The sequence below is a fragment of the Acidovorax sp. YS12 genome (assembly GCA_021496925.1).
GTDB lineage: Bacteria > Pseudomonadota > Gammaproteobacteria > Burkholderiales > Burkholderiaceae_C > Paenacidovorax.
Genome location: CP053915.1, coordinates 2817501 through 2875171 on the forward strand (window position 1 = coordinate 2817501; position 57671 = coordinate 2875171).

The window sequence follows — 57671 nt, forward strand, 5'->3', positions numbered from 1 at the left end:
CGGCTTCCCGGTGGCCCTCCTCGCGCAGCGCCATGGCCAGGCCGTTGCCGATGGTGCCCAGCAGCGCCAGGCCGGCGATGGCGACGACCAGCTCACGCGGAAAGGCCGTGAGCAGCCCGGTGATGACCGCGCCGAACAGCCCGATCACCACATAGATCAGCCCGCAGGAAGCTGCCGCGGTGTAGCGCTTGCCGCGGTCTTCATGCGCCTCGGGCCCCATGCAGATGGCGGCGGTGATGGCGCTGAAATTCAGCGCGAAGGCGCCAAACGGCGCCAGCACCAGCGTGGCCAGCCCGGTCATGGTGATGAGGCGCGAGACCGGCAGCTGGTAGCCCGTGGCCCGCATCACCGCCACGCCCGGCAGGTTCTGCGATGCCATGGTGACCACGAACAAGGGCAGTGCCAGGCTCACCAGGGCGGAGAGGCTGAAACGCGGCATGGTGAAGACCGGCATGGCCAGCTCGAGGCGCACCGCCGACCAGCGCATGTCCCCGCGCAGCGCGACGAAAAGCACGGCCGCGGCCAGCGTGACGACGACCGCATAGCGCGGCAACCGCTTGCGCGCCAGCAGGTAGGCCGCGAGCATCACCAGCACCAGCGGCAGCGCGGTCTGCGCGGCGGCGAAGGCGTCCAGCCCGAAGCGCGCCAGCACGCCGGCCAGCAGCGCGGAGGCGATTTCCATGGGGATGCGGTTCATCACCCGCTCGAACCACCCGGTGGCGCCCGCCAGCGTGATGAGCAGCGCGCACACCATGAAGGCGCCCACGGCTTCGGCCATGGAAAAGCCGCCGGCCAGCCCCGCCGTCGCCAGCACGGCAGCGCCGGGCGTGGACCAGGCCACCATGACCGGCTGGCGCAGCAGCAGCGACGGCACGAGCGAGCACAGCCCCATGCCCAGCCCCAGGGCCCACATCCACGAGGTGATCTGCGCCGGCGTGGCGCCAAAAGCCTGCGCCGCCTGGAACACGATGGCCACCGAACTGGTGAAGCCCACCAGCACGGCGACGAAGCCGGCGGTGAAGGCCGAGAGGCTCAGGTCTTTGAAAAATCGCATGGCCGGCCATTCTGCCTGCTGCCGGGACACCTTGCGTTCGCTATGAATAAAAGAGCTTGCAGCGCTTGCCCAGCAAGGGCTGAAAAGGCTTTTTATTCAAAACATTCAAACCAGCAAGGCCGCCAGGGCAGCCAGCGGCGCCGTCTCGGCACGCAGCACGCGCGGCCCCAGGGTGACGGGGACGAAGCCCTGGCCCAAGGCCAGCGCCTCCTCGGCCGCGCTGAGCCCGCCTTCAGGCCCCGAGAGGAACCACAGCGCGCCCTGCGGCGCGGCCACCTCGCGCAGCGCCCGGGTTTCGGGGCGCAGCGACAGCAGCAAGCGCTGGCCGGGGCCCGCCAGCGCCAGGGCGGGCAGCGCCTCGGCCAGCGTGGCCATGGCGTGCACCGTGGGCACGCGGTTGCGCCCGCACTGCTCGCAGGCCGCCACGGCCACGGCCTGCCAATGGGCGCGCTTCTTGTCGGCGCGCTCGCCCTTGAGGCGCAGCACGCTGCGCTCGGCCGCCACTGGCGTGATGCTGGCCACGCCCAGCTCGGTGGCTTTCTCGACCAGCCAGTCCATGCGCTCACCCGCCGTGATGCCGGCCAGCAGGTGCACGGCGCGGGCGGCCTCGCGCTCCAGCGCCAGATGGGCGTCGATGCGCACGCGCACGCTGTTGCGGCCCATGTGCAGCACCGTGGCGTCGAACTCCCCGCCCGGGCCCTGCGCGCCGCCATCGAACAGGGTGATGGCGTCGCCCGGCTGCAGGCGCAGCACCTGCACGTGGCGCACGGCGCCCTCGGTCAGGTCGATTTCGGCGCCGCAAGCCAGCGGCACGGGGCTGTGGAAACGGGGCATGCTGGGTTGTTCGCTATTGAATAGTGAGCTGCTTGCGCTTGACTGACAAGGGCTGGAGGCCTTTTTTATGCAAAACCTTCACATTCGCCCGAAAGCGTAGCCCACGGGGGCGCTGGTACCTTCGATCTGGTCAACCAGGCGCAGCAAGGGCGCCAGCTCGCGGTAGCGCGTGGCCGTGGCGCGGATGTAGGCGATGAAGCGCGGCGCATCCGCCAGGTACCTGGGCTTGCCGTCGCGCAGCGTCAGCCGCGCGAAGATGCCCGCCACCTTCAGGTGGCGCTGCAGCCCCATCCACTCGACGGCGCGGTAGAACGCGCCGAAGTCGTCGCCCCAGCCCGAGGCGCTGCGCGCGCCCAGCAAGCCCGCGCGGCGCGCCTTCTCCCAGTAGCGCACGGTGACGTCGATGACGAAGTCTTCCTCCCAGCTGATGAAGGCGTCGCGCAGCAAGCTGGCGATGTCGTAGGTGATGGGGCCGTACACCGCGTCCTGGAAGTCGAGCACACCCAGCGGCGCCCCCGCGGGCGGCACCATGAGGTTGCGCATCATGAAGTCGCGGTGCACGAACACGCTGGGCGCGGCCAGGCTGTGCGCCACGATGCGGTCGAAGGCCTGGGCCAGCGTGGCCTGCTGCGCAGCGTCCAGCACCACGCCGCGGTGCCGGGCCACGTACCAGTCCGGGAAGAGCTGCAGCTCGCGCCGCAGCAGCGCCTCGTCATACGGCGGCAGCACGCCGGGGCGCGAGGCCTGCTGCCAGTCCAGCAGCCCATCCACCGCCTGGCGGTACCAATCCAGCGCGGCCTGGGGCTGGCCAGGGTCCAGCACCTCGATCACCGTTTGCGTGCCCAGGTCGGACAGCAGCATGAAGCCCTGCGCCTCGTCCCAGGCCAGGATCTCGGGCACCCGCAGGCCCGCCTGCCGCATCAGCGCCTGCACCTGTACGAAGGGGCGGCAATTCTCCTTGTCGGGCGGCGCGTCCATCACCACCAGGCTGGCGCCGGCGCTGGTGTCCAGGCGCAGGTAGCGGCGGAAACTCGCGTCGGCCGATGCCGGCCGCAGGGTTTCAAGGCGCAGGCCATGGGCCGCAGCCAGCGGGGCGATCCAGGCGCCGAAGGCGGCCTGGCGCGGCGCATCGGGCCAAAGGGAAGGGGATGGGGCGGAGGACGGGGAGGGAAGGGGGGCGCTCATGGATAATCCGATTCTACAAACCGCCCCGCCCGCCTTGCTCTCCGGGGCGGTCTCCTTTGTCGACGTGCTTTCCCCACCCACCAACGTGCCTTCCCGCGAGCCCACCGCCGAGCTGCATTGCCGCCCCCGTTTGACGCACAGCGCACTGGCCGTGGCGCTGCTGGCCTGGTCGCTGGCGCCCCGGGCCTGGGCCCAGGAAGAGGCGCCCGCGCGCCCGCTGCGCGCCAGCCCGCTGCTGCAGGAGAAGATCGCCCCCGAGGTGCGCAACCAGCTGCCGGTGTTCGTGCGCGGCGACCGCATCGAAGGCCAGGCCGACGTGAATGCCGTGGTCGAAGGCAACGCCGAGCTGCGCCGGGGCGACACGGTGATCCGCGCCGACCGCCTGGAGTACACCGTGCCCGAGGACCTGGCACAGGCGCGCGGCCACGTGCGCATGAACCGCGCGGGCAACGTCTACGAAGGCTCGGCGCTGCATCTGCGGGTGGAGGCGTTCGAGGGCTTTTTCAGCGACGCGCGCTACCGCTTCCTCGCCACGGAGGGCCACGGCGAATCGACACGGGCCGACTTCATCGACGCCGCCCGCTCCGTGGTGCACCAGGCTACCTATACCACCTGCCAGCGCGACGAGACGGAAAGCTGGCAGCCCGACTGGGTGCTGCGCGCCGAGCGCATCCACCTCGACACCGAGGAACAGGTGGGCGTGGCCGAAAACGCGCGCCTGGAATTCAAGGGGCTGTCTTCGCCCGCCATCCCGCGCCTGAGCTTTCCCCTGTCGGACAAGCGCAAGTCCGGCTTGCTGCCGCCCACCCTCATTCCAGTGGACAGCGTCAACGGCCCCACGCTGGCCGTGCCCTATTACTGGAACATCGCGCCCAACCGCGACGCCACCATCACCCCCATGGCGATGGCGCGCCGCGGGCTGAACCTGGGCGCCGAGTTCCGCTACCTGGAGCCGTCGTACCAGGGCGAGATCGGCGCCAGCTACCTGCCGAACGACAAGCTGGCCGAGCGCAACCGCTGGTCGTACACGGTCCGACACACCGGGGTGATCGACAGCCCCCTGGGCGGGCTCGGCCTGGGGCTGAACCTCAACCGCGTCAGCGACGACGACTACTGGCGCGACTTCCCGCGCATGGCCCTGCCGGGCACCGGGCGGTCGCAGCTCATCCAGCGCCTGCTGCCCAACGACGCCTCGCTGCACTGGGGCCAGGGCGACATGTCCATGGTGGCGCGCACGCTGCGCTGGCAAACGCTGCAGGACGTGACGGCGCCCATCGTCCCGCCCTACGACCGCCTGCCCCAGCTCACCTGGCGCTATGCGCCCTCCAGCCTGGGAAGCAGCTTCGACGCCAGCGTCGAGGTGGACACCACGCGCTTTCACGCCGACCGCCTGCTGACCGGCCAGCCCAATGCGCAGCGCAGCTACACCATGGCGCAGCTCAGCCGCCCGTTCCTCGCGCCCTGGGGCTTCGTCACCCCGCGCGTGCAGGTGCATGCCACGCACTACGAGTTCGATGGCGCCCTGGCCAACGGCGCGCGCACCGCGAGCCGCGTGCTGCCCACGTTCAGCCTGGACAGCGGCCTGGTGTTCGAGCGCGAAACCGCCTACCTGGGCCGCGCCTTCACGCAGACGCTGGAGCCGCGCGCCTTCTACACCTACACGCCGTACCGCGACCAGAGCCTGCTGCCGGTGTACGACACGGCGGCGAACGACTTCAACTTCGCCACCGTCTTCACGGAAAACGCCTTCACCGGCAACGACCGCCTGGCCGACAACAACCTGCTCACGCTCGGCCTGACCTCGCGCCTGCTCAACCCCACGACCGGCGCCGAAGCGCTGCGCCTGGGCGTGGCGCAGCGCGTGCGCTTCTCCGACCAGCGCGTGACGCTGCCGGGCGTGGCGCCGCTAGACGAACGCCTGTCCGACCTGCTGCTGGGCGCCGCCGTGAACTGGACGCCCCAGTGGGCCACCGAGGCCACGGTGCAGTACAACCCCAAGGACCACCGCTCGATCCGCTCCACCGTGGGCGGGCGCTACAGCCCCGGTGCCTACCGCACGGTCAGCGCGGCCTACCGCTTCCAGCGCGACATGAGCGAGCAGATCGACGTGGGCTGGCAATGGCCCATCAACGACCTGTGGGGCGACAAAGGCCGCGACCTGGGCCCTGGCCGCGGCCAGGGCGGCGGGCGCTGGTACAGCGTCGGACGCCTGAACTACAGCACCATGGAGCGCCGCCTGGTCGATGCCGTGGTCGGCATCGAGTACGACAGCTGCTGCTGGATCGGCCGCGTGGTGCTCGAGCGCCTGCAAAGCGGGCAGACCCAGACCAGCACGCGCCTGCTGCTGCAGCTCGAATTCGTCGGGTTCACCCGCCTGAGCCTGGGCGCCAACCCGCTGTCCAGCCTGAAGCAGAATATCCCGCGCTACCAGTACCTGCGTGAGCAAGTCAGCCCACCCAGCCGTTTCAGCCAATACGACTAGCCCCCTTCATCCGATGCGCACCTTGTTGAACCATCGAGCCCTCGCCCTGGGCCTTGCCTGCGTGGGCCTTCTGGCCAGTGCAGGCCTCCCCCTTGCCCACGCGCAGAAGCTGCGCCTGCCCGGCAGCGCCGGCCCCTCGCTGGCCCGGGACCAGGGCAGCACGACGGTATCGCCGGCCGCCGCAGCGGCCGCCGAGGCCGCAGCCGCCGTCCCCGGCATCCGCCAGGCAGACTACATCGTGGCCATCGTCAACTCCGAGCCGCTGACCAACAACGAGGTCAAGGCCCGCGTGGCGCGCGTCGAAAAGACCCTGTCCGGCCAGGGCATGGCCGTGCCGCCGCAGGATGTGCTGGCGCGCGAGGTGCTGGAGCGGCTGATCCTGGAAAAGATCCTGCAGCAGCAGGCCGTGGAAAGCGGCGTGCGCGTGGACGACTACGCCGTGGACCAGGCCGAGCAGAACGTGGCGCGGCAGAACGACGTATCGGTCGCCGACATGCACCGCCGCCTGGCCGCCGAAGGCATGGACCCCAAGCGCTTCCGCCAGGAGCTGCGCAACCAGATGCTGGTGCAGCGCCTGCGCGAACGCGAGCTGGAGTCGCGCGTGCGCGTGAGCGACGTCGAAGTCGAGCAGTACCTGCGCGAGCAGCAGGGCAGCAGCGGCGCCAACGCGCCCTTCGCCATCAACCTCGGCCACATCCTGGTCAGCGTGCCGGAGAACGCCAGCGCCGCCGTGGTCGATGCGGCCCAGGCGCGCGCCCAAGCCGCGGCGGAAAAGGCCCGCGTGAGCGCCACCGACTTCGCCGCCCTGGCGCGCGAATACTCCGACGCGCCCGAGGGCCAGAATGGCGGCCAGCTCGGCCTGCGCCCGGCGGACCGCTACCCCGAGCTGTTCATCGACGCGGCACGCAAGCTGCCGGTGGGCGGCGTGGCCGGCCCGGTCCGCTCGGCGGCCGGCTTCCACGTGCTGAAGGTGCTGGAGCGCACCAGCGCCGGCATGCAGGCCATGGTCACGCAAAACCACGTGCGCCACATCCTGCTGCGCACCAACGCGCAGTTCAACGAAGCCACGGCCGCCACGCGCCTGGCCGACTACCGCCGCCGCATCCTGGCCGGCCAGGCCACCTTCGAGGCCCTGGCACGCGAGCACTCGCAGGACGGCAGCGCCCCGCAGGGCGGCGACCTGGGCTGGGCCGCGCCGGGCCGCTACGTGCCGGAGTTCGAGCAGGCCGTGCAGGCGCTGCAGCCCGGCGAGGTCAGCCCGCCGGTGGTCTCGCGCTTCGGCGTGCACCTGATCCAATTGGTGGAGCGCCGCGAGGTGCCGCTCACCCCGCGCGAGCAGCGCGAGCTGGCGCGCGACGCCATGCGCGAGAAGAAGCTCGAAGACGCCTACACCACCTGGGCGCAGGAGCAGCGCGCGCGCGCCTACGTCGAATACCGCGAGCCGCCGCAGTGAAGCACATCCCGCGCAAGCGCTTTGGCCAGCACTTCCTGTGCGACGGCGGCATCATCGACGCCATCGTGCGCGCCATCGCCCCGGTGGCGGGCGAGCCGATGGTCGAGATCGGCCCCGGGCTGGCCGCCCTGACGCAGCCCCTGGTGGAGCGCCTGGGGCGGCTCACGGTGGTGGAGCTGGACCGCGACCTGGCCGCGCGGCTGCGCCAGCACGGCCAGCTCCAGGTGATCGAATCGGATGTGCTGAAAGCCGACTTCGCGCAGATAGCGCAAGCGCTGGGCGCTCCGAAAATCAGAGTCGTGGGCAACCTGCCCTACAACATCTCGACCCCCATCCTGTTCCATCTGCTGGGCTACGTGGACTCGATCCAGGACCAGCATTTCATGCTGCAGAAAGAAGTCATCGACCGCATGGTGGCCGGGCCCGCCACGGGCGACTACGGCCGCCTGTCGGTGATGCTGCAGTGGCGCTACGCCATGGAGAACGTGCTGTTCGTGCCCCCGGAGAGCTTCGACCCGCCGCCGCGCGTGGACAGCGCCGTGGTGCGCATGGTGCCGCATGCGCAGCCCGCGCCACTGTCGCAGGCGGTGCTGGAGGAACTGGTGCAGACCGCGTTCAGCCAGCGGCGCAAGCTGCTGCGCCACACGCTGGGCCGCTGGCTGGAGGCGCGCCAGTTCGCGGGCCATTTCGACACCCAGCGCCGCGCCGAGGAAGTGCCGGTGGCCGAGTACGTGGCGCTGGCCCAGCAGTGCTCCTGAAAAAAGAGCTGCCAGCGCTTGGCTGGCAAGGGCTGGAGCCTGATTTTGCTATGAATATCGTTCATACGGGTTTGCCTTCAACCGTATAACTAGGCGGGAAGCCGCAGACAGTGCTGTAGCACGGCAAGGCGAACCAACAACGTTAGACGGTTGAAGGCAAACCCGTATCAGGCAGCGCTGCGCCAGTAGCCTGCGTTGAACGGGCTGCTCATGCGCAGCGCCAAGGGAGAAACGTCGACCAGCATGTCCGCAGGCACCATCTGCGCGGCGTCCGGCAGCGCGATGTCCACGACGGGGGCCTCGGTCGCCCGTTCTGCTTGGCCAGCAGATGCAGAACGGGCTACAGAAAAGAATAGAAGCAGCGGAACGCGATCTTGCGGTCGGCCCAGTAGTCGGCGGCATCGCGGAAGATGTCCAGCAGTTGCTCGCGCGCTTCCTTGTCGAACTTGACGGTGGTCGGAATCTGGTCGAGCACCACGATGAAGCCCGGCTGCGGCCCCGACTTGTGCAGCGGATCGGTCATGCAGTCGTACAGCGCATCGAAATTTTTGCCGAAATGGGCCGGGAAGGTGAACTGCGTGGCGATCAGCTCCAGCACGTCCTGCTTGGTCTGGGCATGGGCCAGGTTGGCGTACAGGAAATGGTGGCCCAGGCTCTGCGCAGCAGCGAGCAGGTCGGCCACGCGATAGGCGCGGATGGACTGCACGATGTTGGCGCGCACGCCGCGCATGGGGTTGTCCTGGTGGTGACGAAGTGGCGTTTCCATCTCCGCTGCTCTTTCTTTATCGAAGAAGCCCCCCAAGGGAGCCAAGTTGCGAGGCACGGGTGCGCGCTCCGCCAAAACGTGGGCTGTGCCAGCGCAGGCGCCAGCATGCCGGTGAAGCTGCCGCGCGTCCAGCGTCATTGCGCAATTTCCCGGAAACTGGCGTAGTGGTCGCCGGAGTAGTAGCACGCGTCGGGCGTGCGCGGCGCACCGCCGCACACGATGCGCCGGGCACCGCGGCTGCGCACGCCTGGCGTCTTGACCGTGTACTCGCGCCAGTAGCCCCGGGGATGGGCGGGCAGCAGGCGCTCGCGGTTGCCAAACACCGTGCCGTCCTTTTCGTAGGGAAAAGGGCCACCCGCGCGGATCCGCGCGTAGGTGGTGCGCCCCTGGGGCGGCAACTCGGCCAACGTGATGGTGGGGGAGCCCTCGTGGGGCAATGGGCCACGCGCCGCTGCGGGCGCCGGGGCGAGTACGCAAGCTGCACCCACAACGCATGCAAGACCGGCTCGCAACGCCTGGATGGCTACAGCCTTCAGCATCGACTACACCTTTCGGCAAATTACGGGTTTACCCGAAATTTAAGCCTGCTAGTGTCGCCCAAAGCCCCCCAAAAAGCAAGCGCCTGCCCAAAAAACAGGCAGGCAACCTGCTGGGGGAATCCCTCTAAAGTTAGCGCACGCTCTCGCCAACCCTTTCACGCCTTCTCAGCGTGCGGCATTCGCGTCGGCCACCGTGAGCGCCGTCATGTTGACGATGCGCCGCACCGTGGTGCTGGCCGTGAGGATATGCACCGGCTGGGCCGCGCCCAGCAGCACCGGGCCGATGGCGATGTTGCCGCCCGCGGCCGTCTTGAGCAGGTTGTAGGACACGTTGGCCGCGTCGATGTTGGGCATGACCAGCAGGTTGGCGTCACCCGCCAGGGTGCTGTGCGGCATGAGCGCGGCGCGCGCCTTGCCGTCGAGCGCCACGTCGCCGTGCATCTCGCCATCGACTTCGAGCCAGGGCGCCTGCACGCGCAGCAGCTCCAGCGTCTGGCGCATCTTCACGGCGCTGGGCTGGTTGCTGCTGCCGAAGTTGGAATGCGACAGCAGCGCCGCCTTGGGCTTGAAGCCGAAGCGCATCATCTCCTCGGCGGCCATGATGGTGATCTCGGCCAGTTGCTCGGCGCTGGGGTCGTAGTTGACGTGGGTGTCCACGACGAACACCTGGCGCTCGGGCAGCATCAGGCCGTTCATGCAGGCATAGGTCTGCACGCCGGCGCGGCGGCCAATCACCTGGTCGATGTACTGCAGGTGGTGCGCCGTGTGGCCCCAGGTGCCGCAGATCAGGCCATCGACCTCGCCCTTGTGCAGCAGCATGGTGCCGATCAGCGTCAGGCGCCGGCGCAGCTCGATCTTGGCGATGGACACCGTCACGCCCTTGCGTTCGGTCATGCGGTGGTAGGTCTGCCAGAAATCGCGGTAGCGGTGGTCGTTCTCCACGTTCACCACGTCGTAGTCGCGGCCTTCCTGCAGGCGCAGGCCGAATGCCTCGCAGCGCTGGGCGATCACGGCCGGGCGGCCGATCAGCGTGGGGCGGGCGATCTTCTCGTCCACCACGATCTGCGCGGCGCGCAGCACGCGCTCTTCCTCGCCCTCGGCATAGGCCACGCGCTTGCGCTGCGCCCGCTTGGCGATCATGAAGATGGGCTTCATGGTCGTGCCGGAGGCATAGACGAAGGTCTGCAGGTGGTCGCGGTAGGCGTCCATGTCGGCGATGGGGCGCTGCGCCACGCCGCTGTCCGCCGCCGCCAGGGCCACGGCGGGCGCGATCTTCATCATCAGGCGCGGATCGAACGGCTTGGGAATCAGGTACTCGGGGCCGAACGACAGCTGCTCGCCCACGTAGGCCGCCGCCACCACCTCGCTTTGCTCGGCCTGCGCCAGCTCGGCGATGGCGTGCACCGCGGCGATTTCCATCTCGGTGGTGATGGTGGTGGCGCCGCAGTCCAGCGCGCCGCGGAAGATGTACGGGAAGCACAGGACGTTGTTGACCTGGTTCGGGTAGTCCGTGCGCCCCGTGGCGATGATGGCGTCGTCGCGCACGGCTTTCACGTCCTCGGGCGCGATCTCCGGGTTGGGGTTGGCCAGCGCGAAGATCAGCGGGCGCGCGGCCATGGCGCGCACCATGTCCTGCTTGAGCACGCCGCCCGCGGACAGGCCCAGGAACACGTCGGCACCCGCGATCACCTCGGACAGCGTGCGCTGGTCGGTCTTCTGCGCGAAGAACGCCTTGTCGTCGTCCATCAGCTCGGTGCGGCCCTCGTAGACCACGCCCGCGATGTCGGTCACCCAGATGTTCTCGCGCGGCATGCCGAGCTTGACCAGCAGCCCCAGGCACGCCAGCGCGGCGGCCCCGGCGCCGGAGGCCACGAGCTTGACCTGGCGCATGTCCTTGCCCGCCACTTTCAGGCCGTTGAGGATGGCCGCGCCCACCACGATGGCCGTGCCGTGCTGGTCGTCGTGGAAAACCGGGATCTGCATGCGCTCGCGCAGCTTGCGCTCGACGTAGAAGCAGTCCGGGGCCTTGATGTCCTCCAGGTTGATGCCGCCGAAGGTCGGCTCCAGCGCGGCGATGATCTCGACCAGCTTGTCCGGGTCCTTCTCGTTGATCTCGATGTCGAACACGTCGATGCCCGAGAACTTCTTGAATAGCACGGCCTTGCCTTCCATCACCGGCTTGCCCGCCAGCGGGCCGATGTCGCCCAGGCCGAGCACGGCCGTGCCGTTGGTGACCACGCCGACGAGGTTGCCCCGGCTGGTGTACTTGAAGGCGGCGGCCGGGTCCTTGACGATCTCCTCGCAGGGCGCGGCCACGCCGGGCGAGTAGGCCAGCGCCAGGTCGTGCTGGTTCACCATCTGCTTGGTGGCGGCGATCGCCACCTTGCCGGGCTTGGGAAACTCATGGTACTCGAGCGCGGCACGGCGCAGCAGGGCTCGTTTGTCAGTGGGGTTCGGGGCCGTGTTCTCGGACATCTTGCGTCTCCAGCGAAGGCAGGGCCGGCGGACGGAGCATGTGGGCCTGGACGCCGCCGGCAGGGTACAGGAGCCCGGTAGGGCTCCAAGGGGGGAGCCGATTTTAGGCCTGCCGCCGTCCCCCGCGCTGGCGAGTCAAACACTTGTGATCGGCGGGTATTCAATGCCCGCCCGCGCCAATGCGCCCAGCCCAGGGGTTCAGGGCGCGGGCACCTGCGGCGCCGGCACCACGACACGGTTGCGCCCCTGCTTCTTGGCCGCGTAGAGCGCCTGGTCGGCGCATGCGAGCAGCGCCCGGGGCTCCTGGCCGTTGTCGGGACAGGCCGCCACGCCACACGACAGGGTGGCGGCCAGCTCGCCCCCCACGGCGCGCACCCGCAGTGCCTCGAACGCCTGGCGCAGCACCTGCGCGCGCTCCGCCGCCACGGCCACCGGGGTGTTGTCGAGCACCAGCACGAACTCCTCGCCGCCGAGACGGCACGCCACGTCCTGGGGCCGCACGTGGCGCAGCAGCAACTGCGCCAGCGCCTGCAGCACCGCATCGCCCGCGGCGTGACCATGGGCGTCGTTGACCCGCTTGAAGTGGTCGATGTCGATCACCAGCAGCGACAGCGGCGCGCCCTGGCTGACGCAGCGCTCCAGCATGGGGGCGAGCACCGCGTCCAGATGGCGCCGGTTGAACAGGCCGGTCAAGGGATCGCGCAGCGCCTGCTCGCGCAGCTGCGTCTGCAGGGAGCGGATTTCCTCGAACTGCCCGCGCAGCTGCGCGTGCACCTCGTGCTGGGCCATGGCCCGGTCATAGCCGTCACGCGCGAAGGCGAAGAGGTACAGCCCCAGCGCCACCATGCACAGCACCGAGGTGCGCAAATCGGTCTCGGGGCGCCAGTCCAGCGGCACCGCCAGCGCGGCCAGCGCGATTCCGGCCCCCATGTTCACGAGGAGCCGGATCCCGCCGCGCCCGCCATGGAACACCACCATGTTGATGCAGCCCGACGCGCACAGGACGAAGGTGATCCACAGGGGAAAGCCGAGCACGCCCGCCCAGATCCCGGCCAGGACGATATCGGCATCCATGTTGTGTATTTCGGCGCGCCGCTGGTCGTGCGCGCGGCGCGCGCGCCAATAGACCAGTTGGGGATAGGCCAGATAGTTCAGCACCAGGGCTGCCCAGCCCCAGGCCGGCGCGCCCAGGGCCAGCAGGTGCGAACCCATGGCCACGAAGAGCAGCACGTAGAACGCGCTGCGGTTGCGCCGGTTCATGCGCACCGTCCAATGCACGCCATCCCGGCTGGAGGACTCAGGGGTCAATTTCATCGGCAGACTGGTTTCTGCGAACGACTGTAGCAGGGCGCATCGCACGCTTGCGGCAGAACTGGCGCCCTGCGGGGCGTCTTTTTAGCGCTCCCTCATGCGGCAGGCCCCGCCCCCACGAAAAATGCCGCGCCCGGCAGGCAGCCGGGGCGGCATGCGGCGGAGCAGGGCCGAGGACGGGATGATGTTCAGCGGCTGCTCGGAAAACTGAACACCGCCCCCTCGCGCACCCCTGCCGACGGCCAGCGCTGCGTGATGGTCTTGCGCTTGGTGTAGAAGCGCACGGCGTCCGGCCCATAGGCGTGCAGGTCGCCGAACAGGCTGCGCTTCCAGCCGCCGAACGAGTGGTAGGCCACGGGCACGGGCAGCGGCACGTTTACGCCCACCATGCCGACCTGGATATGGTCGGTGAAGTAGCGCGCGGCTTCGCCGTCGCGGGTGAAGATGCAGGTGCCGTTGCCGTACTCGTGGTCGTCGATGAGCTTCATGGCTTCCTGCAGCGTCTTCACGCGCACCACGCCGAGCACGGGGCCGAAGATTTCCTCTTGATAAATCTTCATGCCGGGCTTGACGCCGTCGAACAGGCAGGCGCCCAGAAAGTAGCCGTCTTCGTGGCCCGGCACCTTCACGCCCCGGCCATCGACCACGAGCTTGGCGCCCTCGGCCACGCCGCTGTCCACGTAGGCTTTCACCTTCTCGAAGTGTGGCTTGGTCACCAGCGGCCCCATGTCGTTGCCGTTGTCGGTGCCAGGGCCGACCTTCATCTTGGCGATCTCGGCCGTGAGGCCCGCCACCACGGCGTCGCCGGCCTCGTCGCCCACGGCCACCACCAGCGGGATGGCCATGCAGCGCTCGCCGCAGCTGCCGTACGCCGCGCCCATCAGCGCGCTCACGGCGTTGGCGATGTCGGCGTCGGGCATCACGATGGCGTGGTTCTTGGCGCCGCCCAGGGCCTGCACGCGCTTGCCGTGCTTGCAGCCTTCCGAATAGATGTATTCGGCGATGGGCGTGGAGCCGACAAAGCTCACGGCCTTGACGCGCGGGTCGCGCAGCAGCGTGTCCACCGCCGTCTTGTCGCCGTTGACCACGTTCAGCACGCCGGGCGGCAGGCCCGCCTCCAGCGCCAGCTGGGCGATGAACAGGGCCGACGAAGGGTCGCGCTCGCTGGGCTTCAAAACGAAGGTGTTGCCGCAGGCGATCGCCATGGGCCACATCCACAGCGGCACCATGGCCGGAAAGTTGAACGGCGTGATGCCGGCCGTGACGCCCAGCGCCTGGAACTCGCTCCAGCTGTCGATGTTGGGGCCCACGTTGCGGCTGTGCTCGCCCTTGAGCAGCTCGGGCGCGTAGCTGGCGTATTCCACGTTCTCGATGCCGCGCTGCAGTTCGCCATGCGCGTCTGAGAGTACCTTGCCGTGCTCGGCGGTGATCAGGGCGGCGATCTTGTCGGCGTTTTCTTCGAGCAGGACTTTCAGCTTGCTCATCACGCGCGCCCGCTTGAGCGGCGGCGTGTTGCGCCAGGCGGGGAAGGCGCGCTCGGCGGAGGCGATGGCGGCCTCCACCGTGGCCTGGCTCGCCAGCGCCACGTTCAGGCCCGACTGGCCCGTGGCGGGGTTGAACACGGGCTGCGTGCGTTCGGTGTCGTTGACGATCTGGCCGTCGATCAGGTGGCCGACGGTCTGGCCGGCCTGGCCTGGGGATTTGCCGTGTTGCATGGAAATAATAATGGTCAAAAGTGCCTCCAGCGCTTGCTGGTCAAGCGCTGGCAGCTATGAAAAATGGAGTGATCAGGCCGTCTCGGCCAGTGCATCGCCCAGCGCGCTCACCAGGCGGTCGATCTCGGCCTCGGTGCTGATGAAGGGCGGCGCGAGCTGGATGGTGTCGCCACCGTAGCGCACGTAGAAGCCCTTGTCCCAGCACTTCATCGCGACCTCGTACGGCCGCCTGGCGGGTTCGCCGGGCAGCGCCGCGATGGTGAAGCCCGCGGCCAGGCCGTAGTTGCGGATGTCGGCCACGTGCTTCGCGCCCTTGAGGCCGTGGACGGCGTTCTCGAAGTAGGGCGACAGCGCTTTCACGCGCGCGGGCATGTCTTCCTTTTGCAGGATGTCCAGCACCACGTTGCCCGCCGCGCAGGCCACGGGGTGGGCCGAGTAGGTGTAGCCGTGGGGGAATTCGAGCATGTACTCGGGGCCGCCCTGCGCCATGAAGGTGTCGTAGATCTCCTTGCTCGCCACGCAGCCGCCCAGCGGCTGGGCGCCGTTGGTCACCTGCTTGGCGAAGTTCAGGATGTCGGGCGTCACGCCGAACACCTCGGCGCCCGTCCAGCCGCCGCAGCGGCCGAAGCCGGTGATGACCTCGTCGAAGATCAGCAGGATGTTGTTCTGCGTGCAGATCTCGCGCAGGCGCTGCAGGTAGCCAGCAGGCGGGATCACCACACCGGCCGAGCCGGAAAACGGCTCCACGATCACGGCGGCGATGTTGCTCGCGTCGTGCAGGGCGATCACGTCCAGCAGCTTGTCGGCCAGGGCCCGGCCGTCGGTGTCGGGCATGCCCTTGAAGAACGAGCCCACGGGCGGCTGCGTGTGGGGAATGTGGTCGGCCTCCACCGCCTGGCCGAAGGTCTTGCGGTTGCCCACCATGCCGCCCACCGAGATGCCGCCGAAGTTCACGCCGTGGTAGCCCTTCTCGCGGCCGATCAGGCGCGTCTTGCCCGCCTGGCCCTTGGCGCGCCAGTAGGCGCGGGCCATCTTGAGCGAGGTGTCGGCCGCCTCGGAGCCCGAGCCAGTGAAGAACACGTAGTCCAGCCCCGCGGGCGTCAGTTCCTTGATCTTGTTGGCCAGCGCGAACGACGCCGGGTGGCCGAACTGGAACGCGGGCGCGTAGTCCAGCGTGGCGGCCGCCTTGCCGATCGCCTCGGCCACATCCTTGCGGCCATGGCCCAGGCCCGAGCACCACAGGCCCGAGAGGCCGTCAAAGATCTTGCGGCCGTCCGCATCGGTGTAGTAGGCGCCCTGGCCGCCCACGATCATGCGCGGCTTGGCCTTGAAGTTACGGTTGCCGGTGAAGGGCATCCAGTGCGCGTCGAGCCAGGCGGCGTCGGTGCGCGGGGCGGCTTGCTGGCTGGCGTCGTCGATGACGTTGAAGGACATGGCGGTTTCCTCGGAGCGTGAAGAGGGGGAAAGCGCACATTCTGGGCAGCCCTTTCATTCCCTAAAAGCATCAAATATCCACGTTCACTTGCCATGGAACGCAAGTAATGGCGGCGCGCAGGTGCATACCCATAAAATCGAGAATAGTTATCGTTTGCACGAACTGACTGCCCATCCTCCCATGCGCCCCTCCCTGCCCCTTGCTGCCTTTCCGGAGCACTACCACGCACTGGTCGCGTTCGTGGCGCGCCGCGTCGGCAGCCGCCAGACGGCACAGGATCTCGTGCACGACGCCTGGCTGCGCCTGGCCGAGCACGCCGCGCCCGCCGAGCCGTCCCAGCCGGCCGAACACGCGCCGCGCGCTTACCTCTACACCATGGCCGAGCATCTGGTCATCGACCACCTGCGCCACCGCCAGCGCACGGCCGAGCGCTTCGAGTCCGGCGCGTCCGAGGGCCAGGCGCTCGACGTGGCGGACGCCTGCAGCCACCGCGAGGCCCTGGCCGCCGTCGATGCCGCGCTCGCCGCGCTGCCCGGGCGCTGCCGCGCCATCTTCCTGGCTGACCGGCTCGACGGCCTGCCGCAAGCCGAGATCGCCGCACGCTACGGCATCTCCGTCAAGACCGTGGAGCGCGAGGTCATGCGCGCCATGGACACCGTGGAAGCCGCACTGCACCGCTGGCGCGGCGACGCGGTGCCTGCACGCACCGGGCGCCGCCGCGCGCTCTCGGCGCTGCTCGGCGTGGCGGGCTTCGGTGTGGGCGGCACCGCCGCCTGGCGCCTGTGGCGCGAGCATGTCGCCACCTGGCAGACCGTGCTGGCCACCGCCACCGGCCGCCAGCGCACGCAGGCGCTGCCCGACGGCAGCACCATCGCCCTCGACGCCCAGACGCGCGCCGAGGTGCGCTACTACGGCGCGCGCCGCCACGTGCGCCTGCTGGCCGGCTCCGCCTTCTTCCGCGTGGCGCGCGACGAAGGCCGGCCCTTCGTCGTCGATGCCGCGCACGCGCGCATCACCGTGCTGGGCACGCGCTTCGAGGTCGCCCTCGCCGCCGATGGCGCGCTGCGCGTGGCCGTGGAGGAAGGCCATGTGCGCGTGCAGGACCTGGCGGGCGCAGGCATCGCCCACGACCTGACCGCCCGCGAGGCGCTGCACTGGCCACCCGGCAGCCCGCCCCGGCGCGCGCACGAACCCGGCGACGTGGCCCCCTGGCGCGACGGCTGGCTGGACTTCCGCCACGAGCCGCTGGGCGAGGCCGTGCAGCGCATCGCACGCTACAGCCCGCGCCCCCTGCGCGTGGCGCCCGACGCGCAGGCGCTGCCCGTCTTCGGCCGCGTGCGCATCGCCGAGGCGCACGCCTGGCTGCGCCTGCTGCCGCACACCCTGCCGGTCACGGTGCGCGAGGAGGGCCAGGGCGCGCAGCGCGCCATCGTCATCGCGCGGCAGGGTTCGGTGTAAAAACGGCTCCAGCGCTTATGCAGCAAGCGCTGGCAGCTATCAATTTCGATAATCAAAAAAAGGTGAGGGAAACGGCCCGCTCGTTCGTATCAACCCTTTGAAGCCATTCCAAGGGAACCGACGACATGACCTCTCTTCACCGCAAACACCTCATCGCCGCCGCCGTCCTGGCGCTGGCGGGCGCCGCCGCCACGGCGGCGGACTTTGACATCCCGGCCCAGCCGCTCGACGCAGCGCTGGCCCAGCTCGCGCGCCAGGCCGGGCTGCAGCTGCTGGCGCCGCCCGCGCTGGTGCAGGGCCGCCCGGCGGGCGCGGTGCGCGGCAGCATGGCGGCGCAGGATGCGGCGCGGCGGCTGCTGCAGGGCAGCGGCCTCGCGGCACGCATCGAGGGCACGACGCTGTTGGTGGAGCGCGCGGCTTCCGCCGCCACGCTGCCCGAGGTGCAGATCACGGCCGAGGCCGAGCGTAGCGGCACCACCGAAGGCAGCGGCTCCTTCACCACCCGCACGATGTCCAGCGCCACCCACCTGCCACTGACCATGCGCGAGACGCCGCAGTCGGTGACGGTGCTGAGCAGCGCCCGCATCGAGGCCGATAACCTGGTGGATATGCTCGATATCGCCAAGGCGACGCCGGGGCTGCAACTGAGTACCAACGACGCCCGCCCCTCCCTCATATCGCGCGGCTATAACGTCGGCGGCATCATGCAAGACGGCATCAAGAGCGAATACGTCGGGGACGAAGACACGCTCGGCAACCTGGCCATGCAGGACCGGGTGGAGGTGGTGCGGGGTGCCACGGGCCTGGTGTCGGGCGGGGGCGATCCGTCGGCCGCCGTCAACATGGTCCGCAAGCGGCCCACCAGCACCTGGCAGGCCAAGGGCTCCACCAGTGCCGGCAGTTGGGACGACTACCGGCTGATGGCCGACGTGAGCGGCCCCCTGACGGAAGACGGACGCATACGCGGCCGCGTGGTCGCTTATGTCCAGAAAGCGGGCGACTACTACGACCTCGCCTTCAACGACAAGCACCTGGGCTATGCCACGGTCGATGTCGATCTGGCAGAGCGCACCACCCTCAACATCGGCTATTCCCAGGTGTATTCCAACAGGAACCGGAGCTGGGGCGGGCTGCCGGCGAGCTACGAAGGACACCACCTCGGCCTGCCGCGCTCGACCTTCGGCGGCGCGGACTGGGAATACGACAAGAACAAGGCCGACACGCTCTATGTCAGCCTGGCACACGATTTCGGCGCAGGCTGGAAGCTGAACGCCAACGGCGCCCACGTGCGGCGCAGCTACGACATGCTCGCCACCTGGCTGGTCAACACGCCCGGCGCCGGCGGCTACGGGCACGTGTGGTACGCCGCCCAGACGCCGCGCAGGCAGACTGCGCTCGACCTCAAGCTGTCTGGCCCGGTGTCGTGGTTCGGGCGCCAGCATGATCTGCTGCTCGGTGCCACGGTCAACCGCCAGAGCAGGAGTTCCGATGAGTGGTTCGCGGGCTGGGACGACCCGATCACCAGCGGCGTCAATCTGGCAACCTGGAACCATGTGGCGCCCCGGCCCGACACCAGCCCCGCGAGCCCCTGGCTGACCCACTACCCCACGGCCCGCGACAAGCAGGACAGCCTGTACTCCGCAGGCAAGTTCAGCATGACCGGCACGCTGGATCTGCTTCTGGGGGCACGGCTGGACTGGTACGACAAGGAAGACCCCTGGGGCGGAGATCCCTTCAAGCTGAACGCGCACTTGACGAAGTACGCCGGGCTGACGTGGAAGTTTGCAGACCCGCATTCAGCCTACGTGAGCTACAGCGACATCTTCATGCCGCAGAATTTGCGCGACCAGAGCGGCAGCGTTCTTCCGCCCCGAAGCGGCAAAACCTATGAGATCGGGGTGAAGGGCGAATACCTGGGCGGCGCGCTGAACGGCAGCGCCGCACTGTTCCGCAGCGACGAAGGCAACCGGCCGGCCTACCTGAGCGACCAGAGTGCCTGCACCATTGCGCCCCAGCCCTGCTATGCCGCCGCTGGCCTGGTCCGCACCGAAGGGGTGGACATCGAACTGCAAGGCGCTCTGGCGCCCCACTGGCAGGTCGGGGCCGGCCTGACCTGGTCGGAAACACGCTTCCGCAAGGATGCCGATCCGGCCAACATCGGCCAGCGGCTCGACACCACGTCGCCCACCACGCTCTTCAAACTGAGCACGCAATACACCCTGCCCGGCGCGCTGAACCGGCTGACCCTGGGCGGGCGCATCAACTGGCAGAGCAAGATGTACTGGGACGTGAAGAACACCTATGGCAACGTGACGCGCAACCAGCAGGGCGCGCGCGCCATCGTCGATCTGTCGGCCAGCTACCGCCTGACGAAGAACGTCAGCATCAAGCTCGACATCAACAATGTCTTCGACAAGGTCTACTACGCGAGCATCGGCTATGGAGACTCGTGGGGCTCCACCGAGGTTTACGGGCGGCCGCGCAGCGCGCTGCTGGCGCTGAACGCGAGCTTCTGACGGGATTGCTCCAAAAAAGCAGCGCGGCAACCTGGTCCGGCGCCGGCAGGCCCTCGCGCCACTCCAAGGCTGCGGCCCCTCACTGCAGCCGCACCACCACCATGGTCTGGTTGAGGAGCTGGTAGCCGATCTCGCCGAAGGTGAACGGCCCCTCCACCCCCCCGCCCAGGGCCTGGTTCTCCAGTTCGCCGAAGACGAAGTTCAGGATGCAGTTGCAGGAGAACACCACGCCCGTGGCGTCGAATCCGGCGAGCCGCTCGCGGAACGCCTGGGCGTAGTGCGCCACCGGGCGCGCCAGGCGGTAGTCCACCCCCGGGAACACGGGCGCGTACAGCGTGACCTTGCCCGCCGCCACGTCGATGTGCTGGAACGACACGTTGACGTGCGCGCCCGCGAAATCCCCCACCAGCGGCAGCTTGCCGTCGGCCGCGCCGCGCTCCTGCAGGTACTGCGCCAGGTTGACGCTGCGCCCGTCCACACTGCAGTCCCCCACCTCGAAGCCCAGGGTGTCGAAGCGCAGCACCTCGCCCGCGTCAGGTTCGAAGATGTTGACGATCTCCACGGTGACCAGCTGGTCGTCGGGCACGCGCACGTGGGCCACCACGGCGGCGTCCTCGTAGGCCTGGCCGCTGCGCCCGTCGAACACCTTGGGCGTGGCGCGCCCCAGCTCGCCCAGGTGCACGCCCGCCACCCAGCCGACGATGGGCTTGGAGAACGCGTCGGGGTAGCCGTCGGCCTCGCGGGCGAAGCGCGCGTGGGCGTTGCTGCCGGCGGGCAGGATGGCGAGCGCGAAGCCGTTGTCCGCCGTGGCGGCGGTGATACCCGCCAGCGCATCGGCGCCATAGCAGGCCAGCGTGACCTCGCCCGCCTGCGACAGGTCGGTGACGAAGACGCTGCCCTCGGTCACGATCGTGGCCCGGCCCTGGGCCGAGAGGTAGGGAATGGTGCCGCCGATCCAGGGGCCGGCGGGCAACTGGCGCAGCACCGCCTCGGCCCCGGCGATCGCCAGGGGGCGGCCCTCGCGGATCCACTGGGCGGCGTCCTGCACGCGCATCAATTGGTTCATCATGGTGTTCTCCTGGATCAAAGGCGGGCCAGCTGGGCGATCTCGTCCGCCAGCAGGCGCTCGTACTTGACGAAGAAGGCGCGGATTTCCGCCGCCTTCGCCGGGATCGGGTCGGTGGAGCGCTCGACCCGCTTGGCCAGCAGCTGCGCCGCCAGCAGCGGGGTCTGCAAACGCTGCATCCCGCCGGTGGCCAGGCTTTGCCAGCACGGCGCGGAAGAAGGAGGAAGGGAACTGACCATACGAAGACAACCTTTCGCGTGAAACCATGGGCGGGGTGAAGCACCCCGGGCACGCCAGGGCCACCGCAACTCGCGTGCCAGCGCGCCGCCACGCCTGCGCACAGAGGCGGCCCGCGTGGCGGCGGGTGCGCCAGTGCGCCGTCCTGCAACAGCGGCGCGTCCATGCCGGAACAGTGCGCGGGCGGTTGTGGCAGCCCATGCCCTGCATTCGCCGCGTCCGGCGATAATCTTCCGGCGCAACGGACATCCAGGCTTGCCTGCCGGTTCGTGCAAGCGACACTTGCCAGCACCTCACCATGCAACTCACTCCCCGGCTACAGCAGCAACTCGCCCAGACAGTGCGAATCTCCATGCGCATCGAGGGCTACCGCTGTGCGCCCCCGCCGCACATCCAGGTGCAGGCCCAGGCGCTGATGGAGCAACGGCGTGTCCAAGTATCAGTACCGGCAAAGTGACATCTACCTGCCGGGCACGGAGCTGCCCGTCAACCGGCTCGGCATCGAGGATGCCGTACTGCTGCACGAGATCGAAGCCCGGCTGCTGGAGCAGGCCTATGCCACCTTCGTCACGGAACTGACGCCTGGCACACGGTTCGACGAGGCGTATTTCCGGTCCCTGCACCGGCGTACCTATGAGTCGCTGTACACATGGGCGGGCCGCTACCGTGCCGAAGACATGCTCAAGGGCGGTTCGCTGTTCTGCCGCGCTGCCTACCTGGAGGTTGAATCCCGGCGCATCTTCGCCGCCCTGGAGGCTGAGTCGTTCCTGCAGGGAGCAGGCCAGTGGCCCCGCGAACGCTTCGCCCAGCGCCTGGCGCACTACCAAAGCGAACTGATCGCGCTGCATCCGTTCTACGAACTCAACGGCCGCATCACCCGCCTGTTCTTCGACCTGATTGCCATGGCCAACGGCTATGGCCCCATCGACTACGGCACCGCCCTGCGCGACGACCCTGAAGTCGGCAACAGCTACATCCGCGCATCCATCGACTGCGTGCGCCGCGCCGATCACCGGCTGCTGCTGGAGTTGGTCTCCAGCGGGCTGCGCCCGATGGACGATTCCGAATCCAGCCGCTGACCGTTTCCCATGGCACCCTCCCCCGCCCCGCGCCAGCGCGCCGTGCTCGGCCAGCTCTCCGACATGGACCTGCGCCTGCTGCAGGTCTTCAAGGCCGTGGTCGAGTGCGGCGGCATGGCGGCGGCCGAGCTGGAGCTGAACATCGGCACCAGCACCGTGAGCCGCCACGTGAAGGACCTGGAAACACGCCTGGGCATGACGCTGTGCCGCCGCGGCCGCGCGGGCTTCGCGCTCACGCCCGAGGGGCAGCGCGTGTACGAGGAGACGCTGCGCCTGCTGGCCTCGGTGCGCGGCTTTCTCGGCAGCATCGACGACATCCACGCGCGCATGGGCGGGCAGCTCGCCGTGGCGGTGTTCGACAAGACGGCCAGCAACCCGGCCGCGCGCATCGGCGACGCCATCGCCGCCTTCGCGGCCCAGGCGCCGCATGTGCAGCTGCAGTTGCACGTGGGCTCGATCAACGCCATCGAGCGCGGCGTGATCGACGGCAGCTACCAGGTGGGCATCATCCCGGCGCACCGCAGCTCGCAGAGCCTGGTCTACGCCGACCTGTTCGGCGAGACCATGCTGCTGTACTGCGGCGCGGGCCACCCGCTGTTCGGAGCACAGCACGCCGCGCTCGACTGGGATGCGCTGCGCGCCTACCCGTTCGCGGGCCTGGGCTACCACTCGCCCAACATGGAACTGAGCCACCAGGCGCAGCTCACGCGCAGCGCCACCGGCTTCGACCAGGAATCCATCGCCACGCTGGTGCTGTCGGGGCGCTTCCTGGGCTTTCTGCCCGACCACTACGCCGAGGCCTTCGAGCGCCAGGGCCGCATGCAGGCCGTGCACCCGCAGCGGCTGCACTACCACTGCCGCTTCGTCAGCCTGGTGCGGCGCTCGCCCGCGCCGAGCCGCGCGGCACAGGCCTTCGTGCAATGCCTGCAGGACGCGCACGCCACCGAACAGGAGTCCGCCCCATGAACATCGCCCGCCTGCTGCAGCGCAGCGCCACCCTGTACCCCGACCGACCGGCGCTGCTGGTGGGCGCGCAGCCCTGGCTGACGTACGCGCAGCTCGGCGCGCGCGCCGCCGCGCTGGCCGGGCACCTGCGCCAGCAGGGCATCGGCCCCGGCGACCGCGTGGCGCTCTACGCTGCCAACGTGCGCGAGTACCTGGAGGCCCTGCACGCCGTGTACTGGGCCGGTGCCGTCACCGTGCCCGTGAACTACAAGCTGCACGCGCGCGAGCTGGAGTACGTGCTGCGCGACAGCGGCGCGGCGCTGCTGCTGGTCTCGCCCGAACTCGCGCCCGCCGCCACGCCGGTGGCGCCGCCCGGCACGCAGGTACTGGTGCTGGGCGCGCCCGCCTACGAGCAGGCCCTGCGCCAGGCCCCCCTGCCGGTGCAGGAGCGCGTGCCGGACGACCTGGCCTCGCTGTTCTACACCTCGGGCACCACGGGCCGGCCCAAGGGCGTGATGCAGACCCACCGCAACCTGCTGGCCATGACGGCCTGCTACTTCACCGATGTGGACGACGTGGATGCGCGCGACGCCATGGTCTACGCCGCGCCCATGTCGCACGGCGCCGGGCTGTACAACTTCGCCCACGTCCTGCGCGGCGCGCGGCACGTGGTGCCGGCCTCGGGCGGGTTCGAGCCCGCCGAGCTGCTGGACCTGGCCCGGCACGTGGGGCGGCTGGTGCTGTTCGCCGCCCCCACCATGGTCAAGCGCCTGGTGGACCATGTGGAGGCCGGGGACGGCATGGCCGATGCCTCCGGCTTCAAGACCATCGTCTACGGCGGCGGTCCGATGTATGTGGACGACCTGCAGCGCGCCCTGGCCACGCTCGGGCCCTGCCTGGTGCAGATCTACGGCCAGGGCGAGAGCCCCATGACCATCACCGCCCTGGCGCGCACGCACTTGGTGGACCAGGCGCACCCGCGCTGGCTGCAGCGCATCGCCTCGGTGGGCGTGGCCCAGTCGCTGGTGGAGGTGCGCGTGGTGGACGCCGCCGGCGCGCCGCTGCCCGTGGGCGAGGTCGGAGAGGTGGCGGTGCGCGGCGAGACCGTGATGCCCGGCTACTGGAACAACCCCGAGGCCAGCGCGCAGGCGCTGCAGGGCGGCTGGCTGCACACCGGCGACACGGGCTGCCTGGACGCGGACGGTTTCCTCACGCTCAAGGACCGCTCCAAGGACCTGGTCATCTCCGGCGGCTCCAACATCTACCCGCGCGAGGTGGAGGAGGTGCTGCTGGCGCACCCCGCCGTCTCCGAGGTGGCCGTGATCGGCCAGCCCGACGCCGAATGGGGCGAGGTGCCCGTGGCCTTCGTCGTCGCCCGCGCAGGCGCGGCGCCCGACAGCGCCGCCCTCGACGCCTGGTGCCTGGCGCAGATGGCCCGCTTCAAGCGCCCGCGCCACTACCACTGGGTGGCGGCGCTGCCCAAGAACAGCTACGGCAAGGTGCTCAAGACCGCGCTGCGCGCCGGGCTGGCGGACGCGCAGGATTCCAGGTGATGCAGATCGTGGCGATGGCGGGGCTGAGCTTCCCCACCGTGCGGCGCACCCTTGACCTATTCGAGCAGGGAGGCTGAGCCGCCATTAGGCCCGGCGGACGTGGGGGCTCAGCGCCATGAAGCAGTCGAGTTGTTTTACCTGCCCAGCGACAGAATCCCGAGGAGAAGCCCAATGCGGAAATCAAGCGCGAGATGGGCAAGCGCGTTCCGATCAGAACCAAGGCCCGTTTGCGTGAAGCTGCCAACGAACACATGTCGACGCTCATGGCGCCCCGCGGCGCGTCACGAGCCACTTCCAAGATCGCCGTGTTCGGTATGCCGCTTAAAACTTCATGGGGCCGAATCAATATATAGGGATAATTTTGGCTGCTCCTGAATTTCACACGTGCCATCTCGTGAGAAACGTCGGTCAAATCCACAATCGCCGGATCGGTCAATCCATGCCAGCAGCGCGTCTTCCCGCATCTTATTTCGGCATGATCCTTGGACTTGCGGGCATGGGGCAGGCGTGGCGAGCCGCAGCCGTTCTATGGAAGGTGCCGGAACAAATCGGCGAAGGCGTACTGCTATTGGCCACGCTGATCTGGGCAGCTCTGCTGATGACCTATCTGAGCCAGGCATTGCGGCATCCCCAGGCCGTGCGAGCCGAAGCCGGGCATCCAGTGCAAGGCAGCACGCCCGCCCTCATGGCCATCGCCACCATGCTCATCGCCATGGCGGTGTTGCCGTATTCGCGCACCGCCGCCGAGTGCCTGGCCGCCGTTGCCCTGGCGGGGCACCTGTTTTTTTCGCTGTGGCATACGGGCACGGTGTGGCGCGGCGGGCGCAGCCACCAAGACACGGTACCCACAGCGTATCTGCCGACGGTGGCGGGCAATTTCACCAGTGCTGCCCTGCTGGGCGCACTCGGGCTGGCGTCGTGGGGATGGCTCTTCCTCGGGACGGGAGTGTTCTCGTGGCTTGCGCTCGAATCGCTCATGATCCATCGCATGCTCGGCCCCGAACCCCTGCCTGCGCCGCAGCGTCCGCTGGTTGGCATTCAGTTCGCTCCGCCCGTGGTGTGCGGTATGGCCTGCCTGATGCTGTTGCCGGGCTCCCACGAACCCTGGCTGTTGATGCTATGGGGCTACGGGCTGTTCCAGCTGTTGCTGGGTCTGCGGATGCGGGTCTGGCTGGGCGAGCAGCCGTTCGCGATGTCCTACTGGTCGTATACCTTTGGTATCGCGGCCACCACGATCTGTGCACTGAAGCTCGCCATCAACGGGGTCGACTCAGCGCGTGTCCTGGCTCTCCCCATTTTCGTGTGCGCCAACGCCTTCATCGGCTACCTCACGATCAAGACGGCCGCACTCGTCGTGAACGGGCGATTTCTGCGCTGAGCGAGGATGGCCAGTTTGGTCGTCAGTCCCCCGCGTCACTGCCGAAGTTTCGCCTGCCAGTCTTTCAACGCCGGAACGGGTGAGATGTGGTTGAACACCCGCTGCGAAATCTGGTGGTTATGGGTCTTGACGTAGTTCAGTTCGTTGTGCGGCCCGCCACACGGCCGCGCGCGCCTTGCCTGGCAGCTCCAGGCGGCGGCGCAGGGCCATGCCTGACAGGCTCCTAACCAAATCAGGCTCCAGCGCTTGTCTAGAAAGCGCTGACAGCTTCTCTTTCAATAGCACCTGTCCCAGCCGGGACATCCACCGTGGTGCCCGGCCTTATTATTTCGCACGCGAAATAAATAACCCGTGCCATGGCCCACCCGCCCCGTCTCGTGTACCTGCTGGGCAGCGCCCAGCGCCGCCTGCAGCAATGGATCGCCGCGCAGCAGGAGCGCGCCGCGCTGTCGGGCGCGCGCCCGCCCACCCCGGCGCAGGCCGGCGTGCTGTTCGTGCTCGCGCGCAGCGACGGCGTGGCCATGGGCCAACTGGCCGAGGCGCTGGACCTGGCGCCCTCGGCCGCCTCGGGCCTGGCGCAGCGCATGGAGGCGCTGGGCTGGGTGGCGCGCCGCCCCAGCCCGCACGACGCCCGCACGCTGCAGCTGTGGCTGCTGCCCGCCGGCCAGGCGCAACTGCCCGGCCTGCGCACCGCCACGCAATGCATCAACCAACGCCTGACCGCAGGCTTCACCGACGCCGAGCTGCACACCGTGGCGCGCTGGCTGGAGCATGTGCAAACCCTCGGAGACCCCCATGACTGACATCCCCGCCACCACGGCCCGCGCCGCCGCCCAGCCCGCGCCCGAGCCGGTGGACATTCCCTGCGCCGACGGCGTGCGCCTGCGCGGCCACTTCTTCCACGCGGCCCCGGGCGCAGCCGCGCGGCCGCTGCCGGTGCTCCTGTCCCCGGCCACGGGTGTGCGCCAGCAGTTCTACTGGCACTTCGCCGACTGGCTGGCGCGCGAGGGCTACGACGTGCTGGTGTTCGACTACCGGGGCATCGGCCAGTCGCTGCACGGGCCGCTGGCGCGGTGCGACGCCCGGCTCGTGGACTGGGGCCAGCGCGACCAGGTGGCGGCGCTGCAGTGGCTGCTGGCGCGCTGCCAGGCCGCGCAGGCCATCCTGGTGGGCCACAGCGCGGGCGGGCAGATGCTGGGCCTGCTGCCCAACCACGCGCAGGTGGCGCGCCTGGTGGGCGTGGCGGCCTCCAGCGGCTGGTTCGGCGGCATGCGCCTGGCCTTCGCGCTCAAGGCCCGGCTGGGCCTGCGCGTGCTGATGCCGCTGGCCTCGCGCTGGCTGGGCTACGCGCCCACCTCGCGCATCGGCCTGGGCGAGAACCTGCCCGCCGCCGTGGCGCGCCAGTGGGGCCAGTGGTGCGCCGCGGGCGGCTACGCCACCAACGCCGTGCGCGGCCAGCCGGCGCAGGACTTTCACGCCCAGGTGCGCACCCCCGTCACCGTGCTCTACGCCACCGACGACGACCTCGTCACCCCGGCCACGGTGCAGGACCTGCTGCGCACCTGGCCCGCCGCCCCGCGCAGCAGCCTGGCCGTGCGCCCCGCCGACCACGGGCTGCGCGCCATCGGGCACATCCACTGGTTCCGCCCGTCGCACCAGGCGCTGTGGCCGCTGATCGGCGCGGCGATGCAGGGGTGCGCGTGAGACGCATGCGGGCACGAAAATAGGAGGAAAAACAGCCTCCAGCGCCCGCCCACAAAGCGCAAGCAGCTCTCAAAAGAAGAGCAACCATACCCCCAGCGGCCGCAGTGTCACAAGCCTGCACACCACTGGCCCAATCTGGAACACCCGGCGCCATGGCCTGCAACACCGCACCCCGTGCCGCGCCCTTTTTCGGCGCCTGCCCCCTGTGCGCCAGGGCTGGCACGAAGCTTGATTACTCCTTGCCCAGCCAGCCCCACCGGCCCCGGCACCATCCTCAAGGAGACTTCCATGGACATGTTTGAACTCAAGCGCTTCAACCTCGACATCGCCTACCCCTACAAGCAGCAGTACGACAACTTCATCGGCGGCAAGTGGGTCGCGCCGCTGGCGGGGCGCTATTTCGACAACGTCTCGCCCATTACCGGCAAGGCGTTCTGCAAGGTGGCCCAGTCCGACGCCAACGACGTGAACCTGGCCCTGGACGCCGCCCATGCCGCGCAGGACAAGTGGGCCCACACCTCGGTGACGGAGCGCGCCAACATCCTGCTGAAGATCGCCGACCGCATGGAGCAGAACCTGGAGCTGCTGGCGATTGCCGAGACCATCGACAACGGCAAGCCGCTGCGCGAGACCATGGCGGCCGACATTCCGCTGGCCATCGACCACTTCCGCTACTTCGCGGGCTGCATCCGCGCGCAGGAAGGCGGCATCTCCGAGATCGACGCCAGCACCGTGGCCTACCACTTCCATGAGCCCATCGGCGTGGTCGGGCAGATCATTCCGTGGAACTTCCCGCTGCTCATGGCTTCGTGGAAGCTGCCGCCCGCGCTGGCCGCCGGCTGCTGCGTGGTGATGAAGCCCGCCGAGCAGACGCCCGCCTCGATCATGGTGCTGATGGAGCTGATCGCCGACCTGCTGCCGCCCGGCGTGGTCAACGTGGTCAACGGCTTCGGCAAGGAAGCGGGCGAGGCGCTGGCGACCAGCAAGCGCATCACGAAGATCGCCTTCACCGGATCCACGGCTGTGGGCCAGCGCATCCTGCACGCCGCCGCCGACAACCTGATTCCCTCCACGGTGGAGCTGGGCGGCAAGAGCCCCAACATCTTCTTCGCCGACGTGATGGAGCAGGACGACGAGTTCCTCGACAAGGTGATGGAGGGCTTCTCGATGTTCGCGCTGAACCAGGGCGAGGTCTGCACCTGCCCGTCGCGCATCCTGATCCAGGAGTCCATCTATGACCGCTTCATCGAGCGCGCCGTCAAGCGCGTGCAGTCGATGAAGCAGGGCCACCCGCTGGACAAGACCACCATGGTCGGCGCGCAGGTCTCGCAGGCGCAGCTCGAACGCATCCTGGGCTACATCGACGTGGGCCGCCAGGAGGGCGCGCAGTGCCTCACGGGCGGCGAGCGCAACCGCCAGGGCGGGGACATCGACGACGGCTTCTTCATCAAGCCCACGCTGCTGTTCGGCCAGAACGACATGCGCGTGTTCCAGGAAGAAATCTTCGGCCCCGTGGCCTCGGTCACCACCTTCAAGACGATGGAGGACGCCATCCGCATCGCCAACGACAGCGAGTACGGCCTGGGCGCCGGCGTGTGGAGCCGCAACGGCACCACGGCCTACCAGATGGGCCGTGCCGTCAAGGCCGGGCGCGTGTGGACCAACTGCTACCACCTGTACCCCGCGCACGCGGCCTTCGGCGGCTACAAGAAGTCGGGCATCGGGCGCGAGAACCACAAGTCGGCGCTGTCCAACTACCAGCAGACCAAGAACCTGCTGGTGAGCTACAGCCCCAAGGCGCTGGGCTTCTTCTAAGCCCCCGCCCGGCCCGCGCAGCCGGGCCGGATGCCTGCACAGGGCGCGGCCTGGCCGCGCCCTGCCTTCCCCTATGCCCACTTCCTTTTTCTCGTGCAAGGAGCCTCCATGCATGCCGTCCCCCTGATGTCGTTCGCAGCCTGCGGCGGCCTGCTGGCCCTGGCCCAGGCGGCGCAGGCACAGGTGCAGGTGCAGGCTCCGGCCCTGCCCGATGTCACCGTGCGCAGCACCCTGGTGCAATCGCCGCTGGACTACGCCCCGGCCTCGGTCACCCTGGTCGATGGCGACCGGCTGCGCGACCGCCAGTGGCAGGTCAACCTCTCGGAAGCGCTGTCCGCCACGCCCGGGCTGCTGCTGCAGAACCGCCAGAACTACGCGCAGGACCTGCAGTTGTCGATTCGCGGCCACGGCGCGCGCTCCATGTTCGGCGTGCGCGGCGTGCAGATCCTGGTGGACGGCATCCCCTCCACCATGCCCGACGGCCAGGGCCAGGCGAACAACATCGACCTGCAATCGGTCGAGCGCATCGAGGTGCTGCGCGGGCCCTACTCCACGCTGTACGGCAACGCCTCGGGCGGCGTCATCAACGCCTACACCGCGCGCGGCGAGGGCAGCCCGCGCATCGACGGCAGCTTCGCCATGGGCAGCAACGGGCAGAAGCGCCTGGGCCTCAAGGCGCAGGGCGAGCGCCAGGGCGTGGGCTACGTGCTCAGCGCCAGCCGCTTCCTGACCGATGGCTACCGCCCGCAAAGCGCCGCCGACAAGAACCTGTTCAACGCCCGCCTGGACACCGACCCCGGCCCGGACAGCCACCTGATGCTGGTGGCCAACCACGTGGAAGTCACCGCGCAGGACCCCGGCGGCGCCACACCCGCCGAGTGGGCCGCCAACCCGCGCTTCGTCGCCAAGGGGCCGCTGGACTTCAACATGCGCAAGAGCATGCGCCAGGCCCAGGCCGGGCTGGGCTACGACGTGCGCGTGGACGGCAGCAATGCGCTGCGCCTCATGGTCTATGCCGGGCAGCGCCGCATCACCCAGTACCAGTCCACCCCGGTGGCGTCGCAAACCCCGCCCACCAGCGCCGGCGGCGTGATCGACATGGCGCGCGACTACGGCGGCATGGATCTGCGCTGGGCCCACGACACCCAGGCAGGCGGCCGCCCCCTGAGCCTGGTGCTGGGCCTGTCCGCCAACGTGGTCAAGGAAGACCGCCAGGGCTACAACAACTTCCTGGGCAGCCAGCTCGGCGTGAAAGGCGCGCTGCGCCGCGACGAACGCAACACCCTCGGCAACGCCGACCCCTACCTGCAGGCGAGCTGGGCCTTCGCGCCGCAGTGGAAGCTCGACGCCGGGCTGCGCTGGAGCAACGTGAAGGTGGACTCCGACGACCGCTACGTCACCCCCACCAACGGCAACGACAGCGGCGACACGCGCTTTCGCCGCTGGCTGCCCATGCTGTCGGTGCAGCGCGCGCTGGACGAACGCACCCACGTCTATGCCTCGGCTGGCGGCGGCATGGAAACGCCCACGTTCAACGAGCTGTCCTACCGCCCCGGCGGCCTGCCGGGCCTGAACTTCGGCCTGCAGGCAGCCACCTCCACCAGCCTGGAGCTGGGCCTGCGCCAGCGCCTGGCGGGCGAGCTGCTGCGCGGCCAGTGGTCGGCGGCGCTGTTCCATACCGATACGGACAACGAGATCGTCGCCGCCGACAACACCGGCGGGCGCGCCACCTACCGCAACGCCGGGCGCACGCGGCGCCAGGGCGTGGAGCTGGGCGCGAACCTGCAGCTGGCGCGCCAGTGGCAGTTGAACGCGGCGCTCACCGTGCTCGACGCCACGTTGCGCGACGGCTTTTGCGACAGCAAGGGCGGCTGCATCGCTGCGGGCAAGCGCATCGCCGGCACGGCCCGCACCCAGGCCGCGCTCGGGCTCGACTGGCGCCCCCACGCCGACTGGCGCGTGGGCGCGGACTGGCGCCACGTCGGCGCCATCGCCGCCAACGACAGCAACAGCGTCGAAGCCCCGGGCTATGGCGTGCTGGGCCTGAGCGCGGGCTACACCCGGCAATGGGGGCCCTGGAAGCTCGATGTCTTCGCGCGCATCGACAACCTGGCGGACAAGCAGTACGTGGGCTCGGTCATCGTCAACGAGAGCAACGGCCGCTACTACGAGGCTGCACCGGGGCGGCAGTGGATGGCGGGCCTGAGCGCCTCCTACCAGTTCTGACCATGGCGCCCGCCGAAGACCTGCGCGCCCTCCAGCCCTGGCTGGAGGCCCAGCCGTTCTTCCTGCTGGGCTCGGCCAACGCGGCGGGCGACTGCGACTGCTCGTACCGCGGGCGCCAGACCGAGGGCGGCGCCGAGCCGCTGCTGCGCGTGGAGGGCGGCACGCGGCTGGTCTTTCCGGACTACCCGGGCAACAACCTGTTCAACACCATCGGCAACCTGCTGGAACACCCCGCGCTGGCCCTGCTGTTCGTCGATTTCGCGCGGCAGTCCACCGTGCTGGTGCAGGGGCGCGCCGCGCTGGCCGGGCCCGACCCGGACTGGCCCACGGCGCCGCGCACCATCGCCGTGGCGGACTGCCGCGTGCTGCGCGCGCCGGTGGCCGGGCTGCCGCACCTGGTTATCGCTTGACCTGCATGCAAGGAGCCGCCATGCGCATCGTCCTCGAAGACCCCGACGGCCCCGGCATCTTCCATGCGGGCGAACGCGCGGCGCACGCGCGCTTCGGCGTGCAGGCGCAGGCGCGCGAGATGCAGGGCACGGTGGCCAGCCACCTGAGCGCGGGCAACGCCCGCTTCATGGCCAGCCAGCCGTTCTTCTTCGCCAGCGTGCGCGAGCCCGACGGCGCCGTCTTCACGCAGATGCTGGCCTGCGTGGCGACGGCCCAGGGCACCTACCCGCTGGTGGCGTTCGGAGACGCGCAGACCTTCTACTTCCTGCTCGGCGAGGCGGCCGGCGCCAGGCTCTGGCAGGCCGTGGCGCAGGGCGACGGCAAGGCAGGCATGGTGTTCGTGGACTTCGCGCGCCGCGCGCGCCTGCGCGTCAACGGCACGCTGCAGCTGGCGGCGCCAGGTGCGCTGCCGGGCTTCGCGTGCCCCGTGGGCCATCGCCTGGTGGAGGCACACGTGGAGCAGGCCTATGCCAACTGCCAGGCCCGCATCGTGCGCCTCAAGGCCGCCTGAGGCCGCCGCGACAGCGGCACACTTTTTGCTGCAAATAACCCTTGCGCAGCCTGCAGGTTGTCAAACACCGGTACCGTTCGGACAATCCCCGGAGCAGACGACCACACCCCTGCGCACGCAGGCCGTGCGCCAGGGACCATAAAGAAGATGGAAACACGTATTTCCATACCCAGGAGACTTTCATGGGCACCATGCCGACCCGGCCATCCGACATGGCCGTGCAGACACCGCCGCCGCCACCGGACGCCATCGCCGTCATCGACGAGGCAAACCAGCGCTCGCTCGCGTTTGGCGTCTCCACCGATGACGAGCCCGACTTCACCAGCCTCGGCATCGGCCACCTGAAGGACTCCCTGGAGGAGAACCGTTTCCTGTTCCAGCATGCCGTGCCGGTGATGGAAACGCTGCGCGGGCAGATCGCCAACACCCACAGCATGGTGCTGCTGACCTCGGCCCAGGGCATGGTGCTGCACTCCATGGGCGACAGCGATTTCCTGGAAAAGGCCAGCGAGGTGGCGCTGGTGCCCGGCATGGACTGGAGCGAGAAGACCAAGGGCACGAACGCCATCGGCACGGCCCTCACGGCGCAACAGGCCATCACCGTGCATGGCGACCAGCATTTCATGCGCACCAACCATGCGCTGACCTGCTCGTGCGCGCCCATCCTCGACCCCTACGGGGAGATCGTCGGCGCGCTGGACGTGACGGGCGACCACCGCAGCTACCACCAGCACACGCTGGCGCTGGTGCGCATGTCGGCGCAGATGATCGAGAACCACATGTTCGCGAGCAGCTTCCCGAAGGCGGTGCGCCTGCATTTCCACGCGCGCCCCGAATTCCTGGGCACGCTGGTCGAGGGCATCGCCGCCTTCACGCCCGAAGGGCGCTTTCTCTCGGCCAACCGCAGCGCGCAGTTCCAGCTCGGCATGTCGTTCGGCGCGCTGCAGGCGCACACCTTCTCGTCGCTGTTCAACCTGCCGATGTCGGCGCTGTTCGAGCTGTTTGCCGGCAGCGCCGCCACGCCGCACCAGCTGTGCCTGCACAACGGCGTGTCCGTCTGGTGCCGCACCGAGGTCAAGCCTGCCAGCCCCTGGGCCACGCCCATCGTCTCGCCCCTGGCCGAGGCCGGCACGCCGCCAGTGCGCATCGCCCCGGTGCCCAAGGGGCAACTGTCGTCGCTGCAGTACCTCGACACGGGCGATGCGCAGCTGTCGGCCATCATCGCCAAGCTGCGCAAGGTGGTGGACCGCGACATCCCCGTGATGATCCTGGGCGAGACCGGCACAGGCAAGGACCTGCTGGCGCAGGCCATGCACAACGACTCGGCGCGCGCGCGCCAGCCCTTCGTGGCCGTCAACTGCGCCTCGATCCCCGACACGCTGATCGAGGCCGAGCTGTTCGGCTACGAGGAAGGGGCCTTCACCGGCGCGCGCAAGAAAGGCGCGTCCGGCAAGATCCTGCAGGCCCACGGCGGCACGCTGTTCCTCGACGAGATCGGCGACATGCCCAAGCACCTGCAGGCGCGGCTGCTGCGCGTGCTGCAGGAGCGCAAGGTGAGCCCCCTGGGCGCGGGCAAGGAGGTGGAGGTGGATGTGACCGTCATCAGCGCCACGCACAAGAACCTCAAGGAGCTGATCGCGCGCGGCGACTTCCGCGAAGACCTGTACTACCGCCTCAACGGCCTGGTCGTGCGCCTGCCCGCGCTGCGCGAGCGCAGCGACTTCGGGGCCGTGGTGAAGAAGGTGCTTCATGCGCTCGAAGGCAACGCGCACATCGCCATCGCCCCGCAGGTGATGGAACTGCTGCAGGCCTACCACTGGCCGGGCAACGTGCGCCAGCTGCACAACCTGCTGCGCACGGCCTGCGTGATGATGGACGAGGACTGCACCATCCGCCTGGAGCATCTGCCCGACGATTTCCTCGACGAGCTGCGTGCGCCCATGCACCCCCTGGCCATGCCGCTGCCCGCGCCGGAGCTGCCCCTGGTGCCCAGCGTGGGCGCGCCGCCGCTGTCCACCGACGACCTGGGCGAGGACGGCCACAGCCTGCACGACGTGACCCTCAACGCCATGGCACAGATGTTGCGACTGCACAAGGGCAATGTGTCGGCAGCGGCCAAGGCGCTGGGCGTTTCGCGCAACACCATCTACCGCAAGAAGAACCTGCTGCCGCCCGATCTGCTTGATTGATGGCCCCGTACATGGGCCGCCCAGGAGGTTTCCCATGCAGCAGCCCCGCTACGACCGTTTTTCCGTTTTCCTGCACTGGCTCATGGCCGTGCTGATCGTGGGGCAGATCGCCCTGGGCCTGTGGATGACCGGACTGCCCAAGGACGGCAGCGGCCTGCGCGCGGCGTGGTTCAACGTGCACAAGTCATGGGGCATGGTGCTGTGCCTGCTCATCGCCGTGCGCCTGGCCTGGGCGCTGCTGCGCCCGCGCGTGGCGCCGCCGCCCGGGGCACGCGCCCTGCAGGCGCTGGCCGCGGGCGCCCACCGGCTGCTGTACGCGCTGATGCTGGTGCTGCCCTGGTCGGGGTTCTTCGGCTCGGTGTTTTCCGGCTATCCCATCCGCTTCTTCGGCATGCCGCTGCCCAAGATGGCCAGCCGCTGGGACGGCGCCAAGGAGCTGTTCAGCAACGTGCACCAGTGGGCCGCCGCCGCGCTGGTGCTGCTCGTGGCACTGCATGTGCTGGCCTTCCTGTACCACCAGTGCATCGTGAAGGACGCCCTGCTGCAGCGCATGCGCTGGCCGCGGCGCTGTGCGCGCAACACCTGTTCCACAGTGCAACACTTTTCGTGACACCTGCGCGGCATGTGTTCCATACGCCGCGACACCACCGGAGAATCAACCATGGCAAAACGCCGCAATGTGCTGCTGGCGGGCTTGTGGGGCATGGCGGCCCACGCCGCGCGCGCTGCCACGCAAGACCCCGCGGGGAGCGACCCGCTGGGCTCGCCACAATGGCCGGACCTGCGCCGGAAATACACCCAGGACGCCCCCTTGCGCTTCACCGACGCGGTGCTGGTGCGCACGCCCGCGTTCGCCGACGACGCGCTCAACGTGCCGCTGCAGATCGACGCCCGGGCGCTGCAGGCAGTCGGCGGAGGCATCGCGCGCATGCTCGTCATCGCCGACCGCAACCCGATCCGCGAAGTCCTGGCGTTCGAGCCGCTGCAGGCCCTGCCCCTGCTGGCGCTGCGCATCCGGCTGGAGCAGGCCTCGCCGGTGCGCTGCCTGGTGCAGACGCGCGACGGGCATTGGCACGCGGGCGGGGCCATGGCGCAGGCCGCGGGCGGCGGGTGCACGGTGCCCGGCGTGACGCGCGCCGACGGTTCGTGGAGCAAGACGCTGAACCAGGTGCATGCGCGCTTCTTCGGCAACCTCGCCGACGGCACGCGGCGCCTGCGCGTGCAGATCATGCACCCCATGGACACCGGCCTGGTGGCCGGCGTGCCCGCGCTGTACATCGAGCAGCTCGAACTGCAGGACGCCGCGCAGCAGCCCTGGTGGCGCATGCAATTGCACGAGCCGGTGTCGGAAAACCCCCTGCTCACCGTCGAGATGCCGCTGCAAGGGCCGAAGGCGTTCCGCCTGCTCGGCCAGGACAACAACGGCAACCGCATCGATGCCGAGGTGCGGGCATGAAGACACTGAATACCCTTTTCATCGCGCTGGCCTGCTGCATGCCTGCTATGGCGCAGCCCACGGGGACGGCGCCCGACACCGCCCGCCTGGACTACCGCCTGCAGCCACGCCAGATCGCCCCCGGCACCTGGGTGATCGAAGGCGCGGTGGCCGACTTCCTGCCCGCCAACGGCTGCAACATCATCAACACCGCGTTCATCGCCACGGGCGATGGCGTCATCGTCATCAACACCGGACCCTCGCGCCTGTATGGCGAGCAGCAGCGCCGCGCCATAGCCGCAACCCTTGCCGCCGTCACGCCGCAGCCGGTGCGCAGGGTGCTCAACCTCAACCTGCACCCCGACTATTTCTTCGGCAACCAGGCGTGGGACGGCGTGCCAACGCAGGCCCTGGCCGGCAGCATCGCCGGCATGCAGGCCGAGGGCGAGAGCTATGCAGACAACCTGTACCGCCTGTGCGGCGGCTGGATGCGGGGCACGCAAGCCACCCCGGCGCGCCAGGCGCTGGAGCCCGGCAGCTTCACGCTGGGCAATCACCGCCTGGAGCTGCGCCGCCTGCAGGGCCACACCGGGGACGACCTGGTGCTGCTCGACCACAGTACCGGCGTGCTGTTCGCCGGGGGCCTGGTGTTCGCCGACCGCGTGCCGACCACGCCGCACGCCGATCCGGCGCAATGGCTGCACACCCTGGACCTGCTCGCGCAATGGCAGCGCCAGGGGCAATTCAAGCAGCTCGTGCCCAGCCACGGGCCGGTGGACCAGGGGCTGCAAGGCATCGCCCAGACGCGCGACTGGCTGCGCTGGCTGACGGGCTGGATGCAGGACAGCGCGCAGCAGGGGCTGGACCTGAGCGAGCTGCTGCGCATGCCCGTACCCGAACGGTTCGCCGGCTGGGCCGCGCAGCCCGCCGAGCTGCACCGCAGCCTGGCGCAGTGGTATCCGGCCTACGAGCGGCGGGCGCTGCAGCCGGCGGTGCCGTGAAGCGATTGCTCCTTATTCAATAGCTGCCAGCGCTTTCTGGACGGGCGCTGGCAGCCATTTTTGCTGGTCATAGCAATCACTTCACGGAGTTCCGCCGATCCTCCAGGTAGGTGCGGATCGACCAGATCGCCTCCTGCGTCAAGGTGCCCTCGAAGGGCGGCATGTACACCCGCCCGTCGCGCGTGCGGCCGCGGCGCACCGTGCCGGCGTAGTAGTCGTCCATCTCCTGGTAGCACACCTTGGCCTTGGCGGCGTCGGCGTAGCCGGCGCATTCCTCGTCGAACTTGCGCAGGTCGGGCGCGATGCCGCCGGAGATGGCCTCCAGCCCATGGCAGCGCGCGCAGTTCTGGTTGTAGGCCGAACTGCCGATGCGCAGCGCCTCCTTGTGCCCCTCGCCGCTGCTGTACGGGTTGGACTCGCGCCATTTCGTGCCGAGCTGGGGCAGGGTGCTGGTGTCCACGGCCTGGGGCACCACGTCGCCGTGCGCCATGGCGGCGGTGGCGCTGCAGGCCAGCGCCAGGGCCAGCAGGCCGCGCCGTGCCGGTACGAAGAAAGATTGCTGCATGGGTTGTCTCCTGATTATGGAAAAGGGATGAACCCGCTTGCGCAATTTGCATGCCACCGCGCATGTGCCCTGGCACGGCGCCGCGCGCTGTCCCAGTTTGCGCCAGGGCGTGCCCGGCTGCTCCTGAAATGAACAGCCGGGCGGCGCGCTGCGCTCCACATTTGAACGCAAGACGCGGCAAACCCCGGCGTACTGCTGCCAAAACCTTCTTGGCACGCCTCTTGCCTCATTGCTGGCGTGATTCATCCACCACAACACAAGGAGACAACCACCATGTCCTCACCGGTATCCAAGCACCTGCGCCTGGGCAGCCTGGCCGCAGCCGCCGCCCTGGCGCTGACGGCCCAGGCCGCCAACGTCAAGCCCGTCACCTGGGAAGAAATCGCCAACGACCACAAGAGCACGGCGGACGTGCTGACCTACGGCCTGGGCCTGACGGCGCAGCGCTACAGCCCGGCCAAGACCCTGACCACCAAGAACGTCGCCGGCCTGGTGCCGGTGTGGAGCTACTCCTTCGGCGGCGAGAAGCAGCGCGGCCAGGAGGCGCAGGCGCTGATCCACGACGGCGTGATCTACGTCACCGCCTCGTACTCGCGCTTCGTGGCGCTGGACGCGCGCAGCGGCAAGCGCCTGTGGACCTACGAGCACCGCCTGCCCGAGGACATCCGCCCCTGCTGCGACGTGGTCAACCGCGGCCCCGCCATCTATGGCGACAAGGTGTACTTCGGCACGCTGGACGCGCGCATCGTGGCGCTGGACCGCGCCACCGGCAAGGTGGTGTGGAACGAGAAGTTCGGCGACCACAAGGTGGGCTACACCATGACCGGCGCGCCCTTCATCATCAAGGACCAGAAGACCGGCAAGGTGCTGCTGGTGCACGGCTCCTCGGGCGACGAATTCGGCGTGGTCGGCTACCTGTATGCGCGCGACCCCGACACCGGCAAGGAAGTCTGGGCGCGCCCCCTGGTCGAAGGCCACGTGGGCCGCCTGAACGGCCAGCCCAGCACGCCCACGGGCGACCCCAAGGCGCCGAGCTGGCCCAACGACCCGAACAGCCCCACCGGCAAGGCCGAGGCCTGGAGCCAGGGCGGCGGCGCGCCATGGCAGACGCCGTCGTTCGACGTGGAGACCAATACCATCGTCGTCGGCACCGGCAACCCCGCGCCCTGGAACACCTGGAAGCGCACCGCCAAGGGCGACGACCCGCGCAACTGGCCCAGCCTCTACACCTCGGGCCAGGCCTACATCGACCCGACGACCGGCGACCTCAAGGGCTTCTTCTCGCACACGCCCAACGACGCCTGGGACTTCTCGGGCAACAACTCGGTGCTGCTGTTCGATTACAAGGACCAGAAGACCGGCAAGACCGTCAAGGCCTCGGCCCACGCCGACCGCAACGGCTTCTTCTTCGTGACCGACCGCGAGAAGCTCGCCAAGAGCGACACCGGCCACCCCTGGAAGCAGGCCGCCATCATCAACGCCTGGCCGTTCGTCGATGGCATCACCTGGGCCAAGGGGTTCGACCTCAAGACCGGCCTGCCGATCGAGAACAACAACCGCCCGCCCGAGCCCAAGGAGGGCGAGGAAAAGGGCGAGAGCATCTTCGTCTCGCCGCCGTTCCTCGGCGGCACCAACTGGATGCCGATGAGCTACAGCCCCGACACGGGCCTGTTCTACATCCCGGCCAACCACTGGGCCATGGACTACTGGTCCGAGCACATCACCTACAAGCCCGGCGCGGCCTACCTGGGCCAGGGCTTCCGCATCAAGAAGCTGCATGACGACCACGTGGGCACGCTGCGCGCCATCAACCCGCAGACCGGCAAGATCGAGTGGGAGCACAAGGAGCAGTTCCCGCTGTGGGCGGGCACGCTCACCACGGCCGGCGGCCTGCTCATCACCGGCACGTCCGACGGCTACGTGAAGGCCTTCGACGCCAAGAACGGCAAGGAGCTGTGGAAGTTCCAGACCGGCTCGGGCGTGGTCTCGGTGCCCGTGACCTGGGAGATGGACGGCGAGCAGTACGTGGCCATCCAGTCCGGCTATGGCGGCGCCGTGCCGCTGTGGGGCGGCGACATGGCCGAGCTGACCAAGCAGGTCTCGCAGGGCGGCTCCATGTGGGTGTTCAAGCTGCCCAAGGCGCAGAAGATGGCAGCCCAATAAGCTGCCGCCCCGCTCCCCTTCCTGCCCGCCCAGCGGCAGGAGGGGGGTCCACGAACCTCTCTCGCAGCCGCCCCCTCACCATGAAGAACCTTCTCACCCGCTTCACCCTGGCAGGGGTGGCCTGCCTGGCCTGGGCCGGCAGCGCGCCGGCGCAGCCCGCCGCGCCGGACGAACCCCTGGTCGTCAACGGCTGCCCCATCTGGCCCTACACGCGCTGCCCCGGCGCCGACCTGCGCCACGCCAGCCTGGTGGGCGCGAACCTGGTCGGTGCCGATCTGCGCGGCGCCGACCTGACGCGCGCCGACCTGCGCGGCGCCAACCTCTCGGCCGCCGACCTGGAAGGCGCCAACCTCACCGGCGCGCGCCTGTCCAAGGCCTCGGCGGCCAATGCCGACTTCAAGAACGCCCGCTTCATCGGCACCGACCTGGAGAGCGCGCGCCTGATGCGCTCGGACTTCTCCGGCGCCGTGTTCGACGGCGCCAGCCTGGAGATGGCGCGCCTGAACCACGCCTGGTTCGTCGGCACGCGCTTCATCGCCAGCGACCTGCAGGAGACCAAGTTCGTCGCCACCAACCTGACGAACGCCGTGTTCGAAGGCAACCACGTGCTCTACACCCTGGTGTCCGAGTCCCAGCTGCAAGGCTGCAAGGGCTGCCGCGCCGATTGGAGATAAGCCATGCCCCTCCCCGCTTTCCTGACACCCGCCGCGTGGCTGCTCGGCATGGGCCTGGCTCTGAACGCACAGGCCATCGAGCGCGTCGCCCCGCAGGTCGATACCTCGGCGCTGCCCGCGCAGGCCCGCACCTGGGCCGAGCCCAACCCCCTGCGCGGCGACGCGCAGGCCATCGCCATCGGGCAGGCCGCCTTCAACCAGAGCTGCGCCAAGTGCCATGGCGAGAACGCCAACGGCGCGCGCTCTCCTGCGCCGGACCTGCGGCGCCTGGGCACGCGCTGCAAGCGCATTGCGGACGACGCCCTGCGCCAGCGCTGCCTGGGCGATGCCGATGCGTTCTTCATCAAATCGGTGCGCTACGGCAAGCAGAAGTTCGGCATCGTCCACATGCCGCCCTGGGAGGGCGTGGTCGGCCCGGAGCTGGCCTGGGCGCTGCGCAGCTACGTGGAAACCGTGCCTTTGAAGTAAAAACCACACCAAACCCTTATGCAGCAAGCGCCAGCAGCTATAAAAAATAAAGCATCGGCACCGGCGGGACACCACCGGGGAGGCCCGCCATGAACTTCGACGCCGCCCTGCACGCGCCCGCGCTGCCCCACCTCTCGCGCCGCCTGCGCCTGCAGTACGAGAGTGCGCAAACGCGCTGGGTGCTGCGCGACCCCGAAGGCACCGTGCAGCTCAACGACAGCGCCGCCGAGATCCTGCGCCGCTGCGACGGGCGCCACACCGTGGCCGACATCGTCAGCGAACTCGAAGCGCTGTTCGACACCCAGGGCATCGCCCCCCAGGTGCGCGCGCTGATCGCCGAGGGCACGCGCCGTGGCTGGCTCGACTGACGGCCCGCGCTGGCTCGCCGCCTGCGCCCTGCTGTGGCTGCAGCCCGGCGCCGCCCAGACCTTGCCCCCCGTGAGCGCGCAGGACACGGCGCTGCTGGCCGCCGCCTGCGTCACCTGCCATGGCCCGGGCGGGCGCGGCGCGGGCAGCATTCCCGGCCTGCGCGGGCGCGGCAGTGCCTTCCTGCTGGCGCGCATGCAGGCCTTCCAGTCCGGGCCGGCCGCCGGCGCCACGGTCATGCCGCTGCTGATGCAGGGCTATGACACAGCCCAGATGCAGGCCCTGGCCCAGTGGTTCGCACGCCCGCAGGACGCGAAGCCGTGATGGCGCCGCTGCCCCGCCGCCAGTTCCTGCTCGGCGCCGCCGGGCTGGCGGCCACCGCGCTCACCCCCGCGCTCGTGCGCGCACAGGCCGCCAGCGCGCGCGTGGTGGTGGTCGGCGGCGGCTTTGGCGGCGCCACGGTGGCGCGCTACCTGCGCACCTGGGCGCCGCAGGTCCAGGTCACGCTGGTCGAGCCCGCGCGGCGCTTCGCCACCTGCCCGTTCTCCAACCACTACCTGGCGGGGCTGCGCGGCTGGGACAGCATCGTCCACGGCTACGGCGGCCTGCGCGCGGCGGGCGTGCACGTCATCCACGCGCAGGCCGACGGCGTGGACGCCGCCGCGCGCACGCTGCGCCTGCACACGGGCCAGACACTGCGCTGGGACCGCCTGGTGCTCTCGCCCGGCGTGGACATGCGCTGGGACGCGCTCGAAGGCTACGGCGAAGCCGCCGCCGCGCACGCCCCCCATGCCTGGAAGGCGGGCCCGCAAACCCGGCTGCTGCGCCGCCAATTGCAGGCCATGCCCGACGGCGGCGTGTTCGTGATGGCCATTCCCGACAACCCGTTCCGCTGCCCGCCAGGGCCCTACGAACGCGCCAGCCTGGTCGCGCACTACCTGCGCCGGCACAAGCCGCGCAGCAAGGTGCTGCTGCTGGACGCGAAGAACAATTTCTCGAAGAAGGAGCTGTTCCTGCAGGGCTGGCAGTCCCTGTACGGCGGCATGGTCGAGTGGGTCAGCCTGGCCCGCGACGGCCAGGTGGTGCGCGTGGACGCGCAGGCGCTGGAGGTGGAGACCCTCTTTGGCGAACGCCACCGCGCCGACGTGCTCAACGTCATCCCGCCGCAGAAGGCGGGCTTCATCGCCGCGCGCGCTGGCGTGGTGGACGCCAGCGGCTGGGCCCCCGTGTACGGCGAAGACTTCGCGTCGCGGCAGGTGCCCGGCGTCCACGTGCTGGGCGACGCGGCGCTGGCCGGGCCGATCCCGAAGTCCGGCTTCGCCGCCAACAACCAGGGCAAGGTGGTGGCCGCGGCCATCGCCGCCGCGCTGACGGGCCGGGCCGCGCCCACGGCCTGGTATGCCAACACCTGCTACAGCCTGCTGGCGCCGGGCTACGGCATCTCGGTGGCGGGGGTGTACCGCGCGCAGCAGGGGCGCATCGCCGATCTGCCGCACAGCGTGGGCGTGAGCCCGCTGGATGCCCCGCCCGCGCACCGCGCCGCCGAGGCGCGCCACGGCGCGGCCTGGTACGCCGCGATCAGCCAGGACATCTGGGGCCGCTGACCCTCAGAACGTGTTCATGGCTTGGCGCTGAGCACCCAGCTGGCCAGCAGCTTGAGTTCCTGCGCGCTGAGGCTGGAGTGCGCGGGCATGGCGGCGCGCCCCCACTTGCCCTTGGAGCCCATCTGGATGGACTGCGCCAGCGTGGCCACGGCGTCCTTGTCGCCGGCGTATTTCTCGGCCACCGAACTGAACGCGGGACCGACGATTTTTTCCGAAACGGAGTGGCAGCTGTAGCAGCCATTGGCCTTGACGATTTCTGCGGCGGCGCCCAGATCGGTGGAGGCCTGGGCCGCGGCGGCGGCGGCCCACAGGGAAGCGAGGAGGAGGATGTTGCGCATGACGGAGGAAGGGTCAGGGTGAAAAGACAGAGGTGCTGCGATAGGGCAACATCCATGCCAGCCCTTTTTCCCCTGTCCAGCCCCGCCCTGCCCCGCCCGCAGGACCGGCGCTGCGCCCATCCGTAGCAGGCAGCCCCGGCAGTGTTCAGAAACGAAGCAGTCCCTGCCACAGCCGGTGGCACCAACGGCATTGGCGCCAGCACGCCAAAGCCGCTACCATGGGCGCCATGTCCTCCGCCTTCGCCATCGCATCCTCCGGCCTGCAGGCCGCGCAACTGCGGCTGGACAGCAGCGCGCACAACGTCGCCAACATGAACACGCCGGGCTTTCGCCGCCAGGCCGTGGCACAGCAGGCCGCGCCGGACCTGGGCGGCGTGCAGGCGCAAACCACCCGCATGCCCGCGCCCGGCGCCGCGCTGGAGCAGGACGTGGTGGAGCAGATGGCCGCGTCCTACGCCTTCAAGGCCAATGTGCTGGTGCTGCGCACGGCCAGGGAAATGACCGGTTCGCTGCTCGACGTGCGCGCCTGACCGGCGCCATCCCTCACGGGCACTGCGCCCAGCCAGCCAGCCGCTCCAGCAGCCATTCCTGGAATGTCAGCATGGCGCGCTCCTCACGGCAGGCACGGCGGCCGTGGCGGCCGCCTGGCGGCGGCGCGCGGCGCGCTCCCACGCCTTTTCATGGAAGAAGAAGGCCACGGCCTGCACCGTGGGTTCGAGCAGGCTCAGCGTCAGCGAGGCGATCAGGTTGCCCGTGACGGCGTAGGCCACCAGGGCTGCGACGCAGATGTGGATGAGGTAGTAGCTGCCGGTCTTCATCAGCGTGGGCAGGTTCTGGCGTGCGGTGGCGCGAAGTCGGGACATGGCGGGCTCCTGGCGATAGTCTGGAATGAATGTTATTCATTCTCATTTGACGACGCCAATTGATCCTCGCTAAGCCGGGCATAGCGCGCCCGGCGGCAAGGTGCTGGTGCGCACCTGCGAGCGGAAGTGCGGCCACATGCGGGCACACGTACTGGCACACTCGGGCCCTTGCGCACAGAGAGGCATGTCTTTTTTTCCATGTTCGAGCTTTTTTTCGTCAGCGGCCTGCGGCCCGACCCACTGCTGTGGCAGCAGCACAACCCCTGGCTGGTGGCACTGTCGCTGCTGGTGTCCATGGGCGCCTCGGCCGTGGCGCTGCACCTGGCCGGGCAGGCCCGGGACATGGCGCACCGCCGCACGCGCCAGATGGCGCTGCTGTCCGGGGCGCTGGCGCTGGGCTGCGGCGTCTGGACCATGCACTACATCGGCATGCTGGCCTTCGCCGTGTGCGGCCAGGCGCGCTTCGACCCCTGGGTGACCCTGCTGTCCGTGCTGCCGGCGCTGGGCGCCTCCTGGGTGGCGCTGCACCTGCTGGTGCGCGAGCGCGTGGGCCCCGGCGCGCTGGCCGGCAGCGGCCTGCTCGTGGGCGCGGGCATCGGCGCCATGCACTACATCGGCATGGCGGCGTCGGAGCTGGCGCCGCTGATGCGCTACGACGCGCGCGGCTTCGCCCTGTCCATCGCCGTGGCGGTGCTGCTGGCCATCCTGGCGCTGTGGGTGCGCTTCGGCCTGCAGCGGCACTGGCGGGCGCCGCAAGGCTGGGTGACGGCGCTGGCGGGCTGCGTGATGGGCCTGGCCATCGCCGGCATGCACTACACGGGCATGGCGGCGCTGCGCTTCGTCGAGCCCATCGAGCGGCTGCAGCGCATCACCTACACGGTGCCGGTGCAGACCTCGCTGTCGCTGGCCATCGCGGTGGTCGCCGTGGCCCTGGGGCTGGTGGTCGTGGCCGCCAACGCCAACCTGCGCTACCGGCAGATGCTGTGGCAGACGCGGCGCAGCGAGTCGCGCCTGCGCGCCATCACCGACACGGCGGTGGACGGCATCATCACCATCAACGGCCGCGGCATCGTGCAGTCGTTCAACGGGGCGGCCGAGCGCCTGCTGGGCTGGCGCGCCGAGGAAGTGATCGGGCGCAACGTCAGCATGCTCATGCCCGAGCCGCACCAGTCGGCGCACGACGGCTACCTGTCCACGCACCTGGCCACTGGGCGCTCCAGCATCATCGGCCGGGGACGCGAGGTCGAGGCCCTGCGCAAGGACGGCAGCCTGCTGCCCATCCGCCTGGCCGTGGGCCGCGTGGCGCTGCCGGGCGAGGCGCTGTTCGTGGGCTTCATCACCGACATCAGCGCGCGCCGCGCCATGGAATGCGCGCTGCGCCGCCGCGAGGAACAGCTGCGTACCCTGGTGGGCAACATCCCCGGCGTGGCCTTCCGCTGCCGCAACGAGGGCGACTGGCCCATGGAGTTCATCAGCGATGCCGTGCTGCCGCTCACCGGCTGGAGCGCCGACGACTTCCTGCAGGGCCGGGTGCATTTCAGCCGGCTCATCGATCCGGGCGACGCCAAGCACATCGCGCTCGACGTGGACTTCGCCCTGCGCCAGGGCCAGGCCTACCACGTGGAGTACCGCATCACCACGCGCGAGGGCCGGCGGCGCTGGATGTCGGAATACGGGCGCGGCGCCGCCGACGAGCAGGGCGCGGTGCGCTGGATCGACGGCGTGATCCTGGACATCACCGCCACCAAGGAGCACACCGCCCAGTTCGTTGGCACGGTGCAGGCGCTGAACCGCTCCGAGGCCGTGGCCGAATTCGACCTGCACGGCCACCTGCTCGATGCCAACGCCAACTTCCTCGCCCTCATGGGCTACAGCTTCGAGGAAGCCATCGGCCAGCCGCACGCCCTGTTCTGCCCGCCCAAGACCGCCGCGCAGCGCGACGCCTTCTGGCAGCGCCTGGCACGGGGCGAATTCCAGACGGGCGAATACCAGCGCCTGGGCAAGGGCGGGCGCGAGGTGTGGGTGCACTCGACCTACAACCCCATCCTCGACGCCGACGGCAAGGTCTGCAAGGTCATCCAGCTGGTCACCGACCTGTCCCAGCGCCGCGCCATGGAGCAGGACCTGCGCGCCGCCAAGGAGCGCGCCGAAGCCGCCGCCGCCGCGCGCGCCAGCTTCCTGGCCAACATGAGCCACGAGATCCGCACGCCCATGAACGCCATCCTCGGCTTCACCGAGGCGCTGCTCGACTCGCCCCTGGACGCCACCCAGCGGCGCCAGCTCGGCACCGTGCAGCACGCCGCGCGCTCGCTGCTGCACCTGCTCAACGACATCCTGGACACCGCCAAGCTCGACAAGGGCGCCGTGGTGCTGGAAGTCCTCGACTTCAGCCTGCGCCAGCTGTGCCAGCAGATGCTCGACACCCTGCGCATCGGCGCCGCGCGCAAGGGCCTGCCCCTGGTGCTCGACTACCCCGAGAGCGAGCCCGACTACCTGCGCGGCGACGCGCTGCGCCTGCAGCAGGTGCTGCTGAACCTGCTGGGCAACGCCGTCAAGTTCACCGAAAGCGGCCAGGTGCTGCTGCGCGTGCGCTACCAGGCGGGCGAACTGCGCGTGGATGTGGAAGACACCGGCATCGGCATGAGCGCCGCGCAGCTCGAACGCATCTTCGACCCCTTCGCGCAGGCCGACGCCTCCACCGCGCGCCGCTTCGGCGGCACCGGCCTGGGCACCACCATCGCGCACCAGCTGGTACAGCTCATGCACGGCGGGATCAGCGTGCGCAGCCAGCCGGGCGAAGGATCGGTATTCAGCGTGCGCCTGCCGCTGCCGCTGGGCCAGGCCACCCCGGGGCACGCCCGGCCCGCCGAGCTGGCACTGCCGCCGCTGCGCATCCTGGCGGTGGACGACGTGCCCGCCAACCTGGAGCTGCTGCAGATCGCCCTGGCGCGCGGCGGGCACAGCGTCACGCTCGCGGGCAATGGCCAGGAGGCGCTCGACTGCTGCGCACGCCAGCGCTTCGACCTGGTGCTGATGGACCTGCAGATGCCCGGCATCGACGGCATCGAAGCCGCGCGCCGCATCCGCCAGCGCGAGCAGGCGCAGGGCCTGCCGCGCCTGCCCATCATCGCGCTCTCGGCCAGCGTGCTGGAGGAGGACCAGGGCATGGCGCTGGCGGCCGGCATGGATGGCTTCGCCCACAAGCCGCTGGACCGCCCGCGCCTGTTCGCCGAAATCGCGCGCGTGCTCGGCCTGCACGCCAGCCCTCCCGCCTCCCTGCCCGGCACGCCCGGAACACCCGAAAGAGGGACCACCGGCACCGGCGCCGGCCCCATCGACTGGACGCAAGGGCGCCACCAATGGGGCTCGGAACCGGCGCTGCGCGAAGCCCTGGGCCGCTTCGTGCGCGGCCACCCGCACCTGCCCGCGCAGCTGCAGGCCCTGCTGGCCAGCAGCGGCGCCAGCGCCCTCGAAGCCCAGGCCCACCGCCTGCGCGGCGCCGCCGCCAACCTGGCCCTGGGCCCGCTGCAAGCGCTGCTGGGCAGCGTGGAAGCCGCCGCGCGCGCGGCCGATGCCGCCGCCATCGGCCAGGCCATGGCGGCCCTGCCAGCCGCCTGGGAAGCCCTGCTGCACGCCCTGCCGCCCGAGGCGGACACAGCGGCGCCCCCCGCCGCCGCACCCCTGCTGGACGCGGCACGCACCGCCCAGGCCCTGGCCGCCATCGGCCAGGCGCAGCAGGCCCTGCGGCGCGGCGAGCTGCCCGACGCGGCGCTGGCCGCCCTGGCCACGCTGCTGCCGGCCGACGCGCTCGCGCCGCTGCACCACGCCCTGGACCATTTCGACCTGGAGGGCGCCGCCGAGCAGTTGCAGCCGCTGCGCGCCCGCCTGCAGGAACCCGCCCCATGACACCGCCCGAAGACGCCCGTCCCCACCTGCTGGTGGTGGACGACGAACCCACCAACCTGCAAGTGCTGCGCCACGTACTGGACAAGGACTACCGCCTGCTGTTCGCCACCGATGGCACGCGCGCGCTGCAGCTGGCACGCCAGCAGCAGCCGCGCCTGGTGCTGCTCGACGTGATGATGCCCGGCATGGACGGCTACGCCGTGTGCGCCGCGCTCAAGGCCGACCCGGCCACCGCCGCCATTCCGGTGATCTTCGTCACCGCGCTCACCGACGCGGCCGACGAGACGCGCGGCTTCGACGCCGGCGGCGTGGACTACATCACCAAGCCCGTCAGCGCCCCCGTGGTGCGCGCGCGCGTGCGCACCCACCTGTCGCTGGTGCGCACCGAGGAGCTGCGCGAGACGCGCCTGCAGATCGTGCAGCGCCTGGGCCGCGCCGCCGAGTACAAGGACAACGAAACCGGCATGCACGTCATTCGCATGAGCCACTTCGCCCACCGGCTGGCGCTGGCCGCGGGCTGCGGCGAAGAATGGGCCGACGACCTGCTCAACGCCGCGCCCATGCACGACGTGGGCAAGATCGGCATTCCCGACGCCGTGCTGCAAAAGCCCGGCCCGCTGGACGCGCAGGAATGGGCCACCATGCGCCGCCACCCCGAGATCGGCGCCGAGATCATCGGCGAGCACCCCTCGGGCGTGCTGCGCCTGGCGCGCTCGGTGGCGCTGGCGCACCACGAGAAATGGGACGGCAGCGGCTACCCCGCGGGCCTCGCGGGCGCGCAGATTCCGCTGGAAGCGCGCATCGTCGCCCTGGCCGACGTGTTCGACGCGCTGACCTCGGTGCGCCCGTACAAGAAAGCCTGGGCGCCCGAGGACGCAATGGCGCACATCAGCGCGCAGGCCGGCCAGCACTTCGACCCGGAACTGGCCCGCCTTTTCACGCCGCTGCTGCCGGAGCTGCAGGAGATCCGCAGCCGCTGGGCGGATTGAGCGGGCGGCCCGTGCCTGGTGCGGACGGGGGGTTTTGCTTCTTCTTTGATAGCTTTTAGCGCTTTCTGGGCTTGGGTTTGGTTCCGTTTTGGCGCTGGTTTGGGGTTTGCTTCCCGGGGCCGGGACTCGCCCCGGCGGGCGACCTCCTTTCTTGTCGCGCGACAAGAAAGGAGGCAAAGAAACGCGCCCCGCAGTCTGCGACCCCTTCGCTGCGCTACGGGGCACACCTGGGGCGAGACGCTGGCGGGGTGCGCTGCGGAACTCGCTGCGCGCCTGCGGCGCTTCGCTCAAACAGCCGCAGCGAGTCAGTTCACGAAGCATGCGCGACTTCGCGCATGCCACCCCACCACCGCCTCGCCCCAGGCGCAGCCTGAAAGGGGGTGGAGACGACACGGGCCATCGCTGCGCTCGGCCTGGATTTCGCGGCGCGCAGCGCCTGCGTGTTGGGGGCCGAGCGCAGCGATGGCCCGTGTCGGGCGTCAACCCCCTTCTGGCCGTACCGAGGAGCGCAGGGCGTGGGGCGGGCGCGTGTGCCGAAGGACACACGCGCTTCGTGATCTGACTTGCCGCGTCTGTTTGAACGCAGCGCCGCAGGCGCGCAGTGAGTTACGCGGCACCGCCCCACACCCGAGCACCGCAGGCTGCCCCTTCGCGCCAGCGAAGGGGATACGGGCAGCAGGGGCGTGCTTCTTTTGCTTCCTTTTCTTGCACGCGCAAGAAAAGGGAGTCGCCCGCCGGGGCGAGTCCCGGCCCCGGGAAGCAAACCCCAAACCAGCGCCAAAACGGCACCAAAGCCAAGCCCAGAAAGCGCCACCAGCTATAAAAAAGAGCTCAAAAACTCTCCCACTCATCCCCCGCAGCCGCCGTGGCAACGGCCAGCGCAGGCGCCTTGGCCGCATGCGCCACGGGTTTCGCGCGGCTGGCCGCCGGCTTGGCCGCCGCCACCGCCGGGCGCGGTGCCGGCCGAGGCGCAGGCCGGGGCGCGGCGGCGGCGCTGCCCTGCTGTGCCAGCTTGAACACCGACACGGCCTCCACCAGCTCCTGCGACTGGTGGCTCAGGCTGCTGGCGGCCGCAGCCATTTCCTCGACCAGTGCGGCATTCTGCTGCGTCACCTGGTCCATCTGCGTGATGGCCTCGCCCACCTGCGAGACGCCCGCGCTCTGCTCGCTGCTGGCGGCACTGATCTCGCCCATGATGTCGGTCACGCGGCGGATGGCGCTGACCACCTCGGTCATGGTCGTGCCGGCCTTGTCGGCCAGGGCGCTGCCCTGGCCCACGCGCGCCACGCTGTCGGAAATCAGGGTCTTGATCTCCTTGGCCGCCTCGGCGCTGCGGCCCGCGAGCAGGCGCACCTCGCCTGCCACCACGGCGAAGCCGCGGCCCTGTTCGCCGGCACGCGCGGCCTCGACGGCGGCGTTCAGCGCCAGGATGTTGGTCTGGAAGGCGATGCCGTCGATCACGCCGATGATGTCGGCGATGCGGCGGCTGCTTTCGTCGATGCCCTTCATCGTGCCCACCACCTCGGCCACCACGTCGCCGCCCTGGCTGGCCACGCTCGACGCGCTGATGGCGAGCTGGTTGGCCTGGCGCGCGTTGTCGGCGTTCTGCTTGACCGTGGCGTTGAGCTGTTCCATGGACGCCGCCGTTTCCTCCAGCGCGCTGGCCTGCTCCTCGGTGCGGCTCGAGAGATCGTGGTTGCCCGAGGCGATCTCGCTGCTCGCGGTCGCCACGCCCTCGGCGTTGCCGCGCACGCCGGAGACGACGCGCGCCAGGTTGTCGCGCATGGCCTCCAGGCCGTTCAGGAGCTGGGTGATCTCGTCGTGCCCCCGCGCCTCGATGCGCGCCGTGAGGTCGCCCTGCGCCACGGCGGCGGTGATCTGCACGGCGTTGCCCAGGTCGCGCGCGATCTGGCGGATCATGGCGCCGCCCACCAGCACGGCGAACAGGACGCCCAGCACCACGGCGCCGATGGTCAGGGCGCGGACGGTGGCATAGGTCTGCGTGGCCTCCTCGTACGCGCTGTGCGCCATGGTGAGCTGCACCTCGATGAGCTGCCCCAGCACGTCCTGCAGGGGGTCGATGGCCGGGTACATCTCGCGCGCGGCAAACGCCGTCAGCGCCGCCAGGTCGCCCGCGCTGAACAGGGTGTCGAGCTGGCCGACGGCCGTGTCGGCCTTGCGCAGCAGGGGCTTGAGCTGCTCGCTGAGCTGGCGCTCGCGCGCCACCAGGTCGGTGGCCTGGTAGGCCGACCAGTTGGTCTCGGCCTCCTTGCGCCCCTGGGCCAGCGCCTGGCGGCCCTGCTGCGGCGTCATGGCGCCGTCGCGCACCTTGTGCGCCGCGTCGACCACGCCGACGGCGTAGGCGTCGGCCACGGCCTTGAGCTGCTTCAGCGGCACCACCCGGTCTTCGTACACCGAGCGCATGCCCTCGCTGGTGCGCCCCATGCCGAAGGTGCCCGCCGCGCCTATGCCCAGCAGCAGCAGGCACAGGAAGGCGAGCAAGATGGTCAAGCGCGTGGAAATACGGAAGCGGTTCATGGGGTGTCTCCTGGAAAAGCCGGCCTGGCGAGGAGACAAGCTATCACTTCCTGTCACCTGGATGACGGGCCGATTGCTTCCTATACATTTATTTACAATCCCGCCCCCCGGCGGGCGCGTGCCCTCAGGCCCGGCACACCCGCGCCAGCTGCAGCGCCAGGCGCTGCAGCGCCTGCCAGCCGTCCTGCGGCCAGTCGGGCACCTTCAGGCCCTTGACGATGCCGTCCACCTGGTGCGCCGACTGCAGCAGGCGCGCGGCGGCGGCGTCGGGCAGGCGCGGCAGCACGCGCTCGAACAGGCGCTCCTTGGCGCCCCACACGCGGTTTTCGCGCAGCGCCATGGGCAGGGGCTTGCCGGCGTTCATGGCGTCTTTCACGCGCTTGAGGGCGCGGATGTCCTCGGCCAGCGTCCAGTGCACCAGCACCTCGGCCGTGCCTTCGGCCTGCAGGCCGTCGAGCATGCGCTGCACGCGCGCGCTCTGGCCCGCGAGCACGGCCTCGGAGAGCTTGAACACGTCGTAGCGCGCCACGTTGAGCACGGCGGATTCGACCTGGCGCCACGCCAGTTCGCCCTGCGGGTACAGCAGCGCGAGCTTCTGGATTTCCTGGTGCGCGGCGAGCAGGTTGCCCTCCACGCGGTCGGCAAAGAACTGCAGCGTGCGCTGCCCCTCCTCGCCCGCCGCCACGCGCTGGCCCTGCGCGGCCAGGCGCTGGGCGATCCACGCGGGCAGCATGCCGCGCTCCACGGGGTCGATCTGCACGCTCACGCCCTGGGCGTCGAGCGCGGCGAACCAGGGGCTGGTTTTGGCCGCCTTGTCCAGGCGCGGCAGGATCACCAGGGTGAGCGTGCTGTCGTTGCCCTGCGCCGCCTGGGCCAGCTGCTGCAGCGCCGCCGCGCCGTCCTTGCCGGGCTTGCCCGAGGGGATGCGCACCTCGACGATCTGCTTGTCGGCGAACAGCGAGAGCGAGCCGCCCGCGGCGAGCACGGCGCTCCAGTCGAAGTGCGCGCCGGCCACGGTGTGGCTGCTGCGCTCGGTGTAGCCCTGCGCGCGCGCGCTAGCGCGGATGGCGTCCAGCGCCTCCTGCTGCAGCAGGGCCTCGTCGCCGTGCAGGGCGTAGAGCGGGCGCAGGCCCTTTTGCAGGTGGGCGCCGAGCTGGTTCAGTGCGATATGCGCCAAATTGGCCTCCAAGCCTTTTCCATCAAGCGCCAGCAGCTACCAAAGGTGTAGCAATCAAGGCGCCGTGCCAGGACGTGCCACCGCCAGGCGGCGCAGCAGCTGCTGCACGATGTCGGTCTGCATGTTGCGCAGCAGCAGCGCCTCCTCGGCCTCCTTGGCCAGGGCCTGGGTTTCGTTGTAGCTCACGTCGCGCGTCTGCAGCAGTTCGGTGGGGCCGATGAGCTCCTCGCCCGCCGGGGTGCGCAGCTTGAAGTTCACGCGCAGGCGCAGCTGCAGCTCGCGCACCTGGCCCGTGCTGTTGAAGGCCACGACCGCGCGTTCGTGCTGCTCGGACAGCAGGTCGAAGATGGCCTCGGAACGCGTCAGGCGCGTGGCGTCGCGCGTCACCTGGAGGTCGCCACCAGCGCTGGCCAGCGTGCGCTCCAGCTCGCGCGCCAGCGGCGAGGACGGCGGCGCGGCGATGTACAGCGAACGGAACGCGAACTCGGGCGCGCCGCGCAGGCGAAAGCCGCAGGCCGCCAGCAGCGGAACGGCAGCCAGGGGGGCAAGCAGGGCGCGCCGCTGCATTCAGACCACCAGGTTGACCAGGCGCCCGGGCACCACCACCACCTTCTTCGGCGTGGCGCCTGCGGCGAATTTCTCGAAGGCCTCGCTGGCCACGGCCAGGCGCTCGATCTCGGCCTTGTCGGCGGCGGCGGGCACGCGGATGGCACCGCGCAGCTTGCCGTTGACCTGCAGCATCAGCTCGATCTCGTCCTGCACCAGCGCGGCCGGATCGACCTGCGGCCAGGGCGCGTCGAGCAAATCGCCCAGCACGCTGGCGTAGCCGAGCTGGCTCCACAGCCCGTGGGCGATGTGCGGCGTGGCCGGGTAGAGCACGCGCAGCAGGATGCCGAAGCCCTCGATCAGCGCCACGGGCGCGCCCGCGTCGCCGTGCGCCTTGAAGTCCTCCAGCGCGTTGATCATCTTCATCGCGCCGGAGACCACGGTGTTGTACTGCATGCGCTGGTAGTCGTACTGCACCTGCTTGAGCACGGTGTGGATCTCGCGCCGCAGCGCCTGCGCACCGGGGCCGAACTGCACGTCCTTCAGACTGGTGTAGCCGGCCACGCTGGCGTCGGCGGCGACCTTGTCGATGGCGGCGAGCTTGACGGCGAAGTTCCACACGCGGCGCAGGAAGCGGTAGCTGCCTTCCACGGCGGCGTCGTTCCACTCCAGCGTCAGCTCGGGCGGCGCGGTGAACATGGTGTACAGGCGCGCGGTATCGGCGCCGTATTTCTCGATGAGCTGCTGCGGATCGACACCGTTGTTCTTCGACTTGGACATGGTGCCCACGCCCTCGTAGTCGATGGGCGTGCCCACCGGCAGCAGGCCGTCGCCGCTCTCGGCCGGGTTCTTCAGGCGGGCAGAGACGACCTTGCCCGCGTCGTCGTGGATGTGCTCCACGTCGTGCGGCCAGAAGTAGTCCTTGCCGCCCTTGGCGGTGCGGCGGCTGTAGATGTGGTTCAGCACCATGCCCTGGGTGAGCAGCTTGGTGAAGGGCTCGTCCACTTTCACCAGCCCCAGGTCGCGCATCACCTTGGTCCAGAAGCGCGCGTACAGCAGATGCAGGATGGCGTGCTCGATGCCACCGATGTACTGGTCCATCGGCATCCAGTAGTCGGCGCCCTCGGCCACCATGGCTTCGCGGTTCTTCGGGTCGCAATAGCGCATGAAGTACCACGAGCTGTCCACGAAGGTGTCCATGGTGTCGGTCTCGCGCCGTGCGGGTTTGCCGCAGCAGGGGCAGGCCACGCCGGCGTGGAAGGCTTCGCTTTTCACCAGCGGGTTGCCCGAGCCGTCGGGCACCAGGTCCTGCGGCAGCACCACGGGCAGGTCCTTCTCGGGCACGGGCTGCGCGCCGCAGTCGGCGCAGTGGATGATGGGGATCGGCGTGCCCCAGTAGCGCTGGCGGCTCACGCCCCAGTCGCGCAGGCGCCAGGTGGTTTTCTTCTCGCCCAGGCCGACACCATTCACCTGTTTTGCGGCGAGCAGTTCGGCCACCTTGTCCACGGCCTGCGCGTGGGGCAGGCCGTCGAGTTCACCGGAGTTGACGCACACGCACTTCTGCTTGTCGCCGTACCACTCCTGCCAGGCATCGGTGCTGAAATCCTGGCCTTGCACGGCCACCACCTGCCGGATCGGCAGGCCGTATTTCCGGGCGAAGGCGAAGTCGCGCTCATCGTGCGCGGGCACGCCCATCACGGCGCCGTCGCCATAGCTCATGAGCACGTAGTTGCCCACCCACACCTCGACCTGCGCGCCGGTGAGCGGGTGCGTGACGTGCAATCCCGTGGGCATGCCCTCTTTTTCCTTGACGGCCAGCTCGGCCTCGGTGGTGCCGCCCTTCTTGCATTCCTCGATGAAGGCGGCGAGCCGGGCGTTGCCCTGCGCGGCATGCGCGGCCAGCGGGTGCTCGGGCGCCACGGCGCAGAAGGTGACGCCCATGATGGTGTCGGCGCGCGTGGTGAAGACGTACATCCTGCCGTCCTGGATCGGCTGGCCGTCCGCGCCCTGGATGCCGTGCGTGAAGGCGAAGCGCACGCCCGCGCTCTTGCCGATCCAGTTCTCCTGCATCAGCCGCACCTTGTCGGGCCAGCCGGTCAGCGTGGCCTTGTCGTTGCCGATCTGCACATGGTCGAGCAACTCCTGCGCGTAGTCGGTGATCTTCAGGTAGTAGCCCGGGATCTCGCGCTTTTCCACCAGCGCGCCGGTGCGCCAGCCACGGCCGTCGATCACCTGCTCGTTGGCCAGCACGGTCTGGTCCACCGGGTCCCAGTTGACCACCTGGGTCTTGCGGTAGGCAATGCCCTTTTCCAGCATCTTCAGGAACAGCCACTGGTTCCAGCGGTAGTAATCAGGGTCGCAGGTGGCGACTTCGCGGCTCCAGTCGATGGCCAGGCCCATGGCCTGCATCTGGCCCTTCATGTAGGCGATGTTGTCGTAGGTCCACTGCGCGGGCGGCACCTTGTTCTTCAGCGCGGCGTTCTCGGCGGGCAGGCCGAAGGCGTCCCAGCCCATGGGCATCAGGACGTTGTACCCGTTCATGCGCAGGTAGCGCGTGAGCATGTCGTTGATGGTGTAGTTGCGCACGTGGCCCATGTGCAGCTTGCCGCTGGGGTAGGGCAGCATGGAGCAGGCGTAGAACTTCTTCCTGCCCGCGTCCTCGGTCACGCGGTAGGCGTCGGTGGCGGCCCAGTGGGCGTGCGCGGCGCGCTCCACCTCGGTGTGGTTGTATTTGTCTTGCATGGGAACTGGTGGGAAGGGTTGCAGTCTCAGAACGTGTGAAAGAATCCGGCGTGCCCGGGCAGGCCGCGAAAACGCGCCCGCCCTAGGCGCAAAGCGCAGCCATAGCAAGGGCTATGGCGAGCATTTGCAACGCCGGACGGGTGTGTTTTGGCGGAATGAGCGGGCATGGCGGGTTCTTTTACACGTTCTCAACTGCGTTGCGCGGATTTTAGGCGCTCGCCGCCATGGCCCCCGCCGAAGGGCGCCCTCCGCCGCAGCCCTTGCGCCCAGGCGGCCCCACGGGCCGCCGTCCCGCCTTCCCATCCACTCGCGTGAAAGGAGCCCCCGCTGGTGCAGCCGTTTGCCTTCCTGTCCGAACTCGATCCCTGGGCCGTCACCGGCCTGTCCCTGGCCGCGCTGGCGCTGCTGGCGTTCGCGGCGCGCGCCGCCGCCGGGTGGCTGCTGCGCCAGGTGTCGCGCCGCTGGCGCGCCGCGCCGCAGACGCGCTGGTCCGCCGCGCTGCTGCACGAGCCGGTGCTGCAGCGGCTGGCGCAGATGGCGCCCTCGCTGGTGGTGCAGGCCAGCATCGGCGCCGTGCCGCACCTGGACGCCGCCGCGGCCACGGTGGTGCGCAACGTGGCTCTGGCGCTGACGGTGCTGCACGGCGTGCGTACGCTCATGGCGCTGCTCGACGCGCTGAACGAGGCCCACGCCGCCGCCGCGCGCCCGCGCTCCATCAAGAGCTACGTGCAGCTGGGCAAGCTGGTGCTCATGCTGCTGGGGGCGATCGTGATCGTGGCGGCGCTGATCGACCGCTCGCCGCTGATCCTGCTGTCGGGCCTGGGCGCCATGTCGGCGGTGCTGATGCTGGTGTTCAAGGACACCATCCTCTCCTTCACCGCCGGGGTGCAGCTGGCGTCGAACGACATGCTGCGCGTGGGCGACTGGATCGAGATGCCCCAGGTGGGCGCCGACGGCGACGTGGTGGACATCGCGCTGCACACCGTGAAAGTGCAGAACTGGGACAAGACCATCACCACCATCCCCACCTGGCGGCTCATGAGCGAGAGCTACCGCAACTGGCGCGGCATGTCCGAATCCGGGGGGCGGCGCATCAAGCGCACGCTGCGGCTGGACACGGCCTCGGTGCGCTTCCTCACGGCCGAGGAAACCGCGCGCCTGG

At 69.7% G+C, this 57671-nt stretch carries 47 protein-coding genes (2 of these 47 cut by a window edge); 29 read left to right on the plus strand and 18 right to left on the minus strand.

Annotated elements, in window-relative coordinates; translation table 11 throughout:
- The 3 genes from benE to YS110_12835 form a co-directional block, all read right to left on the minus strand.
- On the minus strand, positions 1 to 1054 hold the 5' portion of the coding sequence (gene benE, locus YS110_12825; GenBank protein UJB65567.1) for a benzoate/H(+) symporter BenE family transporter. The gene continues 134 nt to the left of window position 1, outside the view; the window shows 1054 of its 1188 coding nt (coding positions 1-1054); the start codon lies at positions 1052 to 1054; the stop codon falls past the left edge of the window.
- Between the two features lie 105 nt (positions 1055 to 1159).
- A complete protein-coding gene (locus tag YS110_12830) occupies positions 1160 to 1888 on the minus strand; it encodes a 16S rRNA (uracil(1498)-N(3))-methyltransferase (GenBank protein UJB65568.1) in 729 nt (242 codons plus the stop codon).
- Positions 1889 to 1966: 78 nt separating this feature from the next.
- Positions 1967 to 3073: a phosphotransferase gene (locus YS110_12835; GenBank protein ID UJB65569.1), complete on the minus strand. Its 1107-nt coding sequence runs from the start codon at positions 3071 to 3073 to the stop codon at positions 1967 to 1969.
- On the opposite strand from YS110_12835, the gene YS110_12840 reads away from it, so the two are divergent.
- The 3 genes from YS110_12840 to rsmA are packed head-to-tail and all read left to right on the plus strand — an operon-like array spanning position 3072 to position 7766.
- Positions 3072 to 5555, plus strand: a complete 2484-nt coding sequence (locus YS110_12840) for an LPS-assembly protein LptD (protein UJB65570.1) — start codon at positions 3072 to 3074, stop codon at positions 5553 to 5555. The two genes, YS110_12835 and YS110_12840, sit on opposite strands and share 2 nt — an antisense overlap.
- A 13-nt stretch (positions 5556 to 5568) precedes the next feature.
- Entirely contained in the window at positions 5569 to 7008 is a 1440-nt protein-coding gene (locus tag YS110_12845; GenBank protein ID UJB65571.1) for a peptidylprolyl isomerase, read from the plus strand.
- Positions 7005 to 7766 (plus strand): 16S rRNA (adenine(1518)-N(6)/adenine(1519)-N(6))-dimethyltransferase RsmA, encoded by a 762-nt coding sequence (gene rsmA, locus YS110_12850; protein ID UJB65572.1) that lies wholly within the window; start codon positions 7005 to 7007, stop codon positions 7764 to 7766. Before YS110_12845 ends, rsmA begins: the two co-directional genes overlap by 4 nt.
- 340 nt (positions 7767 to 8106) lie before the next feature.
- On the opposite strand, the gene YS110_12855 is transcribed toward rsmA, so the two are convergent.
- The 6 genes from YS110_12855 to YS110_12880 all read right to left on the minus strand — a co-directional run bounded on the left by YS110_12855 (position 8107) and on the right by YS110_12880 (position 16006).
- The gene (locus YS110_12855; GenBank protein ID UJB65573.1) at positions 8107 to 8532 is read right to left on the minus strand and encodes a barstar family protein; all 426 of its coding nucleotides are present in this window, start codon (positions 8530 to 8532) and stop codon (positions 8107 to 8109) included.
- Positions 8533 to 8666: 134 nt separating this feature from the next.
- Positions 8667 to 9071: a ribonuclease N gene (locus YS110_12860; protein ID UJB65574.1), complete on the minus strand. Its 405-nt coding sequence runs from the start codon at positions 9069 to 9071 to the stop codon at positions 8667 to 8669.
- A gap of 165 nt (positions 9072 to 9236) precedes the next feature.
- On the minus strand, positions 9237 to 11546 hold the full coding sequence (locus YS110_12865; GenBank protein UJB65575.1) for an NADP-dependent malic enzyme: 2310 nt from the start codon (positions 11544 to 11546) through the stop codon (positions 9237 to 9239).
- 198 nt (positions 11547 to 11744) lie between these two features.
- On the minus strand, positions 11745 to 12860 hold the full coding sequence (locus YS110_12870) for a diguanylate cyclase (GenBank protein ID UJB65576.1): 1116 nt from the start codon (positions 12858 to 12860) through the stop codon (positions 11745 to 11747).
- 185 nt (positions 12861 to 13045) lie between these two features.
- A complete protein-coding gene (locus YS110_12875) occupies positions 13046 to 14572 on the minus strand; it encodes a CoA-acylating methylmalonate-semialdehyde dehydrogenase (GenBank protein ID UJB65577.1) in 1527 nt (508 codons plus the stop codon).
- A 72-nt stretch (positions 14573 to 14644) separates the two neighbouring features.
- A complete protein-coding gene (locus YS110_12880; GenBank protein ID UJB65578.1) occupies positions 14645 to 16006 on the minus strand; it encodes an aspartate aminotransferase family protein in 1362 nt (453 codons plus the stop codon).
- 181 nt (positions 16007 to 16187) lie between these two features.
- On the opposite strand from YS110_12880, the gene YS110_12885 reads away from it, so the two are divergent.
- Positions 16188 to 17465: a sigma-70 family RNA polymerase sigma factor gene (locus YS110_12885; protein ID UJB65579.1), complete on the plus strand. Its 1278-nt coding sequence runs from the start codon at positions 16188 to 16190 to the stop codon at positions 17463 to 17465.
- A 125-nt stretch (positions 17466 to 17590) separates the two neighbouring features.
- Entirely contained in the window at positions 17591 to 19981 is a 2391-nt protein-coding gene (locus YS110_12890) for a TonB-dependent siderophore receptor (protein ID UJB65580.1), read from the plus strand.
- A gap of 79 nt (positions 19982 to 20060) precedes the next feature.
- On the opposite strand, the gene YS110_12895 is transcribed toward YS110_12890, so the two are convergent.
- Positions 20061 to 21047, minus strand: a complete 987-nt coding sequence (locus tag YS110_12895; GenBank protein ID UJB67446.1) for a hypothetical protein — start codon at positions 21045 to 21047, stop codon at positions 20061 to 20063.
- A gap of 17 nt (positions 21048 to 21064) precedes the next feature.
- Positions 21065 to 21286 carry a hypothetical protein gene (locus tag YS110_12900; protein ID UJB65581.1) on the minus strand — a complete coding sequence of 74 codons (222 nt, stop codon included), beginning with the start codon at positions 21284 to 21286 and terminating at the stop codon, positions 21065 to 21067.
- A 426-nt stretch (positions 21287 to 21712) separates the two neighbouring features.
- Here YS110_12900 and YS110_12905 point away from each other — a divergent pair, with 426 nt between their 5' ends.
- The 14 genes from YS110_12905 to YS110_12970 all read left to right on the plus strand — a co-directional run bounded on the left by YS110_12905 (position 21713) and on the right by YS110_12970 (position 37570).
- Positions 21713 to 22363, plus strand: a complete 651-nt coding sequence (locus YS110_12905; protein ID UJB65582.1) for a Fic family protein — start codon at positions 21713 to 21715, stop codon at positions 22361 to 22363.
- Between the two features lie 9 nt (positions 22364 to 22372).
- The gene (locus tag YS110_12910; protein UJB65583.1) at positions 22373 to 23329 is read left to right on the plus strand and encodes a LysR family transcriptional regulator; all 957 of its coding nucleotides are present in this window, start codon (positions 22373 to 22375) and stop codon (positions 23327 to 23329) included.
- A complete protein-coding gene (locus YS110_12915; protein ID UJB65584.1) occupies positions 23326 to 24861 on the plus strand; it encodes an AMP-binding protein in 1536 nt (511 codons plus the stop codon). Before YS110_12910 ends, YS110_12915 begins: the two co-directional genes overlap by 4 nt.
- A 439-nt stretch (positions 24862 to 25300) precedes the next feature.
- Complete coding sequence (gene tehA / locus YS110_12920) at positions 25301 to 26239, plus strand: dicarboxylate transporter/tellurite-resistance protein TehA (GenBank protein UJB65585.1); 939 nt, start codon at positions 25301 to 25303, stop codon at positions 26237 to 26239.
- Positions 26240 to 26595: 356 nt separating this feature from the next.
- The gene (locus tag YS110_12925) at positions 26596 to 27042 is read left to right on the plus strand and encodes a winged helix-turn-helix transcriptional regulator (protein ID UJB65586.1); all 447 of its coding nucleotides are present in this window, start codon (positions 26596 to 26598) and stop codon (positions 27040 to 27042) included.
- Positions 27035 to 27943 carry an alpha/beta fold hydrolase gene (locus YS110_12930; GenBank protein UJB65587.1) on the plus strand — a complete coding sequence of 303 codons (909 nt, stop codon included), beginning with the start codon at positions 27035 to 27037 and terminating at the stop codon, positions 27941 to 27943. The genes YS110_12925 and YS110_12930 overlap by 8 nt, the downstream gene beginning before the upstream one ends.
- A gap of 288 nt (positions 27944 to 28231) precedes the next feature.
- Complete coding sequence (locus YS110_12935) at positions 28232 to 29758, plus strand: aldehyde dehydrogenase (protein UJB65588.1); 1527 nt, start codon at positions 28232 to 28234, stop codon at positions 29756 to 29758.
- Positions 29759 to 29866: 108 nt separating this feature from the next.
- Positions 29867 to 31984, plus strand: coding sequence for a TonB-dependent receptor (locus tag YS110_12940; GenBank protein ID UJB65589.1), 2118 nt, complete (start codon positions 29867 to 29869; stop codon positions 31982 to 31984).
- Positions 31985 to 31986: 2 nt separating this feature from the next.
- A complete protein-coding gene (locus YS110_12945) occupies positions 31987 to 32394 on the plus strand; it encodes a pyridoxamine 5'-phosphate oxidase family protein (GenBank protein UJB65590.1) in 408 nt (135 codons plus the stop codon).
- A 20-nt stretch (positions 32395 to 32414) separates the two neighbouring features.
- Positions 32415 to 32945 (plus strand): hypothetical protein, encoded by a 531-nt coding sequence (locus YS110_12950; protein UJB65591.1) that lies wholly within the window; start codon positions 32415 to 32417, stop codon positions 32943 to 32945.
- Between the two features lie 182 nt (positions 32946 to 33127).
- Entirely contained in the window at positions 33128 to 35134 is a 2007-nt protein-coding gene (locus YS110_12955) for a sigma-54-dependent Fis family transcriptional regulator (protein UJB65592.1), read from the plus strand.
- 34 nt (positions 35135 to 35168) lie between these two features.
- The gene (locus YS110_12960; protein ID UJB65593.1) at positions 35169 to 35744 is read left to right on the plus strand and encodes a cytochrome b; all 576 of its coding nucleotides are present in this window, start codon (positions 35169 to 35171) and stop codon (positions 35742 to 35744) included.
- A 51-nt stretch (positions 35745 to 35795) separates the two neighbouring features.
- Complete coding sequence (locus YS110_12965; protein UJB65594.1) at positions 35796 to 36590, plus strand: quinoprotein dehydrogenase-associated SoxYZ-like carrier; 795 nt, start codon at positions 35796 to 35798, stop codon at positions 36588 to 36590.
- A gap of 38 nt (positions 36591 to 36628) precedes the next feature.
- A complete protein-coding gene (locus YS110_12970; GenBank protein UJB67447.1) occupies positions 36629 to 37570 on the plus strand; it encodes a quinoprotein relay system zinc metallohydrolase 1 in 942 nt (313 codons plus the stop codon).
- Positions 37571 to 37646: 76 nt separating this feature from the next.
- On the opposite strand, the gene pedF is transcribed toward YS110_12970, so the two are convergent.
- Positions 37647 to 38135: a cytochrome c-550 PedF gene (pedF, locus tag YS110_12975; GenBank protein ID UJB65595.1), complete on the minus strand. Its 489-nt coding sequence runs from the start codon at positions 38133 to 38135 to the stop codon at positions 37647 to 37649.
- 273 nt (positions 38136 to 38408) lie between these two features.
- On the opposite strand from pedF, the gene YS110_12980 reads away from it, so the two are divergent.
- The 6 genes from YS110_12980 to YS110_13005 all read left to right on the plus strand — a co-directional run bounded on the left by YS110_12980 (position 38409) and on the right by YS110_13005 (position 43410).
- Positions 38409 to 40298, plus strand: a complete 1890-nt coding sequence (locus tag YS110_12980; protein ID UJB65596.1) for a PQQ-dependent dehydrogenase, methanol/ethanol family — start codon at positions 38409 to 38411, stop codon at positions 40296 to 40298.
- 80 nt (positions 40299 to 40378) lie between these two features.
- Positions 40379 to 40972 carry a pentapeptide repeat-containing protein gene (locus YS110_12985; protein ID UJB65597.1) on the plus strand — a complete coding sequence of 198 codons (594 nt, stop codon included), beginning with the start codon at positions 40379 to 40381 and terminating at the stop codon, positions 40970 to 40972.
- 3 nt (positions 40973 to 40975) lie between these two features.
- Positions 40976 to 41440: a c-type cytochrome gene (locus YS110_12990; protein ID UJB65598.1), complete on the plus strand. Its 465-nt coding sequence runs from the start codon at positions 40976 to 40978 to the stop codon at positions 41438 to 41440.
- Between the two features lie 89 nt (positions 41441 to 41529).
- Positions 41530 to 41808 (plus strand): pyrroloquinoline quinone biosynthesis peptide chaperone PqqD, encoded by a 279-nt coding sequence (gene pqqD / locus YS110_12995; GenBank protein UJB65599.1) that lies wholly within the window; start codon positions 41530 to 41532, stop codon positions 41806 to 41808.
- Entirely contained in the window at positions 41792 to 42130 is a 339-nt protein-coding gene (locus tag YS110_13000; GenBank protein UJB65600.1) for a c-type cytochrome, read from the plus strand. The genes pqqD and YS110_13000 overlap by 17 nt, the downstream gene beginning before the upstream one ends.
- Positions 42130 to 43410, plus strand: coding sequence for an FAD-dependent oxidoreductase (locus tag YS110_13005; GenBank protein ID UJB65601.1), 1281 nt, complete (start codon positions 42130 to 42132; stop codon positions 43408 to 43410). The genes YS110_13000 and YS110_13005 overlap by 1 nt, the downstream gene beginning before the upstream one ends.
- Positions 43411 to 43424: 14 nt before the next feature.
- Here the strand turns inward: YS110_13005 and YS110_13010 are convergent, their stop codons facing one another.
- On the minus strand, positions 43425 to 43748 hold the full coding sequence (locus YS110_13010) for a c-type cytochrome (GenBank protein UJB65602.1): 324 nt from the start codon (positions 43746 to 43748) through the stop codon (positions 43425 to 43427).
- A gap of 227 nt (positions 43749 to 43975) precedes the next feature.
- On the opposite strand from YS110_13010, the gene YS110_13015 reads away from it, so the two are divergent.
- Complete coding sequence (locus YS110_13015) at positions 43976 to 44278, plus strand: flagellar basal body rod protein (protein UJB65603.1); 303 nt, start codon at positions 43976 to 43978, stop codon at positions 44276 to 44278.
- 66 nt (positions 44279 to 44344) lie between these two features.
- On the opposite strand, the gene YS110_13020 is transcribed toward YS110_13015, so the two are convergent.
- Positions 44345 to 44611 (minus strand): DUF2061 domain-containing protein, encoded by a 267-nt coding sequence (locus tag YS110_13020; GenBank protein ID UJB65604.1) that lies wholly within the window; start codon positions 44609 to 44611, stop codon positions 44345 to 44347.
- A gap of 198 nt (positions 44612 to 44809) precedes the next feature.
- Between YS110_13020 and YS110_13025 the strand changes: the two genes are divergently transcribed.
- Positions 44810 to 48517, plus strand: a complete 3708-nt coding sequence (locus YS110_13025) for a PAS domain S-box protein (protein ID UJB65605.1) — start codon at positions 44810 to 44812, stop codon at positions 48515 to 48517.
- Positions 48514 to 49506: a response regulator gene (locus YS110_13030; protein UJB65606.1), complete on the plus strand. Its 993-nt coding sequence runs from the start codon at positions 48514 to 48516 to the stop codon at positions 49504 to 49506. The genes YS110_13025 and YS110_13030 overlap by 4 nt, the downstream gene beginning before the upstream one ends.
- Positions 49507 to 50337: 831 nt before the next feature.
- On the opposite strand, the gene YS110_13035 is transcribed toward YS110_13030, so the two are convergent.
- The 4 genes from YS110_13035 to YS110_13050 form a co-directional block, all read right to left on the minus strand.
- A complete protein-coding gene (locus tag YS110_13035) occupies positions 50338 to 52044 on the minus strand; it encodes an MCP four helix bundle domain-containing protein (GenBank protein ID UJB65607.1) in 1707 nt (568 codons plus the stop codon).
- A gap of 124 nt (positions 52045 to 52168) precedes the next feature.
- Entirely contained in the window at positions 52169 to 53221 is a 1053-nt protein-coding gene (locus tag YS110_13040) for a DNA polymerase III subunit delta (protein ID UJB65608.1), read from the minus strand.
- A gap of 54 nt (positions 53222 to 53275) precedes the next feature.
- Positions 53276 to 53788: a hypothetical protein gene (locus tag YS110_13045; GenBank protein ID UJB65609.1), complete on the minus strand. Its 513-nt coding sequence runs from the start codon at positions 53786 to 53788 to the stop codon at positions 53276 to 53278.
- Positions 53789 to 56509: a leucine--tRNA ligase gene (locus YS110_13050; GenBank protein ID UJB65610.1), complete on the minus strand. Its 2721-nt coding sequence runs from the start codon at positions 56507 to 56509 to the stop codon at positions 53789 to 53791.
- A gap of 330 nt (positions 56510 to 56839) precedes the next feature.
- Here YS110_13050 and YS110_13055 point away from each other — a divergent pair, with 330 nt between their 5' ends.
- A protein-coding gene (locus YS110_13055; protein ID UJB65611.1) for a mechanosensitive ion channel family protein crosses the window boundary here: on the plus strand, positions 56840 to 57671 show its 5' portion. 431 nt of this gene lie beyond the right edge of the window; only the first 832 of its 1263 coding nucleotides appear in the window; it begins with the start codon at positions 56840 to 56842; the stop codon falls past the right edge of the window.

Coding starts and splice junctions, on each gene's coding strand:
- YS110_12980 (UJB65596.1), top strand. CDS start 38,409: ATGTCCTCACCGGTATCCAAGCACCTGCGCCTGGGCAGCCTGGCCGCA.
- YS110_13005 (UJB65601.1), top strand. CDS start 42,130: ATGGCGCCGCTGCCCCGCCGCCAGTTCCTGCTCGGCGCCGCCGGGCTG.
- YS110_12900 (UJB65581.1), bottom strand. CDS start 21,286: ATGGTCAGTTCCCTTCCTCCTTCTTCCGCGCCGTGCTGGCAAAGCCTG.
- YS110_12895 (UJB67446.1), bottom strand. CDS start 21,047: ATGAACCAATTGATGCGCGTGCAGGACGCCGCCCAGTGGATCCGCGAG.
- YS110_12915 (UJB65584.1), top strand. CDS start 23,326: ATGAACATCGCCCGCCTGCTGCAGCGCAGCGCCACCCTGTACCCCGAC.
- YS110_12880 (UJB65578.1), bottom strand. CDS start 16,006: ATGTCCTTCAACGTCATCGACGACGCCAGCCAGCAAGCCGCCCCGCGC.
- YS110_12930 (UJB65587.1), top strand. CDS start 27,035: ATGACTGACATCCCCGCCACCACGGCCCGCGCCGCCGCCCAGCCCGCG.
- YS110_12945 (UJB65590.1), top strand. CDS start 31,987: ATGGCGCCCGCCGAAGACCTGCGCGCCCTCCAGCCCTGGCTGGAGGCC.
- YS110_12990 (UJB65598.1), top strand. CDS start 40,976: ATGCCCCTCCCCGCTTTCCTGACACCCGCCGCGTGGCTGCTCGGCATG.
- YS110_13025 (UJB65605.1), top strand. CDS start 44,810: ATGTTCGAGCTTTTTTTCGTCAGCGGCCTGCGGCCCGACCCACTGCTG.
- pqqD (UJB65599.1), top strand. CDS start 41,530: ATGAACTTCGACGCCGCCCTGCACGCGCCCGCGCTGCCCCACCTCTCG.
- YS110_12960 (UJB65593.1), top strand. CDS start 35,169: ATGCAGCAGCCCCGCTACGACCGTTTTTCCGTTTTCCTGCACTGGCTC.
- YS110_12970 (UJB67447.1), top strand. CDS start 36,629: ATGCCTGCTATGGCGCAGCCCACGGGGACGGCGCCCGACACCGCCCGC.
- YS110_12855 (UJB65573.1), bottom strand. CDS start 8,532: ATGGAAACGCCACTTCGTCACCACCAGGACAACCCCATGCGCGGCGTG.
- YS110_13010 (UJB65602.1), bottom strand. CDS start 43,748: ATGCGCAACATCCTCCTCCTCGCTTCCCTGTGGGCCGCCGCCGCCGCG.
- YS110_13045 (UJB65609.1), bottom strand. CDS start 53,788: ATGCAGCGGCGCGCCCTGCTTGCCCCCCTGGCTGCCGTTCCGCTGCTG.
- YS110_13020 (UJB65604.1), bottom strand. CDS start 44,611: ATGTCCCGACTTCGCGCCACCGCACGCCAGAACCTGCCCACGCTGATG.
- YS110_12935 (UJB65588.1), top strand. CDS start 28,232: ATGGACATGTTTGAACTCAAGCGCTTCAACCTCGACATCGCCTACCCC.
- YS110_12835 (UJB65569.1), bottom strand. CDS start 3,073: ATGAGCGCCCCCCTTCCCTCCCCGTCCTCCGCCCCATCCCCTTCCCTT.
- YS110_12860 (UJB65574.1), bottom strand. CDS start 9,071: ATGCTGAAGGCTGTAGCCATCCAGGCGTTGCGAGCCGGTCTTGCATGC.
- YS110_13015 (UJB65603.1), top strand. CDS start 43,976: ATGTCCTCCGCCTTCGCCATCGCATCCTCCGGCCTGCAGGCCGCGCAA.
- YS110_13035 (UJB65607.1), bottom strand. CDS start 52,044: ATGAACCGCTTCCGTATTTCCACGCGCTTGACCATCTTGCTCGCCTTC.
- YS110_12865 (UJB65575.1), bottom strand. CDS start 11,546: ATGTCCGAGAACACGGCCCCGAACCCCACTGACAAACGAGCCCTGCTG.
- YS110_12840 (UJB65570.1), top strand. CDS start 3,072: ATGGATAATCCGATTCTACAAACCGCCCCGCCCGCCTTGCTCTCCGGG.
- YS110_13030 (UJB65606.1), top strand. CDS start 48,514: ATGACACCGCCCGAAGACGCCCGTCCCCACCTGCTGGTGGTGGACGAC.
- YS110_12845 (UJB65571.1), top strand. CDS start 5,569: ATGCGCACCTTGTTGAACCATCGAGCCCTCGCCCTGGGCCTTGCCTGC.
- pedF (UJB65595.1), bottom strand. CDS start 38,135: ATGCAGCAATCTTTCTTCGTACCGGCACGGCGCGGCCTGCTGGCCCTG.
- YS110_12875 (UJB65577.1), bottom strand. CDS start 14,572: ATGCAACACGGCAAATCCCCAGGCCAGGCCGGCCAGACCGTCGGCCAC.
- YS110_12965 (UJB65594.1), top strand. CDS start 35,796: ATGGCAAAACGCCGCAATGTGCTGCTGGCGGGCTTGTGGGGCATGGCG.
- YS110_12955 (UJB65592.1), top strand. CDS start 33,128: ATGGGCACCATGCCGACCCGGCCATCCGACATGGCCGTGCAGACACCG.
- YS110_12985 (UJB65597.1), top strand. CDS start 40,379: ATGAAGAACCTTCTCACCCGCTTCACCCTGGCAGGGGTGGCCTGCCTG.
- tehA (UJB65585.1), top strand. CDS start 25,301: ATGCCAGCAGCGCGTCTTCCCGCATCTTATTTCGGCATGATCCTTGGA.
- YS110_13050 (UJB65610.1), bottom strand. CDS start 56,509: ATGCAAGACAAATACAACCACACCGAGGTGGAGCGCGCCGCGCACGCC.
- YS110_12925 (UJB65586.1), top strand. CDS start 26,596: ATGGCCCACCCGCCCCGTCTCGTGTACCTGCTGGGCAGCGCCCAGCGC.
- YS110_12910 (UJB65583.1), top strand. CDS start 22,373: ATGGCACCCTCCCCCGCCCCGCGCCAGCGCGCCGTGCTCGGCCAGCTC.
- YS110_12830 (UJB65568.1), bottom strand. CDS start 1,888: ATGCCCCGTTTCCACAGCCCCGTGCCGCTGGCTTGCGGCGCCGAAATC.
- YS110_12885 (UJB65579.1), top strand. CDS start 16,188: ATGCGCCCCTCCCTGCCCCTTGCTGCCTTTCCGGAGCACTACCACGCA.
- YS110_12870 (UJB65576.1), bottom strand. CDS start 12,860: ATGAAATTGACCCCTGAGTCCTCCAGCCGGGATGGCGTGCATTGGACG.
- YS110_12940 (UJB65589.1), top strand. CDS start 29,867: ATGCATGCCGTCCCCCTGATGTCGTTCGCAGCCTGCGGCGGCCTGCTG.
- YS110_12950 (UJB65591.1), top strand. CDS start 32,415: ATGCGCATCGTCCTCGAAGACCCCGACGGCCCCGGCATCTTCCATGCG.
- YS110_12890 (UJB65580.1), top strand. CDS start 17,591: ATGACCTCTCTTCACCGCAAACACCTCATCGCCGCCGCCGTCCTGGCG.